We start from the raw sequence: 57671 nt of genomic DNA, 5'->3' as shown, positions 1-57671 counted from the left end.
GGCCAGGAGCGCCAAGACCATCGCCGTGATCGGCGGCCATGCCGACGTCGGCGTGCTGTCGGGCGGCGGTTCCTCGCAGGTCGTGCCTCCGGGCGGCGCCAAGCGCGTCGTGCCGCTGGGCGGGGAGGGCATGATGGGCGCCTTCCGCAGCCAGTACTTCAATGGCTCCTCGCCGCTGGCCGCCATCCGCAAGGCCGCGCCGGACGCCAAGGTCACCTTCGACGACGGCCGCTACGTCGCCTCGGCCGTCGCTGCGGCAAAAGCCGCCGACGTGGTGGTGGTCATGGGCAACCAGTGGATGGGCGAGGGCGAGGACGCCTTCGACCTCTCCCTGCCCAACGGCCAGGACGAACTGATCGCCGCCGTGGTCGCCGCCAACCCCAACGCCATCGTCGTGCTGCAAACGGGCGGCCCGGTCTCGATGCCCTGGCTGAACGAGGCCGGCGCGGTGGTCGAGGCCTGGTATGGCGGCGCCAAGGGCGGCGAGGCGATCGCCGACGTGCTGTTCGGCGCGGTCAATCCGTCGGGGCGCCTGCCGGTGACCTTCCCCGCGTCGCTCAGCCAGTACCCGCGTGAAGCCCTGCCGGGCCGCGGCGTGCCGGAGAAGACCCGGTTTGACGTCAACTACACCGAGGGCGCCGACGTCGGTTACCGCCGCTTCGCCGCCACCGGCGACAAGCCGCTGTTCCCGTTCGGCTACGGCCTGTCCTACACCTCGTTCGCCTATTCGAACCTGAAGGTCGAGGGCGGCCAGTCGGTCACGGTCAGCTTCGACGTCGCCAACACCGGCAAGGTCGAGGGCAAGGACGCCCCGCAGGTCTATCTGACCGGCGCGGCCGGCAAGCCGTTGCAGCGCCTGATCGGCTTCGACAAGGTGTCGCTGAAGCCGGGCGAGACCCGCCGCGTGACCCTGACCGCCGATCCGCGCCTGCTGGCCAGCTTCGACGCCAAGGGCCGTCGCTGGGTCGTCACGGGCGGCGACTATCAGGTGGCGGTCGGCGCTTCGGCCTCGGACCTGGCCCTCAAGGGCGGGGCCAAGGTCAAGGCCCGGACGCTGAAGCCGTAGGGGAAGGGCATGGCGATGAGATCTCTGGTTTCGGGCCTGGCCCTCTCGCTGGCCATCGGCCTGCCGGCCCTGGCCGCCGGTCCGGTGGTCAGGACCACCGCGGGCCCCGTCGAGGGCGTCGAGAGCGGGACGGTGGCGGCGTTCAAGGGCGTGCCCTTCGCTGCGCCGCCCGTCGGCCCGCTGCGCTGGCGCGCGCCCCAGGCCCCCGAGGCCTGGACCGCCGTCCGTCCGGCCGCCGACTACGGCCCCGACTGCGCGCAGAACCCGTTCCCGGGCGACGCCGCGCCCCTGGGCGTCAAGCCGGCCGAGGACTGCCTCTATGTGAACGTCTGGACGCCGAAGGACGCCATCAAGGCCAAGGCCAAAAAGCCGGTGATGGTCTGGATCTATGGCGGCGGCTTCGTCAACGGCGGTTCCTCGCCGTCGGTCTATGCCGGTGACCGCTTCGCCCGCGACGGCGTGGTGCTGGTCAGCTTCAACTACCGGGTCGGGCGCTTCGGCTTCTTCGCCCACCCGGCGCTGTCGGCCGAAAACGCCGACGGCGGCCTGCTCGGCAACTACGCCTTTATGGACCAGATCGCGGCCCTCAAATGGGTGCAGGCCAATATCGAGGCCTTCGGCGGCGACCCGGGCAACGTGACGATCTTCGGGGAGTCGGCCGGCGGCATGTCGGTCAACGCCATGCTGACTACGCCCCTGGCGCAGGGCCTGTTCCACAAGGCGATCATCCAGTCGGGCGGCGGCCGGCCGCGCCTTCTGCCTTCGCTGCCGATCAAGGCCGCGCCGGGCGAGCGCTCGGCCGAGAGCGTCGGCGTCGCCTTCGCCGCCAAGGCCGGCGTGACCGGGGAGGGGCCCGAGGCGCTGGCCGCCCTGCGCGCGCTACCGGCCGACGCGGTGGTCGACGGCCTGAACATGGCGACCTCCGGTGTTCCCACCTGGAACGGCGGGCCGATGGTCGACGGCAGGATCGTCACCAAGCCGGTGCTCGACGCCTTCGCCGCCGGCGAATGGACGAAGATGCCGGTGATGGTCGGGGCCACCGGCGCCGACGGCTTCTTCTTCGGCGGTACCCGCGACCAGGTCTTCGCCCCGTTCGGCGAGCGGCGAGCCGAGGCCGAAAAGCTCTACGACCCGACCGGCGACGGCGACATCAAGGTCTATGGCTGGAAGGCCGCCGGCGACCGGATGTTCATCGAGCCCGCGCGTGAAGTGGCCCGCACCCTGTCGGCGCAAGGCGCGCCGGTGTGGTCGTTCCGCTTCTCCTATGTGGCCGAAAGCCAGCGCAAGGAATGGTGGAGCGCCCCGCACGCCACCGAGATCCCGTTCGTGTTCGACACGGTCGACGCCCGCTACGGCGCGGCCCTGACCCCGGCCGATGCGGCCGCCGCCAAGGCCGCCCACGCTTACTGGATCGCGTTTGCGACCAAGGGCGCGCCCGAAGCGGCCGGCCAGCCGGCCTGGCCAAGGTACGACGCGGCCGGCGATGCGATCATCGACTTCACCAACGATGGGGTGAAGGCGGGGGCGGATCCGCTGAAGGCGCGGTTGGATCTGGTCAAGGCCACTACGCCCAAGCCGGCGGGCCAGTAACATGGCCGCCCGTCTCGCCGACGCGGTGATCGACCGCGACACCTTCCAGGCGCTGCGTCGCGCCCTGCCAGCGGCCACCAAGGCCTGCCTGCAGGAGACCTTCGGCATCAGCGAGACCACCTGGGTCAAGCTGCGCGACGGGCGTCCGGTCAAGCAGGCGACCCTGGAGCGGCTGCTGGAGCGCTATCGGCGGGTGTGCGGGGAGATGAGCCGGCGGGCGGCGTGAGTGCTTGGCCCTCGTCCTTCGACAAGCTCAGGATGAGGGCCATTGATGCGGCGGTTCAGTCGAAAACCTCACCCTGAGCTTGTCGAAGGGCGAGGTTTTCGCTTCCGCTGTCAGCCGCCGATCTTCGGCAGCCCGTCCATGATCGCCGTCAGCGCCAGCACGGTCTGGCCCTCCATGGCGCTGTGGCCCGCATCCGTCTTCACGTAGCTGGCCGGCGGGGCGCCGATCTCGTCCAGGGCAGAGACCAGGCGCGAGGCCTGAGACAGCGGGCAGACCTGGTCGAAGCGGCCGTGGACGATGTGGATGTCCAGGCCCTTCAGCTTGTCCACGTTATTCACGATGTAGTCCGGCTCGAGGAACAGGCCGTTGGCGAAGAAGTGGGCCTCGATCTGGGCGAAGCACAGGGCGAAGTCGGCCTCGCCGAACTTACCCGCGTCTGCGTTGTCGGGGATCATGTTCGAGATCGTGCCTTCCCAGACCGACCAGGCCACGGCCGCCTTGAGCTGGCGCTGACGTTCGGCCTCGCTGGCCGGCACCATGTCGAAGATCGTCTTGTAGGCGCCCATGATGTTGCCGCGGTCTTCGACCGGGATCACCTCGACGAAGGCCTTCCACTCGTCGGGATAGGCGATGTAGGCGCCGGGTTCGGTCAGGGCGTAGGGGGTGTTGGTGAAGGCCGCCGCATTGCCCTGGTACATGTAGAGCAGGTCTTCGGTCGCGCCGAGGAAGATGCCGCGCAGGATCAGCGAGGCCACCTTGTCGGCGTGGCGGATGGCGTAGGTCAGGGCCAGGGTGCTGCCCCAACTGCCGCCGAACACATGCATGCGGCCGGTAATGCCCAGCGCGTCGCGCAGCTTGTTGATGTCGTCGACCAGATGGTCGGTGGTGTTGTTGGTCAGCGCGACCTGCGGGCCGGCCGAGGCGACCGTCGGCTCGCTCTTGCCGCAGCCGCGCTGGTCGAACAGGATCACGCGATAACGCTTGGGATCGAAGAACCGGGCCATCGGCGGGGCGCAGGCGCCGCCGGGGCCCCCGTGCAGGAACATCACCGGCTCGCCGTCCGGATTGCCGTACTCTTCCCAACAGAGCTTGTGGTCGGGCGCGGTGTCGACCTGCAGCAGGCCGCTCTTGTTGGCGGCCGGCTGATCGTACTTCCATTCACCAGTGACCTTGCTGGTGGTCCGCAACCGCGAGAAATTCATAACTCGACCTTTCGTGAGGCTGTTCGCCCGTGCCGTTTAGATGCGCTCGTCACCGGCGACCGCAAGTCAAAATCGGCGGCCCTCGACAGGATCGGAGCGTCCGCGTACCCCACCGCTTCGCCCCAGCCCGAAAGGAGGGACCATGGCCAATCCCTTCTCGCTGCTGGCGCCGGCGCTGGTCCCGTCCTGGAACTTCTTCGACGTCATCGCCGCCTCGCCGCGCGTCGAGTACGCCCTGGCCGACACCCGCGACGCCGCGCTGGACGCCTGGACCGAATTTCGCCCGCGCCCCCAACGCCTGTCGCCTGTCGCCATCCTGGGACGCTTGGTCTGGAACGCGCGCTGGAACGAGAGCCTCTATCTGGTCAGCTGCGCCGAGCGCCTGGTCGAGGAGCCGACGGCGCATGGAGAGGACGAGATTTTCCGCCGGATCGCGGCTGATCTCGCTGCGCGGTCGGATGCGCCGCGGTGGCTGTCGTTCCGGCTGCTGTTCGTCGATCCGACGGGCGAGCGCGAGGTGCTTTACCAGGCCGCGCCGCGTCTGCGAGCGGACATCGATATCCGATGAGCTTCGACCACGCCCTTCGCCTGACCGAGGTGCTGCTGGCCCTGGCGCTGATCCAGCAGAGCCTTGAGCATCTGCGGGTCTTTCGTCGCGAGCGGCTGCTGTTCGGGGCGCGCATCCTGCTGTGCGGGCTGGTCGTCACGGGCTTGGCCTCGCCCTGGCCGCTGGTCGGCCTGGCGGGCCTGTCGCTGCTGGTCCTCCAGCGCTTCCAGGGCCCCTACAACGGCGGCAGCGACCGGCTGGGCCTGCTGGCCCTGTGGTGCTTGATGCTGGCGCGCGTGTTGCCCGTCGACCAGTGGCGCGAGCTGGCCTTCGGCTATCTCGGCGTGCAGCTGATGCTGTCCTACTTCATCTCCGGCTGGGTGAAGATCGTGAACCCGGACTGGCGCAACGGCTTGGCCCTCCGCCAGGTGTTCGCCTTTTCAGCCTATCCCGTCGCCGAGGGCCTGCGCGGCTGGGCCGACCGGCCACGCCTGTTGCTCGTGATGTCGTGGGCGGTGATGCTGTTCGAGCTGGCCTTTCCGCTGACCCTGCTGTCGCAGCCGTCGCTGATGGTCGGCCTGGTGGTCGCCGCGACCTTCCACCTGGCCAACGCCTGCCTGTTCGGCCTCAACCGCTTCTTCTGGACCTGGCTGGCGGCCTATCCAGCCATCCTCTGGCTACAGCAGCGCCTGTTCTAGCCCCAGGCGGGGAAGGCGACGCAGGTCGGCCGATCGACCGCCATCGTCTCGCCGGTTGCCGCCAGGCGACCCGAAGCGTTGTTGCGTCCAAGCACCGTCACCGCGCCGGAGCCCTGATTGGCCGCCAGCAGCCAACGGCCGGTCGGATCGAGGGCGAAGCTCCACGGCGTCTTGCCGCCCGTGGCGATGCGTTGGATTTCCCGCAGTTCGCCCCTGGCCTCGTCGACCTCATAGACGACGACGACGTGTTCTACGCGGATCGAGGCGTAGACGAAGCGGCCGTCGTGGCTGACCGCCACTTCGGCGCCGTTGATCGGCGGCTCGCCGCCCGCGCGCAGGGTCTGCAACAGCTCCGGCCGGCCATCCCGCAGGCGATAGGCGCGGATCTCCGGCTTGATCTCGCTGAGCAGGTAGAGGTGGCGGCCGGTCGGGTGCAGCGCCATGTGGCGGGGCCCCGTTCCCGGCGGCAGCGCGACGGAGGCCTCGCTCGCCGGACCCAGCGTCCGTGTCGCCGCGTCGTAGGGATGGACGAAGACCCGATCCGCGCCCAGGTCGGCGACCAAGGCGTGACGCCCCGTCGGATCGACCATCACCGCGTGGGCGTGCGGTCCCTGCTGTTGCGGCGAGGGCCCCGAGCCTTGGTTGGCCTGCACCAAGGCGGGCGGCTCCAGCCCGCCGTCGGCGCGGACGGGCAGGGCGGCGACGTGGCCCGTTCCGTAGTGGGCGACCAGAAGGCCGCCGGCCTCGCCGTCGAGCGACATGTGCGCCGGGCCGCCGCCGCCCGAGGCGACCGTGGAAATCACCGTCAGGGCGCCGGTCGCGGGATCGGCTTTCAGGGCGTGGATCTTGCCCTGTTCCCGGGGGCCGTAACCCGTCTCGCTCAGGGCGTAGAGCACCGGCAGGGCCGGATGGGCGACCAGCCAGGTCGGGCGCTGAAGGGGCGCGACGACGCCGATCGGAGCCAGCTTGCCGGTGGCGGTGTCGAGCCGGGCGGCGAAGACGCCCTGGCCGTCCTTGTCGGCTTGGGTCCCGACATAGACCAGTCGTTCGCCCCGCGCCGCCGCCTGCGCCGCCTGGGCGGCCATCAGGCCCAGCGCGCCGGCGGCGACCGCGCGACGGGTGGGCAAGCCGTGTCTGGAATCGGTCATCGGCGTCTCCTCCACCCACGCTTGTCAGGCTTTGGAGGAGGCGTCGATAAGACCACTCGGGTTTCTTCCTCGAAGAAAATCGCGCCGGGTTTGACGGAAGTTTCGCGCCCGTGCATCGCTCCCTCCAGAACAACTCGACAGAGTGGGTGGGACGGAAACGGTGTCGGAGGGGCGTGCGCGCGTCGTGGCTTGGATCGGGCGGGAAATCCTGCCCCACGAAGCCGACCTGCGCGCCTGGCTGCGGCGGGCCTTCGCCACGGCCGGCGACGTCGACGACATCGTGCAGGAGACCTACTGCCGCCTGGCGGGCCTGTCCCACGTCGATCACATCGGCGAGCCGAGGGCCTATCTGTTCCAGGCCGCCCGCAGCGTCGCGCTGGAGCAACTGCGACGGGCGCGGGTGGTGCGCATCGACACGGTGACGGAAATCGACGCGCTGAACATCGAACTGGATGAGCCTTCGCCCGAGCGCATCGCCGGCGGGCGGCGCGAGCTGGAGCGGGTGCGGCGACTGATCGCCGCCTTGCCCGACCGCTGCCGCCGGATCTTCGAGATGCGCAAGATCGAGGGCCTGCCGCAACGCGAGATCGCCCGCCGCATGGGCGTGACCGAGAACGTGGTCGAGAATGAATCCGTGAGGGGGCTGCGCGCCATCCTCGCCGCCCTCGCCGAGGGTGAAACCGAAGAAACCGCGGCCGCGAGGAGGCCGAGTACGCATGACCGAACGCGAAAGCGCCGCTGACATCGAGGCGGCCGCCGCCCGATGGGTGGTGCGCGCCGATCGCGGGGATCTGGACCCGGCCGAGCTGGAGGCCTGGCTGGCGGGCGACACGCGCCGTCAGGGCGCCTTCGTGCGCGCCCAGGCCGCCTGGGGCCTGCTGGATCGCGGTCGCGCGCTGGGCGTCGAGGAAACGCCGCAGCGTCCGCGCGTCGATCGCCGTGGGCTGCTGGCCGGCCTGGGCCTCGCGGCGGCCGCGTGCGTCGCCGTGATCGTGGCGCCGCGGCTGCTGGCCGCCCGCTATGGCACCGCCGTGGGCGAGATCCGCCGCGTGCCGCTGGCCGACGGCTCGCTGGCCGCGATCAACACCGACACCGCGCTGGAGGTAGCGATGAAGCCGCGCAGGCGCGAGGTGCGGCTCGACCGGGGCGAGGCCTGGTTCCAGGTCGCCAAGGACGCCGAGCGACCGTTCGTGGTCGAGAGCGGTCCGGTGCGGGTGAGGGCGGTCGGCACCGCCTTTTCGGTGCGTCGTCGCGACGGCGGCTGCGAGGTGCTGGTCACCGAGGGCGTGGTTGAGGTCTGGTCGGAAGGGGCGGGCGAGGCCCCGCGCCGCGTGACCGCCGGCGAGCGGGTCTTCGCCTCCGACAGCGCCGGCGCGGCGCGGCCGGTGCCGGCGTCGCTGGAGATTACCCGTGAGCTGGCCTGGCGCGAGGGCCAGATCGTCCTGGACGGCGAAGCCTTCGGCGCGGCCGCCGAGGAGTTCAACCGCTACAACGCGCGCAAGATCGTCATCGCCGATCCGGCCCTGGCCGAGCAGAAGCTGGTCGGCTGGTTCCGCACCAACGAGCCCGAGAGCTTCGCCCGCGCGGCGGCCGCCAGCTTCGGCGCGCGGGTGACGGTGCGCGGCGACGCAATCCTCGTGCAGTCGGTCGCGCCCCTGGCCGAATAGGGATTTCGCCGTCCACGGAGGATGGCCTTCGAAAAAATTTCGCTGAGCTCTGACGGAAACCGGTTTCCCGCCCATCGCTCAAGACAGGCGCTCCCAGAAGCGCCGTGCGAAACAAACAATAGGGAGGGCGCGGAATGGGTTATCCGCGAGACGTCTACGGTAAATCGGCCCTGATGCTGGCGGCGGGCGCCGCCGCGGTGCTGGCGAGCAGCCAGGCCCAGGCCCAGACGCGCAAGTTCGATGTACCGGCCCAGGCCGCGGCCACCGGCATTCCCCAGTTCGGCAAGCAGGCCGATTTGCAGATCCTGGCCCCGCAGGCGGCCGTCCAGGGCAAGCGGGTCAACGCCGTGCGCGGGACCTACTCCGTCACCGAAGGTCTTTCGCGCCTGCTCGACGGCGCAAACCTGACCGTGGTCTCCAACGACGGCCGCACCGCGGTGCTGGGCCAGAAGGGCTCGGTGCAACTGGCTTCGACCGCGCCGGTCGCCATCCCGCAGCAGTCCGATCCAGTCGGGGACGCCATCGAGGAACCGGCGGCCGTCGAGGAGGTGATCGTCACCGGCTTCCGCGCCAGCCTGGGCAGCGCCCTGAACATCAAGAAGCGCACCAGCGGCGTCGTCGACGTCATCAAGGCCGAGGATATCGCCGACTTCCCGGACGCCAACCTCGCCGAGTCCATCCAGCGCGTGCCGGGCGTGTCGATCGCCCGCGACGCCGGCGAAGGCCGCCAGATCACCGTCCGGGGCCTGGGGCCGCAGTTCACCCGCGTGCGCATCAACGGTGTCGAGGGCCAGAGCACGGCCAGCGGCACCGACAGTTCGGGCGGCGCCAACCGCAACCGCTCGTTCGACTTCAACGTCTTCGCCTCGGAGCTCTTCAACAGCATCACCGTGCGCAAGACCGCCTCGGCCTCGACCGAGGAGGGCTCGCTCGGCGCCACCGTCGACCTGCAGACGGGGCGGCCGTTCGACTACAAGGGCGCGACCCTCGTGGTCTCGGCCCAGCAGGGCTACAACGACCTGTCGGAAAGCTGGGACCCGCGCTTTGCGCTGCTGGCGTCCAACACCTGGGCCGACGGCAAGCTCGGCGCCCTCGTGTCGGTGGCCTACACCGAGCGCAACCTGCTCGAGGAGGGGCACGGCTCCGGCGGCTGGCTGAACGGCACGGAGGTTGGCGGCTTCAGCCCGGCCTCGACCTTCACCCAGGCCAGCTCGGCCAGCGTGTTCACCCCGCGCTTCCCGCGCTACGGCCGCCTGACCCACGACCAGAAGCGTCTCGGCGTCACCACCTCGTTGCAGTTCCGGCCCGACGAGAAGACCCTGGTCACGGCCGATTTCCTCTATTCGGACTTCAAGGCCACCCGCACCGAGAACTGGCTGGAAGCCCTGTCCTTCGCCCGCAACGCCGCCCAGGGCGGCCGCCCGGAGATCATCGTCCGCGACGGCGTCGTGAACGCCAAGGGCGACATGGTCTACGGCCTGTTCGACGACGTCGACGTCGAGAGCGAGACCCGTTTCGACAAGCTCGACACCAAGTACACCCAAGGCACCTTCACGGTCGAACACCGCTTCTCAGACCGCTTCAAGGTGACGGGCCTGGTCGGCTTCTCGAAGTCGGATTTCGACAATCCGATCCAGACGACGGTGATCCTCAACCGCGAGAACGCCGACGGCTTCTCGTACGACTATCGAAACAACGCCAAGCTGCCGGCGATGAACTTCGGCTTCGATGTCACCGACCCGCTGGCCTACAATTTCGGCGCGGCGCGCTCGGAGATCCGCCTGCGGCCGCAGGGCGTGACCAACACCATCCAGACCGCCCAGCTCGACGGCGACTATGAGTTGAACGACACCTTCCGCCTGAAGGCCGGGGTGAACCTCAAGAAGTACGAGTTCGACTCCTGGGCCCTGGCGCGGGTCAACGAGTCGGTGGTGCCGACCCTGCCGGCCGGCGTCACCCTGGCCAGCCTGACCAACCTTGTCAGCGGCTTTGGCAAGAACCTCGGCGGTTCGGGCTATCCCTCCAGCTGGGCCGCGCCGGATCTGAACGCGTTCGCCAAGCTGTTCGACATCTATAGCGGCACGGGCCTGTTCGAGCTGTCGGGCGCCAGCAACTCGGCCGCCCGCGGCAACATCCGCAGCGTCGAGGAAAAGGACACCGCCGCCTACGTGCAGCTGGACTTCAACTCCGACCGCTTCGCCTGGCCTATCCGCGGCGACGTCGGCGTGCGCTACGTCAAGACCGAGCAGAGCTCGACCGGCTACCAGCTGGTGTCGGGCGCGGCCCAGCAGGCCACGGTCGATCGCGACTATGAAGACGTGCTGCCGGCCCTGAACCTGACCGCCGAGGTCACCCCCGACCTCCTGCTGCGTTTCGGCGCGGCCAAGGTGATGACCCGTCCCAACCTGGGCAGCCTGACGCCGGGCGGCAGCCTCAGCGTCGTGGGCGTGTTCAGCGTCAGCTCGGGCAACCCGTATCTGGATCCGATCCGGGCCACGACCTACGACCTGTCGGCCGAATGGTACTTCGCCAAGGACGCCCTGCTGTCGGTCGGCCTGTTCTACAAGGACATCGACAGCTACATCCAGACGCAGCGTATCTCGCAAACCTTCGCCGCGTCGGGCCTGCCGACCAGCCTGCTCGACGGCCTGGCCGGCGTGTCGGCCAACGACACCTTCCTGTTCAGCAAGCCGGTCAACACCGAGGGCGGTCCGCTGAAGGGCGTCGAGATCAGCTACCAGCAGCCGTTCAGCTTCCTGCCGGGCCCGCTGCGCCACACCGGTGCGATCTTCAACCTCACGATCGTCGACTCCAAGATCGACTACATCTCGTCGCGCTCGGCCACGGGTTTCGTGCAGAACGACCTGGTGGGCCTGTCGAAGAACGCCTTCAACGCCACCCTCTACTACGAGGACAGCAAGTTCAGCGCCCGCGTCTCCGGCGCCTATCGCGACAAGTACCTGACCGCCGTTCCCAGCGGCGCCTCGACCAACGATATCGACGGGGTGCGCGACACCTTCACTGTCGACGCCTCGGCCTCGTACCAGATCAACAAGCGTCTCAAGATCACCTTCGAGGGGCTGAACCTGACTGACGCCTTCAACGAGCAGTACACCGACAGCGTGCGCGACAGCATCTACGTCTATTCGCACACCGGCCGGCAATACAACTTCGGCCTGAGGTACTCCTTCTAGGCTACAGCGAACCTTCCTCCTCCCAGGGGAATGTTGGGCGTCGGCCGTCCCTCCCGGCCGGCGCCCGTTCTTTTTCTTTCGAGGCTTCGATGACTATGGTTTCGCGACGGGCCGTGGCGGCCGGGCTCCTGCTGCTTCCTGGCGTCGCCTCGGCCGCGCCGCGCTATGACGCCGTGCTCAAGCGCCCGGATGATCCGCGCCGGTTCTCGGCTCCGACCTATGAGCGTCTCTCGGTCGCCGTGGCCGCGGCGCCGGCGAACGGGACGCGGCCGTTCCGCATCCTGGTGACCGAGGGCGCGTTCGACGAGCAGGTCGTCATCGACAAGCCGTTCGTGCATCTGGTGGGCGAGAGCCGCACAGGCTCGATCATCACCCACCTGGCCGCCTCGGGCCTGACCGCGCCCGACGGCAAGCGCTGGGGCACGTTCCGTACGCCGACCCTGTTCGTCCGCGCGCCGGACTTCGCCGCCCGCAACCTGACCATCCGCAACGCCTTCGACGGCCTGGGCGAGATGACCAAGCCCGGCGGCCTGCACTCGCACGACGGCGGCGGTCCTCAGGCCGTGGCCCTGATGCTCGACAAGGGCAGCGACCGCGCGAGGTTCACGCAGGTCGACATCCTCAGCTACCAGGACACCCTGTTCCCCGACGCAGGCCGCAGCCTGTTCGAACGCTGCCTGATCGCCGGCAGCTACGACTTCATCTTCGGGGCGGGCAGGGCGTTCTTCAGGGAGTGCGAGATCCGCTCGCTGCCGCGGCCGGTAGATCCGGTCGACGGCTATGTCGTCGCGCCCAGCACGCCGATCGACCAGCCGTTCGGCTTTGTCTTCAAGGATTGCCGGCTGACCAAGGCCGTCGGCACGGCCAGGCGTTCGGTCTATCTGGGGCGGCCCTGGCGGCCGTCGAGCCAGTTCCCCGACGGGCGCTACGGCGATCCGAAATTCATCGGAGCCAGCGCCTTCATCGACTGCTGGATGGACGACCACGTCGCGCCCGATGGGTGGACGCAGATGTGGTACACCGGCAAGGACGGCAATCCGCGCACCATGTTGCAGCCCGAGGACGCGCGTTTCTCGCAGCACGGCTCCAAAGGCCCCGGCGCGGCCGCCTTCCGTCGTGGACGGGCGCTGAGCGCCGCCGAGGCCAGGGCGATGAGCGTCGACGCCGTGCTGGCCGGCTGGCGCGTCTGAGGCCTCAGCGCGCGAACGGGAAGGGGGTCACCGACTTGCTGGCCTCCTCCACCAGCAGGGTGCGGTTGATCGGGGCGGCGGCGCGCTGGGGGCAGGCGGGCCGTTCGCAGATCCGGCATGACGGACCGATCTCCACCGCCAGCGGCGAAGCGATGTCGAGCCCACGCGAGGCCGCCAGCTTGCTGGCGAACTTCAGCTCGCAGCCCAGGCCGATGACCAGTTCGTCCTCCAGCCCCGCCTGCAAGCCCGAGGTCCGCCGCACGGTGCGCGACAGGGTGAAGTAGCGTTCGCTGTCGGGGGTCTCGATCACCTGGGTGACGATCCGGCCGGGGGTCTTGAAGCTGTCGTGGACGTTCCAGCGAGGGCAGGCCCCGCCGAAGCGCGAGAACGGGAACGGGCCGGCGGCGAAGCGCTTGGAGATGTTCCCCGCCGCGTCCAGTCGCATCATGAAGAACGGGATCCCGCGCGCACCTGGCCGGCTGAGCGTCGTCAGGCGCTGGGCGGCCTGTTCGTAGCTGACGCCGAAGCGCGGCCTTACACGCTCGATGTCGTAGCCGCTGGCCTCCATGGCCGCGTGGAACGGCTCGTAGGGCATCATGATCGCCGCGGCGAGGTAGTTGTCGAGAAACACCTTCAGCAGTTGCCGGGTGGCGCGGTCGGGCGCCGAGAAGCGGTCGGCCAGGCGGGTGAGGGCTTCGGGCGCCTCCATCAGGCCCAACTGGTAGCACATGGCGAAGATGCGGCTGGCCGGGGCCAGGGTCTCCGACACCATCAGGCGTTTGCGGTGGTGGTCGTAGCGGCGCAGCGAGCCGGCCATGACTTCCGTCGGCATGACCCGCGTCTGGATGCCGTGACGGGCGACCAGGCGTTCGCGCACGGCGGGGCCCAGGTCCTGAAGGTCGGCGTCAAGGGCCGCGACGATGGCCTCGGCCGCCGTCTCCAACTCGGCGAAGTGGTTGCGCTGCGAGCCGACCAGGTCGCGCACCCAGTCGGTCGGCGACTGCGACGACGAGGAGGGCAGGCCGTCCGGGCGCTCGAAGGCGCCCATGTCGATCATCCGGCCGCGATCGAGATAGGCGCGGTAGAGGCGGGCCATGGCTTCGGCGAGGCCTGGCGACAGCTCGGCCACCTCGGCGACCTCGTGCCGTCCAATACCCAGGTCGGCGAACATCTTGTCGGTCAGCACCTCTTCCAGACCCGCACCGCCGCCGGGATCGTCGGCCGACAGGGTGCGCAGATCCAGGTCGTAGGCCTCAGCCAGCCGCAGCAGCATCTGGGCCGTCACCGGCCGCTGGTTCCGTTCGAGCAGGTTCAAGTAGCTGGGCGACACGCCCAGTTCGTCGGCCATGCGGCTCTGGGTGACGCCCAGGTCGCGGCGGAGGCGCTTCAGGCGCCCGCCCAGGAACAGCTTTTTGTCGGTCGTGACCATGTCTGTCACGTTGTCACGATTTTACAAAATACACAAAGTTGATTTGTGACAAATCGTCTTCAATAGGTTCGACCGCCTTGCCGCATCGGCGTTAGCTCCCTGTCACAGCTTACAGCCCGCCTCCCAACAAGCGGGCCCCGATGGGGAAGAACGACGACCATGCGCAAGACCTACGCCGAGCACCGCCAGGACCTTATCGCCCGCTATCCGCAGGGCGTGACGCCCGGCGGCGTCGCCATCGACGACATCATCCAGCTGAAGCTGCAGAACACCTTCAACACCCACCTGGACATCGCTCGCGAGATGGCCGTCGTCATGCGCGCCGACATGGCCGCCTATGATGCCGATAGCAGCAAGTTCACCCAGTCGCTGGGCTGCTGGTCGGGCTTCCACGCCCAGCAGATGATCAAGTCGGTCAAGCGCCTGCGCGGCACGACCAAGGGCGCCTATGTCTATCTGTCGGGCTGGATGGTCGCGGGCCTTCGCAACCGCTTCGGCCACCTGCCGGACCAGTCGATGCACGAGAAGACCTCGGTCGTCGACCTGATCGAAGAGATCTACGTCTCGCTGCGCCAGGCCGACGAAGTGGCGATCAACGACCTCTTCAAGGCGCTTAAGGCCGCCCGCGACGCCGGCGACCAGGTCGCCGAGCAGGCCGCGATCAAGGCCATCGACACCTTCGAGACCCACGTCGTTCCGATCATCGCCGACATCGACGCCGGCTTCGGCAACGAGCATGCGACCTACTTGCTGGCCAAGGAGATGATCAAGGCCGGCGCCTGCTGCCTGCAGATCGAGAACCAGGTCAGCGACGCCAAGCAGTGCGGCCACCAGGACGGCAAGGTCACCGTGCCGCGCGAGGACTTCATCGAGAAGCTGCGCGCCTGCCGCCTGGCCTTCGAGGAACTGGGCGTCGACGAGGGCGTCATCGTCGCCCGCACCGACAGCCTGGGCGCGGGCCTGACCCAGAAGGTCCCGGTCAGCCAGGGCGAGGGCGATCTGGCCGCCGAATACATCAAGTGGCTGAAGACCGAGGCCATCACGCCCGAGAATCCGCTGCGCGACGGCGAGATCGCGATCATGAAGGACGGCGCCTTCGTCAAGCCGGTGCGCATGGCCAACGGCCTGTTCGCCTTCCAGGATGGCACGGGCCGCGCCCGGGTCATCGAGGATTGCATCGCCAACCTGACGCAAGGCGGCGCCGACCTGCTCTGGATCGAGACCGACACGCCGAACGTCGACGAGATCGCCTCGATGGTGGCCGAGGTCCGCAAGGCCGTGCCGAACGCCAAGCTGACCTACAACAACTCGCCGTCGTTCAACTGGACCCTGAACCTGCGCAAGCAGGTCCGCGCCCAGTGGATCGCCGAGGGCAAGATCCACGAGGACTCCTATCCCGACGGCAATGTTCTGATGTCGGCCGAGTACGACGCCACCGATCTGGGCCGCGAGGCCGACGATCGCCTGGCCCGCTTCCAGGTCGACATCTCGGCCCGCGCCGGGGTGTTCCACAACCTGATCACCCTGCCGACCTTCCACCTGACCGCCAAGAGCGTCGACGAGCTGTCGCGCGGCTACTTCGGCGACCAGCGGATGCAGGCCTACGTCAACTCGGTGCAGCGCGAGGAGATCCGTCGCGGGGTCTCGGCCGTGAAGCACCAGCACGAGGTCGGCTCCGACCTCGGCGACACCTTCAAGGAGATGGTCGGCGGCGAGCGGGCCCTGAAGGCCGGCGGCCACGCCAACACCATGAACCAGTTCGCCGCCGAATAGCCCGGCGTTCGAAGAACACCACCCCCACCTCACCACCCACTGGCGAAAACCTACAGGAGAGAACGCCATGACCAACGTCACGCAATTCGCTCCGGCCGCGATGCCGGACTCGTCGGCCCAGGATCGCGCCGTGGACCGCCTCGCCGAGGCCTCGCACCGCCTCAACGAAGCCGTCCGCCGCGCCATCGAGGCCGGCTACTCGGTCGAGCTGGTGCGCACCTCGCGCCACCATGACGGCTCGGGCAACTGGGGCGACCAGATCGTCCCGACCATCCGCGCCAACGAAGCGCCCAAGAGCGCTTAAAGACGCTCGGCGCCCGCGGGCGAGGGGAGGCGCCTGCTTCCTCCTCTCGCCCGCCACACTGCAATCGTCATCCCGGAGGGCGCGCAAGCCCCATCCGGGACCCAGGGACCGCCGCGCGGCGTCGAGGCTTCTTCGCGGTGGCCGGCTCCGCGCGGCGGTCCCTGGGCTCCGGCTTCGACTTGGGTGCGCTGAGCGCATCCGATAAACCCTCTCCCAAGTCCGCGTCCCAACACCACGGAACACGCCATGCCTCTCGACATCGCCGCCAACGTCCAGATCCTCGGCCCCGTCGAGGGCCGCGCGGTAGAGATCCTCACGCCTGAGGCCGTGGCCTTCGTGGCCGACCTGCACCGCCGCTTCGACGGCCGCCGCCGCGAGCTGCTGGCGGCGCGCCAGGCGCGCCAGGCCCGCTTCGACGCCGGCGAGCTGCCTGACTTCCTGGCGGAAACCTCGCATGTCCGCGCCGCCGACTGGCGCGTCGCCCCCATTCCCGCCGACCTGCTCGACCGCCGTGTCGAAATCACCGGGCCGGTCGACCGCAAGATGATCATCAACGCCCTCAACTGCGGGGCGAAGGTGTTCATGGCCGACTTCGAGGACGCCACGGCCCCCACCTGGGCCAATGTCGTCGAAGGCCAGGTCAACCTGAAGGACCGCTGGAACGGCGTCTTGGACCACGTCGATCCGAAGTCCGGCAAAAGCTATGCGCTGGGAGCCAACCCGGCCGTCCTGAAGGTCCGCCCGCGTGGCTGGCACCTTCCGGAAAGCCACCTCGAAGTCGACGGCGCGCCTGTCGCCGGCGCGCTGTTCGACTTCGGCCTCTATGTCTTCCACAACGCCCGCGCGGCGATCGCGAAGGGCTCTGGCCCGTACTTCTACCTGCCCAAGCTGGAGAGCCGCCTGGAGGCGCGCCTCTGGAACGAGGTCTTCGTCCGCGCCCAGGAGGCCCTGGGCCTGCCCGTCGGCACGTTCAAGGCTACGGTCCTGATCGAGACCATCCCTGCCGCCTTCGAGATGGACGAGATCCTGTTTGAGCTGAAGGACCACATCGTCGGCCTCAACTGCGGCCGCTGGGACTACATCTTCTCGTTCATCAAGCGCCTGGGCCGCACGCCGGCTTTCCTGACGCCGGACCGTTCGGCCATGGTGATGGGCAAGGCCTTCCTGGGCGCCTATTCGCTGAAGCTGATCCAGACCTGCCACCGTCGCGGCGCCTTCGCCATGGGCGGCATGGCCGCCCAGATCCCGGTCAAGGGCGACGAGGCCGCCAATCAGGCCGCCTTCGCCAAGGTCCGCGCCGACAAGGAGCGCGAGGCCGGCGCTGGCCACGACGGCACCTGGGTGGCGCACCCGGATCTCGTGCCGGTGGCCATGGAGGTCTTCGACCGCCTGATGCCCGCGCCCAACCAGCTCGACAAGACGCTGGAGGGTCTGGAGATCACGCAAAGCCAGATGCTGGAGCTGCACGACGGGGCCCGCACCGAGGCCGGGGCCCGCGAGGCCGTCCGCGTCGGCGTGCGCTACACCCAGGCCTGGCTGGAAGGCCGGGGCGCGGTGCCGCTCTACAACCTGATGGAAGACGCCGCGACCGCCGAGATCTGCCGCACGCAGCTGTGGCAGTGGGTGCGCCTGGGCGCCGAGCTCGACGACGGCCGGGTGCTGACCTCGGAACTGTTCGTCAGCCTGTTCACCCAGGAGATGGCCGACCTGCGCCGCGAGTTCGGCTCGCCGCGCCTGGAGGAGGCCGCGCACCTCTTCACCCGCATGGTGCTGTCCGACACGCTGGAGGAGTTCCTGACCCTTCCGGCCTATGAGCTGATCGGCTGACACCGGCACGGCGGCGGCGCTCCATCCCCCCGGAGCGCCGCCGCTTGCGTCGCCTTACCGACACGAAGGCCCCGAAAAGCCGGAGCCATGCGAGCCCCGGCGCGTTCTGACGCTCGACCAGTAACAAGGCGGGCGTCTCGTCATGACCATCTCCTCCCTGCGCCGGGATCTTCTGACCCGACCGATCTTCCAGTGGGCCCAAGGCGTGCTGCCGGCCTTGTCCCAGACCGAGCGCGACGCCGTCGACGCCGGCGACGTCTGGTGGGATGCGGCGCTGTTCACCGGCGATCCGGACTGGAACGAACTGCTGTCGTTCCCCAAGCCTCAGCTGCGCCCCGACGAACAGGCCTTCATGGACGGCCCGGTCGAAAAGCTCTGCGCCATGGTCGACGAATGGACCATGACCTGGGAGACCCGCGACCTGCCGCCGGAGGTCTGGAGCTTCCTGAAGGAAAACAAGTTCTTCGGGATGATCATTCCCAAGCAGTACGGTGGCCTGGGCTTCTCGGCCTTTGGTCACGCCGAGGTCGTGCGCCGCATCGCCAGCCGCTCGGTCTCGGCGGCGGTGACGACGATGGTGCCAAACTCCCTGGGCCCGGGCGAGCTGATCATGCGCTTCGGGACCAAGGCCCAGCAGGACCACTGGCTGCCGCGCCTGGCCGACGGCCGCGAGATCCCGGCCTTCGGCCTGACCAGCCCGGAGGCCGGTTCCGACGCCTCGGCCATGGTCGACGAGGGCGTGGTCTGCCGTGGAACCTGGGAGGGGCGTGAGGTCCTGGGCATCCGCCTCAACTGGCACAAGCGCTACATCACCCTTGGCCCCGTCTGCACGGTGCTGGGCCTGGCCTTCAAGCTGCGCGACCCCGACCGCCTGCTGGGGCAGGACGAGGACATCGGCATCACCTGCGCGCTGGTGCCGACGACGACGCAGGGCGTCGAGATCGGCCGCCGCCACCTGCCGGCCTTCCAGACGTTCCAGAACGGCCCCAACTGGGGCAAGGACGTCTTCATCCCCATGGATCTCGTGATCGGCGGCGCCGAGCGGGTGGGGCAGGGGTGGAAGATGCTGATGACGGCCCTGGCGGCTGGGCGCGGGATCTCGCTGCCGGCCCTGTCCGGCGCGGCCGCCGCCTTCAGCGCCCTGACGACGGGCAGCTATGCTCGGGTTCGCCAGCAGTTCGGCATTTCGATCGGCAAGTTCGAGGGCGTGCAGGAGCGCCTGGCCCGCATCGCCGGCAACGCCTATCTCGTCGATGGCGCCCGCCGCCTGACCTGTGCGGGCCTTGACCTTGGCAAGCACCCGTCGGTGATCTCGGCGCTGCTGAAGTCCGGCGCGACCGAGCGCATGCGGGTGGTGGTCAACGACGCCATGGACGTCCACGGCGGCAAGGCGATCATCGAAGGGCCGCGCAACTACATGGGTGCGCAGTACCGGGCGATCCCGGTCGGCATCACCGTCGAAGGCGCGAATATCCTGACCCGCAGCCTGATGGTCTTCGGCCAGGGGGCGATCCGCGCGCACCCCTACATGCTCCGCGAGATCCTGGCCCTGGGCGAGGCCGATCCCGAGAAGGGCCTGGAGGACTTCGACGAGGCGTTCTGGAGCCACGTGGCCCACGCCCTGCGCAACGGCATCCGCACCTTCGCCCGCAGCTGGACCAATGGCGCCCTGTCGCCGGCCCCTGACGCTGGCCGCGCCAGGCGCTTCTATCGCCAGGCCGGCCGCTACAGCGCCGGCTTCGCCCTGGCCTCGGACATCGCTCTGCTGACGCTGGGCGGCGATCTCAAGCGCAAGGAGATGCTGTCGGCCCGCCTGGGCGACATTCTCTCCGAACTCTACTTCCTGTCGGGCGCGCTGAAGCGCTGGGAGGACGAGGGGCGCCAGGACGCCGACTTCCCGCTGCTGCAATGGTGCGCCGACACCGCCTTCGCCACGATCGAGCAGCGCTTCGACGAGGTGTTCGCCAACCTGCCCAACCGCCCGGCCGCCTGGCTGTTGCGGGCGGCGATCCTGCCGTTCGGGGTCCATCGCCGCGGGCCGTCGGACCGCACGACCCAGGCCTGCGCCGAACTGCTGCTGCATCCGTCCGACACCCGCGACCGCCTCGTGGAGAACGTCTATGTCGGCGGCAAGGACCAGGCTGTCGGCCAGCTGATCGACGCCTTCGAGCGCGTGGTGGCGACCCAGCCGATCCACGATCGCCTGAAGGCCCAGAAAATCCGCGACTGGAAGATCGCCGCCGAGCAGGGCCTGGTCTCCGCCGCCGAGATCGCCGAGTTGCAGGCCGCCGACAAGGCCGTGGCCGAGGTGATCGCCGTCGACGACTTCGCCCACGATGGCCTGGCCACGCGGGGGCAGGCGCGCGTCGATGCGGTCAGCGACAAGCGAGCCAGGGCCCAGGGCGACGGCGAGGTCCCCGAACGGCCCGGACAGGGGGAGACGCGCAGTTTCGAAGTCCGGATGTGACCTGGGCGAGCTTCAGCGCTTCAACCCGAAGGCGGTATGATCCAAGCTGACGCGATGACGCCGCGCTTCACCGATCCGGACGCGCTGGCCGATGCGATCGTCGATCGCGTCGGCCGCCGCATCGTTCTTGGCCTGCCGCTGGGACTGGGCAAGGCCAACCATGTGGTCAACGCCCTGGTGGCGCGGGCGCTGAGGGATCCTGGGGTCCGCCTGCACATCTTCACGGCCCTGACACTGGAGCCGCCGCGGCCGAAGTCCGACCTGGAGAAGCGGTTCCTGGGGCCGATCATCGAGCGCACGCTCGGCGGATATCCGCTGCTGGCCTATGCCGAGCTGCAGCGGCGCGACGCCCTGCCGTCCAATATCGAGGTCGACGAGTTCTTCTTCCAGGCCGGCACGCGCCTGAACGTCCCCAGCGCCCAGCGCAGCTACATTTCGGCCAACTACACCCACGCGGCCGGCTATCTGCGCGACCGGGGCGTCAATGTTGTCGCGCAGTTGGTGGCGGGAAGGGGCGACCGCTTCAGCCTGTCCTGCAACACCGACATCACCCTGGACCTGCTGGCGGCGCGCAAGGCGGGCGAGGCCGACTTCCTGCTGGTGGGCCAGGTCAATGACGAGCTGCCGTTCATGCCCGGCGACGGCGACCTGCCGGCCGAGATGTTCAGTCAATTGCTGGACGGGCCGGGCGTGCAGTTTCCGCTGTTCGCGCCGCCCAAGGAGCCGATCCCCGACGCCTCCTACGCGATCGGCTTCCACGCCGCCTCGCTGGTGCGCGACGGCGGTACGATCCAGATGGGCATCGGCGCGATCAGCGACGCGGTCGCCCAGGGCCTGATCGTCCGTCATCGTGAGCCCCAGGCGTTCGCCGAGACGGTGGCGCGCCTGTCGCCGACGGGCGCGGCGCCGTTGTGCGGCGGGCCCTTCGAGGCCGGGCTTTATGCGGCGACCGAGATGTTCGTCGACTGCCTGCTCGACCTGCGGCGGGCCGGCGTGCTCAAGCGCGAGGTCGACGGCGCGGTGCTGCACGGCGGCTTCTTCCTGGGGCCGCGCGCCTTCTATCGAGCCCTGCGCGAGATGCCGGAGGACGAGCGGGTCAGGTTCCAGATGCAGGCCATCTCGGGCATCAACGAGATCTATGGCGACGAGGCGGCTCGCCGCTCGGCCCGCGTCGACGCCCGGTTCGTCAACACCGCCATGATGGCGACGCTGCTGGGGTCGGTGATCTCGGATGGCCTCGACGACGGTCGTGTCGTCAGTGGAGTGGGCGGGCAATACAACTTCGTGGCGCAAGCCTTCGCGCTCGAAGGCGCGCGCTCGATCATCACCCTGCCGGCCGTGCGGGGCGGCGGCCGCAAAGCGGCTTCGAACATCCTGTGGTCCTACGCCCACGGCACGATCCCGCGCCACCTGAAGGACGTGCTGATCACCGAGTACGGCGTCGCCGACCTGCGGGGGCGGACCGATCGCGACACGGTCGTCCGCATGCTGAACGTCTCGGATTCCCGCTTTCAGCCGGAGTTGCTCGACGCCGCCAAGAGCGCCGGCAAGCTGGAGGCGGACTACGCGATCCCCGAGGCTTTCCGCCGCAATACGCCCGAGCGCATCGCCGAGGCGTTGAAGCCCGCCAAGGCGGCCGGGCTGGCGCCCTTGCTGCCTTTCGGTTCGGACTTCGACGAGGTGGAGGAGGGGCTGTTGCGGGTGCTGGGCCGCTTGAAGGCCGCCCAGGAGGATCCCCGCGCGCTGATGGCCTATGTCTTCAAGGGCATGAGCGCGCCTTCGCCGCAGGAGGGACTGCGCCGCCTGGGCCTTGATCGGCCCAGGACGCTGAGCGAGCGGCTGCTCGCCTGGGCCGTGCGCGGAGCCGCGGCGTCGGGCTAAGTGTTCAGGCGAAGATCTTGATCACCGTCGCCAGGATCTCTTCCTTCGAGCGCACGCCCATCTTGCCGTGGATGTGCTTGATGTGGGTGCGGACCGTCAGGACCGAGACGCCCTTGAGCTCCGCGATCCTATCCGCGCTGTGACCGGCGATGATCTCCGCCAGGATCCTGGCTTCCATGATGCTCAGGCCGAACAGGGCGCCCAGGCGGGGCAGGTGGGCCGGGGCGTCGAAATCCTTGAGCACGATCACCAGCGCCATCTGGTCGCCGTCATGCACGGCGCGCATGCGCAGCAGGAAGCGGCGATCTTGGTCTTCGCTGCCGATGAACTGGCAGACGTCATGGCCGGCCAGGGCCTCGGCCATCCGTTCCATCAGGAAGTGATGCGTGCGGCGGTCGACGCCGCCGATCTTGCCGCCCCGATCGACCAGCGGGCTGTGGCCCGCCAGAAGGACGGCCGCGGCGCGCGAGCGCCAGAGCACGGTGGCGGTCTGATCAATGACGATACGGGCAATCTGGTCTTCGTCGAGACAAAAGCGCACCGCGCTCGTGTCGAAGACTGCCACTGCGGCGTGCGAGCCGTCCATCTTTCCCTCCCTCGCCAGCCTTGGCTGGCGGTGGACCCAACTGCTTTGGCTGGGCCGACTTTGTTATGCAGTTAAAGCCAACTAGGGATAACTTATCCACAACCTGGGATTATTAGATGTTGCATAGCGTCGGTTTGTCGCATGATTTTTGCGAACGCTTATCACTGAGCTATGGCTATATACATTTGTATTACTAAGGGCAGTTTAGCCGTACGTATTTTATTCAAATTCTCCTGACGGGTGAAACTGTACTAGCTACCCAAGGTGGGGGATTTCAGGTCCCCGGTTCTCTGCAATCGTTCATTAAGAACTTGTTAAGAGAAACGGGGTCTGGGACATGGCTGGCAAGCAACTGACGCTTCCTCGCGCCGTGCGCACCCAGCGCAAGCCGTCCTATAGGGACTGGATACTTGGCGGGAGCTTGCTGGCGGGAATGATCCTCGCCGCCAGCGTGACGGAAAGCCGGGCGCAGGTTACGGCCTATGCCGGCGGTTCGCCCCCGAACATCGTCCTGTCCATTCCGGTTACGGCTTCCGTGGGCGGTCGTTGCGGCTTTGCGCCGGGCATGGCGCCCAGCGGCTCGACCAATGTCGGCGAGGTCAACAACGCCTTCACGGCGGACTTCCCCTTTACTTTGCAGTGCACGGTGCCGTTCCGCGCCGCGGTGGTCTCGAGCAATGGCGGCCTCCTGGCCTCCAGCGTCACGCCGGCCACCGGCTACACCAACCTGGCGCCCTATCTTGTCGACCTGAACCTGGTCGGCGACGCCGGGGTCGGGACGGCCAACGCCACCTGCGACACCGGCGACCTGAAGAGCACCTCGGGCGCGACCTGCGGCTTCAAGGGGCCGTCGAGCGCAAGCCAGGGCCTGCGCCTGAACGGCTCTTCCTACGACGTCTCCGGCTCGTACCTGCGGGTGCATCGCGCCGCCTATGCCGGCGCCCAGATCCTCGCGGCCGCCAACACCTATTCGGACTCGCTCACGGTGACGCTCAGCGTCTCGCCGTGACCCGCCTTCCGGGCCCGCTCCCCCGGCGGATCCGGCGTCCTTTGAAGGGGGAGGGGGTGCAAGCCCCGGAACAAGCAGAAGTCGGCCCCGCCGACGCAAGACTTTGGGAGTGAAGAGATGAAGAAGACGATCCTTCTCGGCGCCGCCGCCCTTCTGGGCCTGGCGATCGCCCCGGCGGCCATGGCCCAGACGGTCACCGGCACGGTCAATGTCACCGGCAGCGTCGCGGCCAAGTGCGTCGTCATCACCGGCGGCAGCGGCGGCACCTTCTCGGGCTCGATCCCGCTGGGCGAGCTGTCGCAGGCGGACGGCACCCTGTCGACCACCCTGTCGGGCTCGACCAACGCCAGCCCCGGCGGCTCCACCCAGTTCCGCGTGAACTGCAACACCGCCGCCCCGAAGGTGACGCTGAGCTCGACCCGCCTGTCGCTGACCCCCAGCGCCACCGCCCCGACCGGCTACACCGGCAACATCGACTATACCGCCGCGCTCGACGCCGCTCTCTCCAACAGCACGACCCAGACGGTCAGCTACGTGACCGCCGCCGCCCTGCCGGCCGCCACCGTGCAGAGCTTGTCGAGCAGCCTGGCCAACAGCGCCGGCAACCTGACGGTCAAGGCCTATGCCCTGAACACCGCCTCGGGCGCGCTGCTGATGGCCGGCAACTACCAAAGCACGATCTCGATCACCATCGAGCCCTCGTGAGCGGAAGAGAAAGGGAGGAAGCGCCATGCGTAGCACCTTTCTCCTGACCGTCGCCGCGGCGAGCCTCGCGCTCGCCGCCGCCTCGGGCCAGGCCCAGGCCCAGAGCGTGACCGGCACGGTCCAGGTCAACGGCACGGTGTCCAACCGCTGCCTGTTCGTGACCGACAACGTGGTCCTGGATCTGGGCGAACTGTCGCTTCAGACCGGCGACGTCTCGGCCATCGGCCGGCTCGACGGCGTCAAGCTGACCAGCCGGACGGCCACGCTCAACGGCTGGTGCAACGGGGTTTCGGCGACCATGGCCGTCGAGGCCCAGCCGATCTTCAACACCAGCTTCACCAGTACGGCCCCGACCGGCTTCGAGCGCCGCATCGACTACACCGCCACCGCCACGGCTTCGCCTTCGGGCGGTTCGGTGTCGGCGTCGGACAGCACGCTGGCCTCCGGCGGCGGCGCGGCCAGCGCCACGGGCATCTTCGCCAGCGACATCGTCGTCAGCTTCGCCGATGCGGCCACGCCCGCCGGCGGGCGACTGGTCTCCGGGTCCTATTCGGGCTCGGTCGCCGTGACGCTGGCTCCGGCCACTTGAGGGGAGAAAGGTCGTCATGATCCTGCACCGAACCTGCCTTGTCGGACTCGCGGCGACCGCTCTTCTCGCCCCGCTGGCCGGGGCGACCGGCGCCTGGGCCCAGGACCCCGTCAGGGGAACCGTCGGCCTCGACGCCCAGGTCGCCCAGGTCTGCGTGCTGGGCGCGCCGAGCCCTGGCGCCCTGGCGCTGGGCCAGATCTCGGAGAGTTCGGGCGCCCGGGTGGGCCGGCTGGCGACCATCGCCAACCAGTCCATCCAGTTGCCCGGCACCTTCTGCAACTACGCCGGCGCGGCCCTGGCCATCTCGGCCTCGCCCCTGGCGGTGACCGGGACCACGACCCAGGCCGGCTTTGTCGGCTCGGTGGACTACACCTGCACGATCAGCGCCTGGGGCGCGACGTCGGCCACGGTCCGCACCAGCGCCGGCAGCACGTCGGGCCAGGGGGCGCCCTCGACCAGCAGCGCGCCGAAGGAGACCGACCTGACCCTGGTGGTCTCGGACTTCGCCACCGCCAGCGACAGCCAGCTGCAGCCGGGCTCCTACCTGGCGCTCGTCACCATCACGCTCGGGCCCGACGCGGGCCTGGCCGCCTCGGGGAGCTGAACCATGCGGCGCGCTCTTCTTCTCATAGCCCTGGCGCCCCTGGCGGCGGCCGGCGCGGCGTCGGCCCAGACCTATGGGCCCTCCGACAGCGTCGGGCCGATCCAGATCACCGCCACGGTGCCCAACAACATCTGCACGATCGGCGACCTCAGCGACGGCGACAACCTGTTCGACGTCGGGGTGATGATCGACACCACCACGGGCCTCCTGCTGCCGAACCTGGCTGCGCCGCCCAAGGTGCTGACCGGCACGCAATGCAGCGCGCCCAGCCAGCTGAGCATCGCCGCCACCCAGATGACGGCCCAGGCCTTCCTGACGACGCCGCCCACGGGCTTCTCGCGCGCGGTCGACTACACGGCCACGGCCTCGGGCTGGACCCCGGTCGACGCGAGCTATTCGACCAGCGCGGCCGCCAACGCCGGCGCGTCCCAGACCCGCGACAGCGGCGGCTCGGGCCAGATCACCATCAGCCTGTCGAACTTCGCCACGTCCGGCGGACCCAGCCTGCGGCCGGTCGCCGACGACACCTACCAGGGGGCGATCGTCGTCACCCTGGCGGCGGCGAGCTGAGGGGGAGGGCGCAATGACCAGAGCCAACCGTTTCAAGGCCGCCGTCCTCGCCGGCGCCTCGGCCGTCACCCTGCTGCTGCTGGGCCAGATGGCCCGGGCGCAGGAGGACGACAACACCCGCGACTTCGTCGTGCGCGGACAGGTGCCCAAGGTCTGCACCATCGCCTCGCCGACCATCGGCGCGGGCCAGGTCGTCAACTTCCTCAGCCTGACCGGCGGCACGCTGCAGGTCGACCAGCTGACGGATCCGGTCACCCTGTCGACCCGCGCGGCCTCGGCCCAGGTGAACTTCGCGGCGGTGTGCAACTACGCCCACCAGATCGTGCTCGAGAGCCAAAACAACGGCCTGTGGCGCTCGGAGCTGGGCCTGACCCCGGCGCCGACCGGCTTCAGCGACGCGGTGCCCTACACCGCGACCCTGGCCTGGGGCCCGGTCAACAACCGTTTCGAAGCCGACGCCAGCGCCCGCCGCATCCGCGACAGCGCCCAGCTGGTCGACCAGCCCGTCGTCGGCGACGTGACCCTGCGACTGGATATCCAGCCCGGCGCCACGAACCTGCAGACCAATGCTCCGCTGGTGTCCGGGGTCTACCGCGACACCCTGCGGCTGACGGTGGAACCCCAATGAAGACCGTCCTTTTCCTTGCCGCCGCCGCGACGCTGGGCGTCGCCGCCGCCGCCAACGCCCAGACGCTCCCGACGGGAGACGAGGCCTCGAGCGAACTGCAACTGATCGGCCAGGCGCCCAGCGCCTGCGTGCTGTCGCCGCCCTCGGCGGCCGCCGGCGCCAACACCAGCTTCTCAACCCAGGGCGGCCAGGCCGGCGTGGTGCGCTTCACCCAGTTCGTCGATCCCCAGACGGCCCAGCCGCGGGACGCCTCGATCAGCCTGGCCTTCCCGGTGGTCTGCAACTCGGCCCACCGCCTGGTGATTCGCACCGACGGCGCGGGCATGAGCCGCGTCGGCGGCGCGGCGACCGCCCCGGGCTTCCGTGATCGCCTCGACTTCCAGCTGACGGCCGACTGGGCCGGAGCCAGCGCGTCGGGGACGAGCGCGACGACCACCCCGATCAACCTGGTCACCGCCAACGGCGCGGCCGGGCAGATGAACCTCGTCCTGGCCGTCACCGGCGGCGGGACGCCGATGGTCGCCGGCGACTACGCCGGAACCCTCGTCGTCGAGCTCGAGGCCCAGAACTGAAGCTGAACAGAACGAACTGAATCCATGAGGAGCGGACACCGAATGACTCGTTCGAAAACCTTCCGAGGGCGCTTGCTGGGGGCGGCATGCGCCGGTCTCCTGGCCCTCGCGGGGCTGGCGGCGCAGGGGGCGCCGGGCCTGGGCGGAAGCGCCCTGGCCATGACCGTCCAGCCTGTCGTCATCGATCTGAAACCGACCGGTCGGGGCATGTCCCAGATCGTCACGGTGCAGAACACCTTCGCCAACCCGCTGCCGGTCGAGCTGCGCGCCGAGGAGCTGTCCTTCGACGAAAAGGGCGCCCACCCCAGCGACACCCCGACCAACGACCTGCTGATCTTTCCGCCCCAGGCGGTGATCCAGCCGGGCGAGACCCAGTCGTTCCGGATCCAGTGGGTGGGCGACCCGGCCCTGGCGCAAAGCAAGCACTACTACGTCACCGTCGCCCAGATGCCGGTGAAGCTGCCGGAGGGCCAGTCGGCCATCCAGATCCTCTACAACTTCCAGGTCCTGGCCAGCGTCGCGCCCTCGGGCGGCAAGCCGGCCCTGGCCCTGTCGAAGAGCGAGATCGGCGCGGACGCCGACGGCAAGCCCGTCCCGGTCGTCTACGTCGCCAACACGTCCAACACGCACGGATACCTGTCCCGCGGAAAGCTGAAGATCATCGAGAAGGACGCCGCGGGCAAGGCGGTCTTCTCGCGGACCATTCCCGGTCCGGAGATCCAACAGACGATCGGCTTCGGCCTGATCGCCCCCGGCCAGACGCGGCGCATCGCCGTTCCCATCGAACTGCCCTTGACGGCGGCAGCAGGAGGCTCCCTTGAGGCCCAATTCTCGTCCGACGAAGGGCGCTAGGTCGCGCGCCTACCGCCGCTGGCTGATGGCGGGATGCCTGGCCGGCGCGGTCCCCTTCGCCGCCCCCTTGGCCGCCATGGCCGAGCCCATTCCCTACGCCATGCTGGCCTCCACCCAGGAGCCGACCAGCGCGCCCTCGGCCGGCGCCGCCACCGCGGCCGACGCCCGCCGTCAGCTGAACCCCACGGGTCGCGACGTGACCCTGACGGTGCCGCTGAAGGACGGCGAGTTCTATGTCGGCGACATGCCGCTGGCGATCTCGGCCGACGGCCAGCTGTCGATGCCGTCCGACCGCCTGCTCAGCCTGGTCGCGCCGCTGCTCGACGCTCCTGCGGTCGGCGCGCTGCGCACGGCCCTGGCCGGACGTAGCGTGGTCTCGCCCGAGGTGGTCGCCTCGGCCGGCATGACCATGACCTACGACCCCCGGGCGCTCGAACTGCGGATGAACATTCCGCCCGAGCTCAAGGTGGTGCGCAGCCTGCAGGTCACGCCGATGGACCGCATGGGCCTGGGCTCCTACGTCGCCCCGGCCGGCTTCAGCGGCTATCTCAACATCCGCGGCTCGGTCGACTACGTGGAGCAGGGCTTCGACGAAGGCCTCGGCGACCCGACCTTCCTGCTCGACAGCGCCGTGCGCCTGAACGGCCTGGTGTTCGAGAACGAGGCCGTCTGGCAGCCGGGCGGCAACGAGGACTTCCAGCGGCTGGGCACGCGCTTCGTCTATGACGACGTCAAGAACGTGCTGCGCTGGACCGCCGGCGACCTGCAGGCTGTCGGCCGCGGCTTCCAGGCCGCGCCCGACATGGCGGGGATCTCGATCTTCCGCTCCTACAGCGTGCTGCAACCGCAGACGATCGCCCGCCCGCGTGGCCGCGAGAGCTTCACCCTGGCCCGCTCGTCCGACGTCAGCGTGATCCTCAACAACCAGCTGACCCGGCGCATCCGCCTGGATCCCGGCCGCTACAACGTGCGCGACTTCCCGTTCGCCCAGGGCGCCAACGACGTGCGCCTGGTCATCGAGGACGACACCGGCCGTCGTGAGACGTTGCAGTTCAACGTCTTCTTCGACCGCTCGCAACTGGATCCCGGACTGTCGGAATTCGGCCTGTTCGCCGGCGTGAAGGCGCCGCTGCTGCTCGACGGCCCCGACTACACCGAGGAGTGGACGGTCAGCGGCTTCTATCGCCGCGGCATCACCGATCGGGTGACACTGGGCGTCAACGGCCAGGCTGACGACACCACCGTCATGATGGGCGCCGAGGGCCTGTTCGGCACCAAGGTCGGCACGCTGGGCGTCGATTTCGCCCTGTCGCACATCGACACCTATGGCTCCGGCTATGCGGCGATCGTCAGCTTCCAGCGGCTGTTCCAGTTCGCCGGCGGTCGCGCCGACGCCCTGAACCTGTCGTTCGAGACCCGCAGCCGCGAGTTTGGCCCGGTCGGGACCTTCTTCCCCGACAACCGCTACAACTACGAGATCGGGGTCGGCTATTCGCACGCCTTCAGCGACGCGATCTACGCCAGCTTCGATGGCCGCTACTCCAGCGGTCGCGACGAGTTCCCCGACGCCAGCGCCTATCGCCTGGGCATGGGCTATCGCCTGACCTCCAACCTCGCGGTCACGGCCAACCTCATGTACGACGACGTTCCCGGGCGCCGAGAGACTTCGGCCCTGATCTCGCTGTCCTGGCAGTTCTCGAACAATTCGAGCCTGCGGGCCGAATACGACGGCCGCGAGGACCGCGCGCGGATCGCCTACCAGACGATCCACGGCCAGGGCGTGGGCTCCTACAACGCCTTCGCCGAGGTCTCGCGCTCGCCCGACGACTCCGCCTTCAACGGCAGCGTCAACTACATCGCCAACCGGGCGGAGCTGGGCCTGTCGCACTTCCAGGCCTTTGACGGACCCGACAACGGGCGCACCTCGCTGCGGGTCGGCACCTCGATCGGCTTCGCCGACGGCGCGGTGTCGGTCGGCCGGCCGGTCTACGACAGCTTCGCCATCATCAAGGGCCACAAGAGCCTGAAGGGCGCCGACGTCGTCGTGAACCCGACCCCGTTCGGCTACACCTCGAACTCGGGCGAGCTGGGCACGGCGCTGGAAACCAACCTGGCGGCCTATGCCGAGCGGACCATCACCGTCGACGCGCCCAACGCGCCGGCTGGCTACGATCTTGGCTCGGGCTCGTTCCGTCTCTTCCCGCCGTATCGCTCGGGCTATCGCCTGGAGGTCGGCTCGGACTACTCGATCACCGCCATCGGCCGCATGGTCGACGCCGACGGCCAGCCGCTGGCGCTGGTTTCGGGTCGCGCGGTCGAGATGACGCCCGGATCCAAGAGCGAGCCGATCACCATCTTCACCAACCGCGTTGGCCGGTTCGGCGCCTCGGGCCTGCGGCCCGGTCGCTGGCGGCTCGAAATGGGGACGACGCCCCCCACGGTCTATTATCTCGACGTCCCGGCCAGCGCCGAGGGCTTCGTCAAGACCGGCGACCTCAAGCCCAACGCGTCCGGAGGCTGACATGAAACGCCGATCGCATACCCTGCTCATCGGACTGGCCGCGGGCGTCGGCGGGGTCCTGCTGGTCTCGGGCGCGGCCCAGGCCCAGTGCGTGACCTTCGATCCCGTCGTGCTCTCGGGCAATTTCGATCCGTTCAACCCCAGCGGCACCACGGTGCAGACGGTCTCTGTCACGGCTCGCCGGCCGCCGGCTGTGGGCGGCAAGAAAACGCAGGAGGTCGATTTCATCTACTTGCGCCGGCCCGACACGCCTTCGTCCCTGACGGTCGTCCAGACCTCGACCGGTGGTCAGATCCTGGAAAATCCGCCGGGGCACGTGCTCGATCCCAACAACGTCAATCCCAACGAGGTCGAGCTGAATTTCGGCGGGGTCGGCCAACCCGACGTGAAGACGTTCATGGTGACGATCACAGTGCCCAGCGGCGCCGACCTGCCTGCGGGGGCGACCGACATCTATGTCGACCAGAAATACTACTGCAAGCGGACGGGCGGCGCGGCTGACGAGTCCGGCGTGATCGCCAACTCGCTCGACATCCGCATCAACGTGCTCAGCGCCCTCCAGGCCAGTTTCGTTGGGCCGGCGCTGGACTTCGGCGAGATCGGCACGCTGACGACGGCCTCGCTGCCGTCGACGCCGAACTCGGTCAAGCAGCGCACCGGCAACGTGCGGGTGGCCAGCTCGGGGCCGTACTCGGTGGCCCTGACCTCGGCCAACCAGTTCCGGATGACCTATGCCGGCGGGAACCTGGGCACGGCCAACCAGCGGATTCCCTACCAGCTGGACTTCCTGGGCCAGTCGAAGACCACGGCCTCGCCGACCTTCAACACCGTCACCTGTTCACGGGCCGGCCTGTCGGGCCAGTATCTGGCGGTGACGCCGACTCTGCTGGAGGGCGGCGCGGGCAAGGTTCCGTCGCCGAACTACCAGGACATCCTGACGGTGACCGTGACGCCCCTGGCCGTGCCGACGGCCACCACCCCCGTCGCCTGCATGTAACCTCGGCCCAGCCTGAAAAAGCCCCGCCGGCGCGAGCCGACGGGGCTTTCTTTTTGCCGACCGCCCGGGGGGAAGGGCGGAGCAAAACGGGGTCAGAGCGCGGTGATGTTCACCGACAGGTCGCCGACCTGGCCGGCGTCGGCGCCGGGATCCAGGCGCAGGCTGTGGCTCTGCGAGGCCGCGGTGCTAGAGCGGCTGATCAGGGTGACGCCGGTCGAGGACAGCTGGATCTTCTGGCCGTCGACATAGACGGCCGCGTCGTTCAGGCCCTGGGCGTGCGTCAGGCGCACTTCGTAGCCCGAGGCGCTGTTGCAGAACTCGGTCATCCGGCCGAGGTCGGTCGGCTCGGCGCTCGAGGCGGTGGTGGCGTCAAGGCTGACGCGGCAGATGACCGGCACGTGCCCTTCGAGACGAAGCTCGTAGCTGGCGGGCGCGGCGGAGGCGGTAGTGGCGGCCAGAGCGGTGAAGGCGGCGGCCAGGATCATCGGAAAGCGCATTGCAAACCCCAGGAGTGAGGATGATGGGAGGATCATCGCGAGGGAGGGTTAAGCAGAGCGCCCTAAAGCATGGTAAATGATTTGCATAGTAAGAATGACAGCATGTCGCACTTAAATATAGCCTATATCAAATGTCTAATTTGATTTGAATAGTGCATTCTTACTATGCGTGTTCGCGGCTCCCGTTAGGTGGGGCCGCGGAGGGGATTTCTGGGTTGTGCTGGTAGGGTTGAGCGCGCAAACGCGCGATCGACCGGCGCCGGGTCAGGACGAGGGGGTGCTGATGTCCAGACCCGGCGCTCGGCGGGCGGGGCGCGCCGCCGAGGATCGTCGATGGCGTTGCGGACAGCCTCGGCGAGCCGGTCATTCGTCGCGGCGGTGACAAAACGGGGGGATTTGCCCTCGCGACCTGTAAATATTAACATATACAGATCGCGTCACAATAACTCACACTTACTAATGTTAAGAATAGTTGTCTTGCGAAACCTCATTCGAGGATGTCGGCGGAAGAAATCACCGAGACCAGTTCGGCCTGGCGGTGGACGCCAACCTTGACCATGGCGGAGGCCATCTGCACGCGCAGGGTGTTGATGCTGACCTTGCGCTCGGCGGCGATCTCGGCCGGCTCGCGGCCCTGGGCCACGCGGGCGACGATCTCGGCCTCGGCCGGCGAGAAGTTGAACATCATCCGCGCGCGCTCGGCGATATGCGGCGAGGCGCGGCCGACTTCACGGACGGTGACCAGGGCGCAGCGGAAGCCGCTGTCGTCGGTGCTGAAGGGCTCGATCAGGACCACCAGCGGCTTCTGGCTGCGCGAGCGGTGGATCAGCATGGCGCCCGAGCGGCCCTGGCGCACGGCCGCGGCGATGCGATTGTGCAGGGCCTCGGACTCGAAGCCGTTCTCGGCGGTCAGCAGGCCGCCCTTTTCCGAGAGCCCGTCGCCGTGGGCGACGTAGCTCCAGGCCAGGTCGTTGGCGGCGTAGACGCAGCCTTCGCTGTCGGCGACGATCACGCCGAAGTTCACCAGGTTGAGGATCGCGTTGGCGATGTGCGACTCGAACACGCCGCGTTCGACTTCCGAATCCACCACCTCGATCATCTTGATCAGTCCCATGTGCGACGCCCCGTATGGATCGCCGCCGGTGCAGGATGAAAGTTCTGGCCTGGTCTCGCGATGAAGCTCTCGATTGCAATGCTGTCGCGATTGAAAACCATATTGCTTTATTCTGCCCGCCGACGGCTGGTTTACTGATTGGATATTATTTCCAGCGAGCTCGCATACCCTCCATTGGGTAGTCGAAATGACTAAGAATGGAAGACAACGCTATCAAATTTGCACTAATGACGCAGTTTTCTCCTGCCAGGAGATAATCGCGCAAATACAGGAATATGCCTTTTCTTGCTTTCAAAGTTGTAAGTGGGTGAGGCGCTGGCTGACGGCCAGCATTCCCGTAGTCGTGCCGACATGCAGTGCGCCGGCCGCGATGGCCACGCCGTACGGAATGCCGGCGCGCGTGCGGATCCAGCCGCCGAAGGCGCCGGCATAGGGACGCGCGGCCAGGGCGACCAGGGCCAGGGCGCCGCCGGCGATGGCGGTGGCCACCAACAGCAGCAGCAGGTTCTCCATGCCGGCGAACAGCGCCGCGACCGCCAGCAGCTTGACGTCGCCCGCGCCGATCAGCCGCCTGGCGAACATCGGCACGCCGGCCAGCATGACCAGGCCGAAGGCGCTGAAGCTTGACAGCCAGTTGGGCGTCGACCAGGTCAGGAGCTGGGCGAAGACGAACAGCACCGCCAGGGCGGCCACGGTCCAGTTGGGGATCTTGCGGGTCCAGGCGTCCCAGCCGGCCGCGATGACGAACAGCGCGGCGTAGGCGACCGATCCGGCCAGGCGAACGAAGTCGATTTCCATCGCATAAGTCTCCAGGCGGTCCTTAGGAGCCGCCGCCGGGCATGGGGACGACCTCGGCCGGCGGTCCGCCCGCCAGGGTGGTTTGCGGCTCCGCCAACGCCTGCAGCACGCCGGTGGGCGGCTCGCGGCCTTGCAGGCGGGCGGAGTAGGCCATGTTGCTGAGCACGATCCGCGAGTGGGGGTCGGCCTCCAGCGCCCGGGCGTAGTAGCGCTCGCTGAGATCGAAGCGCCCCAGCTTGTCGTAGACCACGCCTTGCGCGTTCAGCACCCGCACGTCGGTCGGCGCGCGGGTGGCGGCCAGTTGCAGCAGCTCCAGCGCCAGGGCGTAGTCGCGGGCCTTGATGGCCTCGGCCGCGCGGCCATAGAGCCGGTCGACGGCCGCGGCGGGATCGGGCGGGGGCAGGGCGGCCAGGGCGCGGATCTCGGTCTGCGCCGGCTTGGGCCCCATCAGGGCGCTGGCCAGCTGCTTGAGCGTGGCGCAGCCCGACAGCGGGACGAGCAGGGCGCAGGCGACGGAAGCGACGAGGAGCTGGCGCATCTCTAGTGCCTCTTCATGGCGGGCATGAGGTTGTGGACGACGTCGAGGCCGGCGGGCAGCAGCAGGGCGGTGATGATCACCGGCAGGATGCAGGCCACCAGCGGGATGGTCAGCAGCACCGGGATGCGCATGGCCTTCTCCTCGCCCTTCAGGAACCGCTTCTCGCGCAGCTCGCCGGAGTAGGAGCGCAGGGTCTGGGTGATGCTGGCCCCCAGGCTGTCGGTCTGGATCATCAGGGCGGCGAAGGCCCGCAGGGCGTCGACATTGACCCGGTCGGCCATGCGCCGCAGGGCGTCGGCGCGGCTGCGGCCGGCCCGCAGCTCCTGCGAGACCTGGCTGAACTCGCGCGAGATCTCGGGGTGCGAGGGCTTAATCTCCTGGCTGACGCGGATGAAGGCCGCGTCGACGCCAAGGCCCGCCTCGACGCAGACCACCATCAGGTCCAGGGCGTCAGGGAACTGGTGCTCGAGGCGCTCGCGACGGCCGGTGGCCTTCAGGTCGACGAAGATCGCCGGGATCACCAGGCCCAGGCCGCACAGCAGCAGGGCCCCGGCGATCAGCGGCAGGCCGACCACGGGCTTGGCCGACAGTTTCTGGGCCAGCAGCAGGATCGCCGGCAGCCCCACGGCGCTGATCACCCGCACCAGGAAATAGCCTGGCACGGCGGCCGGGCCCTCGAACCCGGCCTCGGCCAGGGTCCGGGCCAGGCCCGTGCGCTTCTCCGGCGTCTCGGCGCCCGGAGCACGGGCCTGCACCCAGTTCATGAACGGGGTCTTGGGCTTGGAGTCCTTGAGCAGGCCCCCGGCGGGGCCGGTCGCCAGGGCCGCGCCGCCGGCGGCCCGTTCACGCATGCGGCGCTTGAGGGCCGCACCGGCGTCGACCTGGCGGAACACCAAGAGGGCCATGGCGCCCACCGCCAGGAAGACGGCGACCTGGAGCCCGACGGAAACAAAAAGGTCCATGGCGAGGCCTCAATACTTGAAGGTGACGATCCGGCGGATCATCAGCTGGCCGATGAGGTAGAGGACCACGACGCCGCCCACGACGGGCCAGAACGCCGGATCCGAGAACTTGGTGGTGTAGAACTCGGGGCGGAACACGCTGACCACGCCCACGCAGAACAGCGGCAGCAGGCTGAGGATCAGCGCCGACATCCGTCCCTCGCTCGACAGGGCCCGGATGCGCTTGGCCAGCGAGGCGCGGCCGCGGATCACGCTGGCCAGGCCATGCAGGATCTCGGCCAGGTTGCCGCCGGTCTCGCTCTGAATGGCGATGCTGACGGCGAAGAAGGCCACGTCTGGCGAACCGGTGCGCCGGGCCAGGTTCGACAAGGCGTCCCGGAACTCGACGCCATAGGTCGTCTCGTCCAGCACCAGGCCGAACTCGGTGCCGATCGGATCGGGCATCTCCTGGGTGACCAGGCCCACGGCCGAGATCACGGGGTGACCCGCGCGCAGGGCCCGGATCATCACGTCCAGGGCCAGAGGCAGTTGTTCTTCCAGCTTGGCCAGGCGCGCGGCGTGCCGCTGGACGATCCACATCGCCGCCACCGCGCTGCTGACCACGGCCGCGCCCACGGCGGTGACCAGCACCTGCGAGACCGGGGTCTCGACCGGCTGGCCGCGCAGGAACACCAGCGCCAGCAGCCACAGGCCGGCCGCCGCGGCGGCCACGACGCCCAGCACCTGCAGCGGACCGACCGTCAGTCCCGCCTGGCGCAGGTAAAGCGTGGCGCGGCTGTGCAGGGCGCCGTAGGGCGTGCGATCGATCCAGCTGCCGCGCGGATCGCGCACCAGCGACTCGTAGACCTTTTCCTGGCTCATGCCGGCGGCCATCAGGGTCAGGCGGCGATTGACCCGTTGGGTCTGTTCGCGCGCCGTCAGCAGAAGGCCGAAGATGGTCTGGCCGGCCAGCACCGCGGCCACGAAGGCCAGCACCAGGGCCATGGGAAAGAGCAGTCCCTGCATGGCGTCACCCCGAAATCCGACCAGGCGAAAAGAGGTTGGAGGGCAGGTCGACGCCGCGGGCGTGCAGCACCTCCATGAACCGCGGGCGAACCCCCGTGGCTTCGTAGTTGCCCGCCACCCGGCCGTCGGTCGTGCGACCCGCGCGGCGGAAGCGGAAGATCTCCTGCATGCAGATGACGTCTTCCTCCATGCCGGTGATCTCGGACACCGACACGATGCGACGGTGGCCGTCCTCCATGCGCTCGGCCTGCACCACCACGTGGATGGCCGAGGCGATCTGGCCGCGCACGGAGCGGGCGGGGATGTCCAGGCCCGACATGCCGACCATCTGCTCCACCCGCGAGAGGGCGTCGCGCGGGGTGTTGGCGTGCACCGTGGTCATCGAGCCGTCGTGGCCGGTGTTCATGGCCTGCAACATGTCGAAGGCCTCGCCCGAACGGACTTCGCCGACGATGATGCGGTCGGGCCGCATGCGCAGGGCGTTACGGACCAGTTCGCGCTGCTGCACCTCGCCCTGGCCCTCGATGTTGGCGGGGCGGGTCTCCAGGCGGCCGACGTGCGGCTGCTGAAGTTGCAGTTCGGCGGAGTCCTCGATGGTGATGATCCGCTCGCGCTCGTCGATATAGGCCGACATGGCGTTCAGCAGGGTGGTCTTGCCCGAGCCCGTGCCGCCCGAGATCAGCACGTTGCGGCGGGCCTGGACGATGGCCTCGAGCACCAGCGCCATTTCCTGGGTGATGCTGCCCAGCTCGACCAGCCGGCTCATGGCCAGCGGCACGCGCGAGAACTTGCGGATCGAGACCAGGGGGCCGTCCACGGCCAGCGGCGGGATGATCGCGTTGACGCGGCTGCCGTCGGCCAGGCGGGCGTCGACCATCGGCTGGCTCTCGTCGATGCGACGGCCGACGGCGGCGACGATCTTGTTGATGATCCTCACCAGGTGGCGGGTGTCCTGGAACCGCACGTTGGTGCGGTGCAGGCGGCCCTGACGTTCCACATACACCGTCTCGTGGGTGTTGATCAGGATATCGGTGACGCTGTCGTCCTTGAGCAGCGGCTCAAGCGGGCCAAGGCCCAGCAGTTCGTCCAGAATCTCGTCGACCAGCTGGTCGGTCTGGGCGGGGGTGAGCAGGCGCTTTTCGTCGGCCAGCAGGCCGCTGACCGCGCCGCGGATCTCCTGGCGCAGCGTCTCGCGCGGGGTGCGGTCCAGCAGGCTGAGGTTCAGAAGGTCGATCAGCCGCTGGTGCAGCCGCACCTTCAGGCCCAGGGCGTCGTCGATCGGCGCGGGCTGGGCGAAATCGGCCGCTGCGGCGTGGCTTTCGATCCGGCGGGTCTCTTCGCTCCAGAGCATGGCTTATCTCCCGACCTGGGCGAGGGCGACGGGGTGTGCGGGAACCAGGGTGTCGGCCAGGCGGCCGATCGCGGCCTCCAGCTTGCTGCCCCGGCGCACGGCGCTCAGCGCCAGGCCCTGGTTGATCGCCTGGTGCATCAGCTTGCGGTCCTCGGGGACCACCAGGTCGAAGGGGCGGCCGATGGCCTGCTCGGCGGCCTTCAGGGACAGGCCGCTGGCGCTGTCGGGTTCGACCTGGTTGCAGACCAGGGTCACCGGCACGTCGTCCAGGCGCTGGGCTGTCAGCATGTGCAGCTGGCGACGGGTCAGGTGCACATGCGGCACCGACAGGTGGGTCACCAGCACGATCCGCTGCGACTGGCGCAGCAGGCGGTTGGTCCAGGCGGTCCAGACCGTGGGCAGGTCGACCAGGGTGGTCTCGAAGTCGCGACGCAGGGCGGCCATCAGGCCGTCGACCAGGGTGGGGCTGAGGGCCTCGACCGGCATCATCTCCTGCGGGGCGCCCAGCACGGACACGCCGCTGCGATGGGTGGGCAGGGACGAAGCGAAGGGCATCTCCTCGACCGCGCCGCCGGCCGCCAGCACCTGGCCCACCGTCACCGCGTCGCCGACGTCGAGATAAAGCGCCGCGGCGCCCATCTGCACGTCCAGGTCGGCCAGGCAGACGCCGGCCGAGCCGGTGCGTCCGGCCAGCATCACCGCCGTCTGCACGGCCAGCGAGGTGGCGCCGACGCCGCCGCCGGCCTTCAGCACGCCGATGATCTCGCCACTGCGCTTGTGGGCCCGGCCGGTGTCGAGCCGGCAGAAGATCCGCTCCAGCGCGATGGCCAGGGTGGTGTCGCTGACCGGCGCGGGCAGCACGTCGGCCGCGCCCTGGTGCAGCAGGCGGCGGGTGGCCTCGATGTCGGCGCCGCGCATGGCCACCAGCACCTCGAAGCGGCCGGCCGCCGCGGCGATCCGCGAGCCCATGCGCTCCACCTCGGCCGGATCGCCGCCGTCGACGCCGACGATCAGCAGGTCGAAGGCATGGGCGGCCCGTTCGGGCCAGGCGCAGTCCAGCAGCCGGAAGGTCACCGCCGGGAACATCGCCGACAGCATCGCCACCGGCGGATCCGCGCCCAGGCCCGCGCCGCAGAGGCCGACGCGCCAGGCCGTGGGGCGGGGATTGCTCGGGGGCGGCGGCGCCACCGTCTTGGGGCGGCCGAAATGGAGCAGGCTCATGACAGGCTCTCTCCGCTGAGTGTCGACGTCATGGTTGGCAGGTTGAAGGGGGCGACGCCGAAGATCTGCAAGGCGACGCTCGTGAAGGTGAGGTTGGCGACGCTGACGCTGACCAGCGGCTCCATGTCGGGGGCATAGGGGTTGCCCACCTTGCCGATGCCGACATGGCGATAGGTGATGGTTACGTCCGCGGCCGTGATGTCGGGCTGGTAGGCCTGCATCTTGTTGAGCACGGCCGTGAAGGTGGTGTTGTCGAACCCCGGCGAGCCGCCGCTGCCCTGCGTCTGGGTGCAGGTCGTGTTCGAGCCGGTGCAGCTGAAGGCCATGTCGGGCACGGTGCCGCCGCCGCCATAGGTGGCGGTGCCGTCGTAGCCGGCCATGTAGGTCGAGACCATCGGGCTGACGACGGCCAGGCGCGCGCCCTCGCGGGTGGCGGTCTTGGCGGTGTTGATGGTCCAGCCCAGCCGGCCCATGTCGATCACCGCCAGCAGCATGACGATGAAGGCGAAGCACACCAGGCCGAACTCGGTCGCCGTGGCGGCGCTTTCGTCGCGGGCCAGCCGCGAGGCTATAGCTCGAAGACGGGTCATTCTGTCCACGCCTGTTGAGAGCTGACCGTGAACGAGGTCAGGGTGATCCCGGTCAGCGGGCCGAAGGATTCGATGTAGGGCGGCGTGGCGCTGACCTGCACGCGGGGCACGCCGGTCATGCCGTCGTAGCGGCCCGAATAGGTTCCGCCGGCGTTGCTGACGCAGGTGACGGTGACCGTCACCGTGGCGTTGCTGGTCCAGGTCGCGATCAGCGGCGAGCCGGAGCCGTCCTTGGTGCCCGTGCGCGTCAGGTTCTGGACGTTGGTGACGTCGCCGGCGTTGGTCAGGCCCGCGCAGGTCATCGGCAGGCGGGCGGCGTAGCGGGCGGCGTCGCGCACCGACGAGACGGCGATGTGATAGTTCCAGAACAGCCGTCCGGCGCCGACGAAGGCGAAGCACAGCAGCACCATGAACGGCAGCACCAGGGCGAACTCCACCGCCGCGGAGCCTTCGCGCCCGGCCCAGAGCCGTCCGGCCAGTCGTCGTGCAAGGGGAGGGCGCTCAGTCATAGAGCCGCACCGAGTAGAGCATGGTCTCCGCGCCGACCGCCGAGGTGTCGGTGGTGGCGCCGATGACCTCGCCATAGATCGAGTTGCTGACGGCCGGGCCGATCAGGAACAGGTCGACATAGGCGATGACGTGGACGGTGGAGCTGCCGTGAACGTTGTCGGCGTTGCAGTTGACGACGACGGCCGAGATCGTGCGGCGATCAGGCGTGGCCTGGCCGCCGTTCTTGTTGCACTGGGGCGCGGCGTAGTCGTGCGAGCCGCTGTTGGCGGTCTGGCCGTCGGAGAAAGCGCCGGCCGGGGTCGAGATCGCCCCGCTCAGCATGGCCAGCTCCCACTTGTAGACCTGGTAGCGGGTGGGGCTGGTGGCGCCGGCCGCCGGGGCGGGGCCGTAGGCGTTCCAACCTGTTCCCGTGGACCCGGCCGGGACTTGCGGGATGTAGGTGGTCGGGTTGATGCCCGAATGGTTGGTGGCGAAGTACTGGGCCTTGTTCCACACGCCGCTACCCACTGTGCCGGTCTGGTTGCAGTCTCGCGGCAGGCCCATGCCGCCGGCGACCGCCGCGCTGCTCGAGCAGCTGTTGCTGGGGACCGATACGCTCGGGTTGCAGGCGCTGTTGCCGGCGTTGGTCTTGGCGCCGACCAGGGTGTTCATCGCCGGGCGGAACAGCGGGTCGTTCTTCAGCCCGCTGGCCGAAGACTTGTAGATGTCGAAGCGGACGTTGAAGTAGTCGTCGGCCGAGGCGATGTTGCCGGTCTGGGTCTGCACCGTGGTTCCGAAGCACTCGGTCAGCGGCGGGTAGCGGCCCATGGCGTTCTTGACGTCCGCCGCGCCGGATCCGACCGACAGGAAGCCGAAGTTCCCTGGGCCCCAGGCGCCGTTGCCGCCGGGCGGCGGGGTCAGGACGAAGTTCTTGCCGATATAGGTGTCGCCGTCGAACACCAGGCTGGTGGACTCGTTGGGATTGCAGATCATCAGCGGCGGCACCTTGCAGATCGCCGTGCCGTAGCCGGCCACCGCGCGGGCGGTGGCGTTGAAGCCGGCGACGCCGGTCAGGGCGCCGAACACTAGGCCGCGCGAGCGCGGGGCCAGGTTGATGCGGATGAACTTGGCGGTGGCGTCGGTGGTGGCGGTGACGTCCGGGTCGCGGCTGGACAGGAAGGTGATGTCGCTGGCGGCGACGGCCACGTTGCTTTCGTAGGTGTCGCCCAGGGCCTGGCGATTGCTGACCAGGCTGCCCATGGCCGCCGTCTGGGCCCGCCCCATGGCGCCGCTCGTGCCGTCCAGCTGGCTGGCGCCGGCCAGGGCCGCGGCGTCGACGGCGTTCTCCAGCTCGGCCCGCAGGGCCAGGGCCCGGCTGACGTCGAAGGCCAGGCCCCCGATGGCGACCAGTCCGATCAGGGCCACCCCGGTGAGGGTGGCCACCGTGCCGGAGCGATCCTGGACGAAGCGACGGAGAAGGCGAGGGGCGCGCGACATGATCAGTTGGCCGGAGACTTGGCCGCTCCCTTGTTGTCGATGCTGGAGGTGGCGGCCTGGACGGGCTGGATCACCTGGTTCTTGCCGTAGCGGGTCGCCGCCAGGGCGGCCCGGACCCCGTCGCCGCCGGGCTGCAGCACGCCTTCGTAACGGGCTTCCGGATCGGCGATCTGGGCGGCGAGGTTGCTGCGCAGGGCGACGCCGAAATCGGGCGACAGGTCCTTGCGGGCGTCGGTGCAGCCGGCGAGGGCGGCCCCAGACATGGTAAGGGCCGCGGCGGCCAGCAGGATCCTATTGAAGGACATGGCCTTGAGGTCCATCGACCCCTCCCTTGGCTGGTTGCGAGCTCGATTGGGTCTTGCCCAGCAGGAACAGCTCGGTGTCGGACGGCGGCACGAAGTTGTCGGCCGGGGTCGCCTGGCGGGCCCGGGTCGGGCGCACGAGGTGCGGCGTGACCAGGATCACCAGTTCGGTCTGGTTGCGCTGGTAGCTCGTCGAGCGGAACAGCGAGCCCAGGATCGGCAGGTCGCCCAGCATCGGGAACTGTCGGATCTGGTCCTGGTAGTCGTCGCGGATCAGACCCGCGATCGTGAAGGATTCGCCGTCGCGCAGCTCGACCGTGGTCTTGGCCCGCCGCACCTTGATGCCGGGGATCCGCAGGCCGTTGCTGACGAACGAGGCGTTGGGGTCGATGCTCGAGACCTCGGGATTGACCACCAGGTTCACCATGCCGTCCTGCAGGACGGTGGGGGTGAAGGCCAGGCCGATGCCGAACTGCTTGAACTCGACCGTGATCGTCGTCTGGCCTCCGCTCTGGTTCTGGGCCACGGGGACGGGGAACTCGCCTCCGGCCAGGAAGTTGGCGGTGTCGCCGGACATGGCCGTCAGGTTCGGCTCGGCCAGGGTCTTGACCAGGCCCTTGGTCTCCAGCGCGTCGAACAGCACGTCGAGGTCGACGTCGCCGGCCCGCAGCGGGAACTTCAGCAGGCCGAAGGTGTCGGTCAGGGTGGTGGCCACGCCGGTGTCGCCGGTGCCGATGACGAAGTTGTGGTAGTTCGGCGAGGCTGGGTTGGCCGTGTTCATGTTCAGCCGCAGGGCCTTGGCCGTGGCGCGCTCCATCTCGACGATGCGCACCGAAAGCGTGACCTGCTGGCTGCCCTGGACCGACAGCATGTTGACCACCTGGCCCGGCGCGTAGCTCTCGGCCAGGGCCGCGGCCCGGCCGGCCACGGCGCCGCTGCTGGCGGTGCCGGTCAGCACGATCGACTGGTTGCCCGAGGCGACCTTCAGGTTCTCCTCGTTGGGCAGGGCGTCGCGCATCCGCTGGCGCAGGGTCTCGACGTCGGCGCCGACCACCACGTTGGCGGCGGCGACCAGCTTGCGGCCGGGGCCGTAGGCGGTCAGCGTGGTGCCGCCCAGCTTCTTGCCGACCACGTAGACCGACCGCGAGGTCAGGGGCAGCACATCGGCGGTGTCGGGGTTGCCGATCATGATGTCGGTGTAGGGAGCGGGCAGCTCCAGCACCTGGGCCTTGCCGACGGCGACATTGACCTCGACCTTGCGGACGGCGACGTCCGACAGGGCGGCGGCGGGTTGGGCCGGCGCGGTGGTCGGGACCGCCGCCAGCAGGGGCAGCAGGCCGGCGGCCGCGGCCAGCAGCGAGCGTTTCAGGGTCATGTGAGCGGGTCCTGCGCCGAGCGCGTCAGCGGCGCGCCGGCGGGAGGGATGAGGAGCGGTGCGGGCCATGGTCACAGCCCCACCCGATAGCCGGTCGTCTCGACGCCGCGGGTAACGCGGACCTCGGTCGAGGACGGCGGCATGGACGACATGGCGGGCCGCGGCGCGGCCGGACGGCGAGGGGCGACGGCCCGGACCGGCGTGGGAGCCGGCGCATTGACCTGGGTGGGGCCCATGCCTCGCGACAGGTCGGCCAGCGTCATGGTCCGGCGGCCCAGCGGCGCCTGGTCGGAGATCTGGCGCAGGGCCAGCGACACCGCGCCGACCGCCTGGGCAAGGGTGATGGCCTGGGCCTGATCGGGCGTGACCTCGACGGTGATCGCCTTGACCACCACGGGCTTGTCGGCGCCCTGGTCGTCGGACTGGTCGACGCCGACGACGCGGACGTTCTCGGCCAGCACCTGGGTCAGGCTGGTCTCGGGCTGGTTGTTGTCCTTGCTGCGGGTCAGCAGCACGTCCACCCGGTCGCCCGGCAGCACGAACCCGCCGACGCCGGCGACGTCGTTGGCCCGCAGCGACACCGCCCGCATGCCTTCGCCCAGCGAACTGGCGAGGTTGGAGCGGCCGCCCGAGCCCGACACGCGGTCGGCCAGGATCGGCTCGTTGGCGGCGATGTCCTTCAACGCGATGCGCGCGCCGCCCGGACCTGACGCGGCCTCGGGAATGGAGCGGAAAGCCCCGGCCGGCACGGCGTCGGTCGGATAGTGCGCGACCTTAAGCACGGCGGACTGGAGCTTGAAGCCTCTCGCCAGGGGCTGGGCGGCGACGACGACGGGCGTCGAGCCGGTTTCCTTGATCACCGGGGCGTCTACGCGCCCGGCGCTCATATAGACCCGTGCGGCGAGCACGGCGCCCAGGCCCAGCACAGCGGCCGCGCCAAGGGATATGACGGTTTTCGTCTGCATTGTTGCAACCCCCTCCCCACGTCAGTGGGGAGCCTGTCCTGGCTCACCACCATGGGTCGGCGACGCGGCTTGCCGCCCCGCGCCGCCGACGACTTGGTTCAGCAGTTGGCGGCCGACGGATTGGCCACGCAGGTGGCGGCGTCCGTGATGGCCGTGCCGATGTTGGTGCCCAGCAGCACGGCCGCGACCGCGATGGCGCTGCCGATGATGGCCAGGATCAGGGCGTATTCGGCCGCGGCCGCGCCGTCTTCCTCGAAGATCAGTTCGCGCAGAGTATTCATGACGTATCCTCCTCTAAGTGTTCTCAACCGCGCATCTTTGTTCGCGGACAAAGAAGAGGTTTCCCCCTTCGTCGTGAATTAGCGGCTTAACGGTTTGGTAAGTAAATACACCGGTCGCTTTAATATGAAATCGGTACGTCTGGTCATGCGGCGTATGCCAAACGCACTATTTTTCAGTATTTGAGGCGCAAACGTCGCGTGTCTGGCGAATGTGCTTTTGGGTGTATCGACTATTCACCCGCCAATAGGTTGCCGATGCGAGTGTTTCGCTTGGTGGGCGGTCGCGCTAGCTCTACCGATGGCTGTATTACTCAATTTGGGGGCGCTGCTCAGGTAGGCGCAAACACCGCCTGATGCGCGTCCTCGGGCGGCCGGAGCAGCATGTGCGCTCCATTCTTGTCGTTGAATTTGTTGGAACTTTCTGTGTCCTGGCGCGCGGTGGTGCGACAGGATGACGCCCCGGGCGCGCGACGCCCGTCAGGCGCGGTGTGCCGATTGTCACCGCCCGGTGCGTCAACCGCGAAGAGAAACTGCTGGTTTGTGAACTCGAATATCACCATCCAGTCACGCTTTGGCGCCGGGGGATTGGAACATGGCGAAGAAGCAGACCATTTCCCGGCTGGCCCAGGCCGCCGCGCTCGTCGACCAACTGATCCACGCCATCGACACCGAGGGCCTGTCGCGAAGCGAAGCCGCCTCGGCCGCCGCCCAGGTCCTGGGTCTCGTCCAGAGCCTGTCCCTGCGCGGCGATCCCGACGCCGCGGCGCTCAAGGCCGCCCTTGGCCGTCTGGCCGAACGTCTCGCCCTGGCCAAGGACGATCCGGCCGCGCCTGAAGCGCCCGCCGCCGAGGCCACGGTCGCCGGCTCGCGCTTCGCCAAGCGTCTGAAGCGCCTGGCCATGATCGTCACCGCCGGCGCGGTGCTGTCCGCGCCGATGGCCGCCGCCGCGCGCGATACGGGCGCGAGCCTGGGCCCGGCGCTGATGGGTTCCTCGGCCGCCTCCATCGCCCTGATGGGCGCGCTGCCGGTCTATAGTGTCGGCGACATGATCGTGAACCCGGTGTCGGGCTCCAGCGAGAAGGTGGTCGAGAAGCTGACCACGGTCGCGGTCCGCACCGAGGCGGGCAACATCATCCTGCTGGCGACCGCGGTCGGCGACACCTTCACCGATCCGCAGACCGACAAGGACTACGAGGTGACCGCCGTCACCAAGAACGCCGACAATCGGGTGGTCGGCGTCACCGTCAAGGAAGCCGTCTCGGGGGCGAGCTCCAACCTGGTCGTCGTCACCAACAAGTCGACCGACATCGGTAATGTCGCCACCCCCCCTGGCACGGGCGGCAGCGGCGCGGGCAGCTTCGCGTTCACCCCGGCCACGGGCGACGTCAACACCTTCGCCGACGCCAAGTTCGGGGCCAATGGCGGCAACGGCCATGACGGCGGCGGGGTCAGCATCTGCATTCCGCTGATCGGCTGCGCCACCATTGCCTATTCGCCCAGCGCCGGCGGCGCCGGCCAGCCGGGGCCCGCTGTCAGCCACGACCTGACCGTGGCCAACAACGGCGATATCCAGGTCATTTCCGACAACCTGCCCGGCGTGGTGGTCTCCAGCGTCGGCGGCGACGGCGGCAGGGGCGGCAACGCCTTCGGCAACATCAAGGGCGCGGCCGGCGGCGCGGCCGGGGTCGGCGGAACCGTCACCCTGAGCAGCGCGGTGACCATCGTCACCGACGGCGTGAACTCGCATGGCATTTTCGCCCAGAGCCGCAGCGGCAAGGGCGGGCAGGGCGGCACGGGCTACATCGCCGGCGACGGCGGCACGGGCGGCTCGGCAGGGCAGGGCGGGGCGGTCACCGTCACCAACACCGGCGCCATCTATACCGGCAAGGCCGGGGCGATCGGCATCCTGGCCCAGAGCCTGGGCGGCGCGGCCGGGGGCGGCGGCGACAGCTACGGCATCATCGGCGACGCCGGCTCCGGCACGGTCGGCGGCAACGGCGGCGCGGTGCTGGTCCGGCAGGGCGGCCTGATCCAGACCCAGGGCAAGGACGCCCACGGCGTGCTGGCCCAGTCGATCGGGGGCTCGGGCGGCAACGCCGGCGACGCCGGCGGCATCGTCACCTTCGGCGACACCGGCAAGGCCGGCGGCGTCGGCGGCAGGGCCGAAATCGTCGCCAGTACCGGCTCGAGCACCAGCACCGAGGGCCAGGGCGCGCACGCCCTGTTCGCCCAGAGCGTCGGCGGCGGCGGCGGCAACGGCGGTGTCTCCATCGGTCTCGTGGCGTTGGGCTCGGGCGGCGGCGCCGGCGGCGCGGGCGGCCTGGCCAAGGTCACGGTCGAAAGCGGCGCGTCCGTCTCCACCAAGGGCGCGGATGCGCACGCGATCTTCGCCCAATCGGTGGGCGGCGGCGGCGGCAGCGCCGGCGTCAGCGGCGGCCTCGTGGCCCTGGGCGCTAAGGGCGACGCCGGCGGCGTGGCCGGAACGGTCGAAGTCGACAGCAGCGGCGTGGTCACGACCGACGGCGTCGACTCCCGCGGGATCTTCGCCCAGAGCGTGGGCGGCGGCGGCGGCGCGGCCTCCGGCACGGGCGGGCTCGTCTCGCTGGGCGGCTCCGGCGCGGCCGGCGGCGCGGGCGGAGCGGTCACCGTCAACACGGGCGCCGGCGGTTCGGTGAAGACGACCAAGCAGGGCGCCGACGCGATCTTCGCCCAGAGCGTCGGCGGCGGCGGCGGCAGCGGCGCCAGTTCCGGCGGGGTCGTGGCCTTGGGCGGCACGGCCGGCGGCGGCGGCGCGGGCGGCGCGGTCATCGTCACCAACGGCGGCGTCGTCGAGACGGGCGGCGACAAGGCGCGCGGGATTTTCGCCCAGTCTGTGGGCGGCGGCGGCGGCTCGGGCGGCGACGGCGGCGGCCTAGTCACCATCGGCGGCAAGGGCGGTGCGGCCAGCACCGGCGGCGCGGTCACCGTCACCAACACCGGCGCGATCACCACCAGGGGCGACCTCTCCAGCGCCATCCAGGCCCAGAGCGTGGGCGGCGGCGGCGGCGATGGCGGCAGCACGGGCGGCGTATTCCTGACCATCGGCGGCGGGGGCAACACCGGAGGCGGCTCCGGCCTCGTCACCGTCAGGCACGCGGGCGACATCTTCACCGGCGGCGCCGACTCCCACGGCATCTTCGCCCAGAGCGTTGGCGGCGGCGGCGGCAGCGGCGGCTCCAGCGTCTCGATCAGCGCCTTTGCGGGCGTCGCCATCGGCGGCGACGGCGCGCTGGGCGGCGACGGCGGAAAGGTCGACATCGACCTCAGCCAGAGCACGGTGACCACCGGCGGCTCCACCAGCCTCGTCGATCCGCTGATCGTCACCGGCGGCGATCGCGCGCGCGGCATCTTCGCCCAGAGCGTGGGCGGCGGCGGCGGCAATGGCGGCTTCGCGGCCCAGGTCTCGGCCGGCTACGGCGTCGGCGCCAGCGCGGCCGTGGGCGGCCGCGGCGGCAAGGGCGGCATGGGCGGCGAGGTCGACATCGACGGCGACGTGCTGATCCTGACCAAGAGCGACTATTCCGAAGGCCTGTTCGCCCAGTCGGTGGGCGGCGGCGGCGGCTCGGGCGGCTTTGCGCTCTCGTTCGCCTTCGCGGCCGGCGAGACGGCGGCGGCCGCGTTCTCGTTGGCCCTGGGCGGCCAGGGCGGCGACGGCGGCGAAGGCGGTCTGGTCGACATCAAGTCCGGCGGCGCGATCCTCACCGAAGGCAAGTTCTCGCCTGGTCTCGTCGCCCAGAGCGTGGGCGGCGGCGGCGGCAACGGCGGCTACACCGTCAGCTTCGCGGGCGCAGGGGCCGGCGCGGCTTCGGCCTCGGCGGCCGTGGGCGTCGGTGGCAGCGGCGGCAAGGGCGGCAAGGGCGGCGTGGTCGACGTCGATTTCGACGGCGCCATCACCACGGGCGACGATGACGCCATCGGCGCGCTGATCCAGTCGGTCGGGGGGGGCGGCGGCGGCGGCGGCTTCAACGTCTCGGGCGCGGTCGCCGTGGCCGGCACGGCCGGCGTCGGCGCCTCGGCCGGGGTCGGCGGCAGCGGCGGCGACGGCGGCGTCGGCGACGCGGCCACGGGCCGCATCGGCGGCGATGTCTCGACCAGCGGCAAGCGCTCGACGGCCGTGATCGTCCAGAGCGTCGGCGGCGGCGGCGGCAGCGGCGGCTTCAACGTCGCCGGCTCGATCGGCGGCGGCGGCACGGCCGGCGTCGGGGTCTCGGTCGGCGTCGGCGGCTCGGGCGGCAAGGGCGGAAACGCCGGGACCGCCACGGGCACGGTCGAGGGCGACATCCACACAAAGGGCGACCAGTCAGGCGGCCTGCTGGTGCAGAGCGTGGGCGGCGGCGGCGGCTCGGGCGGGTTCAACGTCTCGGGCGCCATCGGCGTGGGCCAGACGGCTGGGGCGGGGATCTCGGTCGGCGTCGGCGGCGCTGGCGGCGGCGGCGGCGACGGCATGCTGGTCGTCGGCAAGATGATCGGCGACACCCTGACCGAGGGCGCGGACGCCGACGGCGTGGTGGCCCAAAGCATCGGCGGCGGCGGCGGCAGCGGCGGCTTCAATGTTTCCGGCTCGATCGGCGGGGCGGCCACGGCGGCCGGCGGCATCAGCGTGGGCGTCGGCGGCAGCGGCGGCGACGGCGGCAAGGGCGGGGAGGTCCGTCTCGACGTCGCCGGAACGACGGCCACCAGGGGCTCGCACAGCGACGCCATCATCGCCCAGAGCGTGGGCGGCGGCGGCGGCAGCGGCGGCTTCTCGGTCGCCGGCGGCATCGCCCTGTCGGCCAACGGCGCCGGCACGGTCAGCGTCGCGGTCGGCGGCTCGGGCGGCAAGGGCGGCGACGCCGACATCGTCACCCTCAGGGTCAATGACGGCGTGGCCGACCCGCTGGGCGACCTGATCGCGGCCGTGACGCTGGGCGAAGGCGCGCGCGCCATCGTCGCCCAGAGCGTGGGCGGCGGCGGCGGCAGCGGCGGCTTCTCGATCGCCGGCGGCTTCTCGGCGGCCAAGAGCGGCGCCGGCAACATCGGGGTCGGCGTGGGCGGCGGCGGCGAAAAGGGCGGCGACGGCAAGGCCGTGACCGGCATGATCACCGGCGACGTCGGCACCAAGGGCGCGGACGCCTCGGGCGTGCTGGTCCAGAGCGTGGGCGGCGGCGGCGGCAGCGGCGGCTTCAACGTCACCGGCGGCATCTCGGCCTCCAAGAGCGCGGCGGGCAACATCCTGGTCGGCGTGGGCGGTTTCGGCGGCACGGGCGGCGGCGCGGGCAAGGTCGACGGCGGCGTCACCGGCGACATCGTCACGGAGGGCGATCGCGCCTTCGGGGTCAGCTACCAGAGCCTGGGCGGCGGCGGCGGCGCGGGTGCGTTCAACATCACCGGCGGCGTCAGCCTGGCCGCCAGCGGCGGCGGAACCGGCACGCTGGGCGTCGGGGTCGGCGGCTTCGGCGGCGACGGCGGCAAGGCCGGCGAGGTCGACGCCTTCCTGAACGGCGACGTCTGGACCAAGGGCGACGACGCCCACGGCGTCCTGCTGCAGAGCGTGGGCGGCGGCGGCGGTTCGGGCGGCTTCAACATCACCGGCCTGGTCAGCGCCTCGCAGGGCGCCAACGGCGCCATCGGCTTCGGCATGGGCGGCTTCGGCGGCGGCGGCGGCGACGCCGACATCGTCAAGGGCGTGCTGACCGGCGACGTCACCACCGAGGGCGACGGCTCGTTCGGCGCCATGCTGCAAAGCCTGGGCGGCGGCGGCGGCAACGGCGGCGTCAACGTCAGCGGCTCGGTCGCCCTGTCGGCCGGCAACAACGCCGCTGTGGCCATCGGCCTGGGCGTCGGCGGCTTCGGCGGCGGCGCGGGCGCGGGCAAGGACGTCACTGGAACCGTCACCGGCCGCTACCAGACCTCGGGCGACGAGGCCGACGGCGTGGTGGCCCAGTCGATCGGCGGCGGCGGCGGCTCGGGCGGTCTCAACGTCTCGGGCGCGGTGGCGGTCAGCGCCGGCACGGCCGGCACGGGCTCGGTCGGCATCGGCGGCTTCGGCGGCAAGGGCGGCGCCTCGGGCGCGGTGACCCTGACCCGCGTCGGCGACACCCTCACCGACGGCGCCAATTCCGACGGGATCATCGCCCAGAGCGTCGCCGGCGGCGGCGGCCAGGGCGGCGTCAATATCGCCGGCGGCCTGTCGGCGACCACCAAGGGATCGGCCGGGAGCTTCGGCTTCGGCCTGGGCGGCTTCGGCGGCGATGGCGGCCAGGCGGGCGACGTGACCGCCAGCGTCACCGGCAATGTCTGGGCCCAGGGCGTCGGCTCCGACGTCACCAAGCCCGAGCAGGTGGTCAAGATCCCGCTGTTTGGCGGAGACTTCGAGTTCACCATCCCCGCCGACCGCACGCGCCTGAACGGCTCCAACGGCGTGGTGGCTCAGAGCGTGGGCGGCGGCGGCGGCTCGGGCGGTCTCAACGTCTCGGGCCAGCTGTCCCTGACCACGCCGGGCGGCTCGTCGAGCGGCCGGGCGATCTCGCTCGGCGTCGGCGGCTTCGGCGGCAAGGGCGGCGACGCGGGCGCGGTCGAGCTGACCATCGCCGGTCCCGCCGCCGACCATGTGCAGGTCACGGCCGTTGGCGACGACCGCTATGCGGCCGTGGCCCAGTCGATCGGCGGCGGCGGCGGCGCGGGCGGCATCAACGTCTCGGGCGGGATCGCGCTCGACGGCCAGCTCACCGCGGGCGTCGGCGGCTTCGGCGGCGACGGCGGCAAGGGCAAGGACGTCGAGGCCGACGTCACCGCCAACCTGTTCGCGGCCGGCGACCGCTCGCGCGGCCTGATGGTCCAGTCGATCGGCGGCGGCGGCGGCGCGGGCGGCATCAACATCTCAGGCGGCGTCAGCGCCGACACCTCGAACAAGGAGCCCTCGATCGTCTTCGGTCTCGGCGGCTTCGGCGGCGCGGGCAACATCAGCGGCGACGTCACCGTCGCCCAGGACGGCCAGGTCTGGGTCGAGGGCGTCGACGCCATCGGCGTCCTGGTCCAGAGCGTCGCCGGCGGCGGCGGCTCGGGCGGCCTCAACGTCGCGGCCGACGTCAACATGGGCAAATCGACCTCGTCCTCGAACGGCTTCGCCATCGCCGTCGGGGGCGGCGGCAAGGGCGGGACCGGCGCGGACGCGGGGAACGTCTCGCTCGACAGCCTCGGCGACGTCATCATCAACGCCCGCCTCAAGGCCAATCCGGTCGCTGGGCAGGATGCCCTCGAGGCCGTCGACTTCACCGGCGGCGCCAAGGGCATCATGGTCCAGTCGATCGGCGGCGGCGGCGGGGTCGGCGGCGTCAGCGCCACCGGCGCCATCGCCCCCTCCGGCAATCCGGTCGCCCTGGGCATCGGCGGTTCGGGCGGTTCGGGCGGCGACGCCGGGACGGTCACGGTCGTGCGCGGCTACGCCGCCGACGGCTCGGTCGACGCCCACCTGATCCGCACCTTCGGCTACGACTCCGACGGCCTGGTGGCCCAGAGCATCGGCGGCGGCGGCGGCTCGGCGGGGATGAACTTCACCATCGCCGCCACCGTCGCCAACAAGACCGACAATCCGGTGGCCGCCATCATCACCGTCGGCGGCGACGGCGCGGGCGCCGGCTCGGGCAAGAAAGTCGACGTCGACCATGCTGGCAACATCGTCACCGACGGCGCCTACAGCGACGGCCTGATCGCCCAGAGCGTCGGCGGCGGCGGCGGCTCGGGCAACTTCAACATCGGCGCCGGCGTGCTCAAGGGCGCCAACGCCCTGAACATGGCCGTCGGCGGCGCCACCGGCGCGGCCGGCGACGGCGGCGAGGTCGAGGTCGACCACTTCGGGACCATCGTCACCAAGGGCGACAACTCGGTGGGCCTGCGCGCCCAGTCGATCGGCGGCGGGGGCGGCAACGCCGGCTTCGACATGGCCATGGGCGCGCTCAACAACAACGCCGTCAGCATCACCATCGGCCGCATCGGCGGCATGGGCGGCCTGGGCGGCGACGTGAAGGTCTCGTCGGACGGCGCGATCGACACCACCGGCGCGGACTCCTCGGCCATCTTCGCCCAGAGCATCGGCGGCGGCGGCGGAGCCGGCGGCTCGGCGGCGACCACCATCGTCCGGGCCTCGGGCGCGGCCGGCGTCGCGGTCGGCGGCAATGGCGGGGTCGGTGCTATCTCCGGCAAGGTCACGGTCGACACCGCCGCGACCATCGTCACCGAGGGCGAGCGCTCCGACGGCGTGCTGGCCCAGTCGATCGGCGGCGGCGGCGGCCTGGGCGGCATGGCCCGCACCTTGCAGTTCCAGGTCGGCGGCGCGCCGTCGGGTACGACGACCCGCACCGCCACGGTCAGCGTCGGCGGTTCCGGCGGCTCCGGCGCGGTCGGCGGCGCGGTCGAGGCGGCCAGCAGCGGCGTCATCTACACCAAGGGCGCCGACGCCTTCGGCATCCGCGCCCAGTCGATCGGCGGCGGCGGCGGCATCGGCGGCGCGGTGCTCAACGTCCGCGCCCAAGGCACGAGCAGCAACGACTCCTTCGACCTCAACATCGGCGGCTCGGGCGGTACGGGCGGCGCGGGCGGCGCGGTCGAAGTGCTCAATACCGGCCTGATCGTCACCGAGGGCCGCGGCGCGGCGGGCATCGCCGCCAACAGCATCGGCGGCGGCGGCGGCGACGGCGGCATCGTCGCCGAGGTGGTCGGCGGCTATGCCGGCGCCGACAAGCAGAGCCACCGCTACGTCATGAACATCGGCGGTTCCGGCGGCGACGGCGGCACGGGCGGCGACGTCACCGTGACCAACCGCGCCGTGGCCGGGGTCGCCGACAGCGGCGCGATCTCGACCTCGGGCGAGCGCGCCTACGGCATCTTCGCCCAGAGCCTGGGCGGCGGCGGCGGCAACGGCTCGACGATCCTGTCGCTGACGGCCCTGAAGAGCGCCGAGAACAGCGCCTCGGTCGGCCTCAACATCGGCGGCTTCGGCGGAACCGGCAACACCGCCGGCAAGGTCGTGGTCGACAACGCCGGCCTGATCCAGACCACCGGCGCGGACGCCTATGGCGTGCTGGCCCAGTCGATCGGCGGCGGCGGCGGCAACGGCGGCATGGTCATCGCCGCCAACATCCTGATCGGGGCGCTCTCGAACGCGCCGCTCGTCTCGGTGGGCGGGATCGGCGGCGACGGCGGCGACGGCGGCGAGGTCATCGTCACCAACAGCGGTCGCATCCTGACCACCGGCGCCCGCGCCCACGGCATCGTGGCGCAGAGCATCGGCGGCGGCGGCGGCGACGCCCAGATGGGCTTCAGCCTGACCGGCGAGGCCAAGAGCCTGATCCTGTCCAACGCCCTGGCCGCCACGGTCGGCGCCGTCGGCGGCGGCTCGGGCGGGCAGGGCGGGGCGGTCACCGTCAACCACTCGGGCGGCATCACCGTGCTCGGCGACGGCGCCATGGCCATCAAGGCCGAGAGCATCAACGGCGGCGGCGGCACGCTCGGCCTCGACTTCTCCGGCGTCATCGGCCTGCCGGGCCAGCCCTATCTCAGGCCCGACGGCTCCACCGGCCGCGTCGACCCGATGATCGTCGCCAAGGCCGGGGCCGAGAACGTTTCCGGCGCGGCCGGCGGCCTCGTCACCGTCAGGACCACCGGCACGTTCGGCGCGGCCGGCAATAACGGCGTGGCCTCGTTCGCCCAGTCGATCGGCGGCGGCGGCGGCGCGATCGACCTCAAGCTGCTGCTCTCGGGCCAGCTGGACGAGGTCAATGTCGACGCCCCCGTGGCGACGAAGGTCCAGCTGGCGCTCGGCGGCTCGGGCGGCCAGGACGTCGGCGGCGGCGTGATCGTCAGCGAGCACGCCGGCCAGATCGTCACCACCGGCGTCAACACCGCCGGCGTGCTGGCCCAGTCGGTCGGCGGCGGCGGCGGCCGCGCTTCGGGCGACGTCACGGTTCCGGCCGGGGCCCTGCTGGGGACCACGACCCTGACGCTGGGCGGCGCTGGCCAGACCGACGCGGCCGGCGGCGGCGTCTCCCGCATCCAGGGCGGCGCGGTCACCACCACCGCGGCCAGCGCCTCGGGCGCGATCCTGCAGTCGATCGGCGGCGGCGGCGGCTCGGCGGGCCTGAACCTGTCGGGCGCGGGGGCCGGCGGCGCGACCGTGGCGGCCTCGCTCGGCGCGCAAGGCGGTACGGGCCTGGCCGGCGGCCAGGTCACCGGCGCCTTCACCGGCGGCGTCACCACCCTGGGCGACCACGCCCTGGGCCTTGTCGCCCAGTCGATCGGCGCGGGCGGCGGAGAGGTGCATGTCGCCGGCGCGCCCAAGCTTTCGGTCGCCCTGGGCGGGACCGGCGGCGCGGCCGGCGACGGCGGCGACGTCATCCTGACCAACAGCGGCGCGGTCCAGACGGCCGGGGCGGGCGCCCACGGCGTCTTCCTGCAGTCGGTCGGCGGCGGCGGCGGCGCGGCCTTCGGCGGCTCGTCGGCCTCGACCGTGGCGCTCAGCGCCGGCGGCGTCGGCGACGGCGGCCATGTCGACTTCCGCCAGACCGGCGACATCGTCGCGACCGGAGCCGGCGCCTATGGCGTCGTCGCCCAGAGCCTGGGCGGCGGCGGCGGCTGGGTCGACGGCAAGTTCGCCGGCGCGGCCGGCGGCGCAGGGCAGGGCGGGGCGATCGACCTCGTGCTCTCGGGCCAGGTCTATGCGGCCGGAACCGATTCCACCGCCGTCTTCGCCCAGAGCCTGGGCGAAGACGGGGCGGGGAACATCGCCGTGCGCACCACCGGCTCGGTGCGCGGCGGTTCGGGAACCGGCGCGGGCGTCCAGATCAGCGGCGGCGCGGCCAACGGCCTGGCCAACACCGGCCTGATCTCGGCCGTCTCGGGCAAGGCCATCGTCTCGGGCCAGGGCGACGAGCGGGTCGACAACCGCGGCGTCGTCATCGGCGACATCGACCTGGGCGCGGGGACCAACGCCTTCGACAACCAGTCCGGCGGGGCCTTCATGGCCTTCAAGACCATCGACCTGCGCGATCCGGCCGGAACCGGTCCGTTGTCGACGCCGGGCGGCGGGATCTCGACCCTCGGCGTCTCGGCCCAGGCCGTGCCCAATGGCGCTGCGACCTTCACCAACAGCGGTGACTTCCTGATGGGGCTGTCGGCCTCGCGCGTCCCGATCGACCTGGCCGGCGGCGCGACCTTCGCCAATCTCGATGGTCTCGGCGACGCCAGGACCAACGCCTATTACGGCGCGCGGGTGATCAACACGGTCGCCCTCGACGGCCACTTCGTGCAGACGGTGACCGGCCGCTCGGTGTTCGACGTGGCCTTCGGGCCGTACGCCTCCGACCGTGTCGACGTCACCGGCGACGTCGCCCTGGCCGGGACCGGCGACGTCACCCTGACCTGGTTGCAGGACTCAAAGCCCGTGACCCTGTTCTCGGCGGGCGGCTCGGCGACCGACAGCGGCTTCAAGGTCACCGACACCCTGGCCATGGACTATCGGGTCCAGACCAGCGGCGGCGCGGTGCAGCTGGCCTTCGACACTCACTTCGACCAGGGCTTCCTGGCCCTGAACGAGCGGGCGCTGGGCAAGCACATGAACTCGGCGATCAAGGTCGGCGATAGCGGCGGCATCGGTCGCCTGATGGCGCTGATTGGCAACCTGCCGGTCGGGCAGGAGGCCGCCTACAAGGCGATCTTCGCCAACCTCAATCCCGAGCCCCACCTGGCCCCGCTGCGCAGCCAGCTGGCGTCGGCGAACGGCTTCTCGCAACAGCTGTTCGGCTGCGCCAACCCGACCCTTCAGGTCGACGGCAAGTGCAGCTGGGCGGTGATCGAGCGTGCCACGGCCGACGGCGAGCGCGACGCCGACTCCCTGGCCGTCAAGGCCGAGGGCGGGCGCCTGCGCGGCGGCTTCGAGCAGTCGCTGGACGGCGGCTGGTCGTTCGCCACGGCCGTGGGCTACGAGCGCCTGGACCGGGTCATTGTCGACGGCGGCCGCTCCTGGTCGCAGGGCCAGGGCTTCAGCGCCGGCGCCGGCTTCAAGCGTCGCTCGGGCGGGGCCGAAATGGCCTTCTCGCTGTCGGGCGGCTGGCAGTGGATGGAGACCGCGCGGCTCGTCGACGTCTTCACCAACGGCCGGGCCGAGTCCGATCCGGAAAGCGGCTATGTCCGCGCCGACGCCCGCTTCGCCTACGTCATCGAGAACGGCCGCCTGTTCGTGCGTCCGGCGCTCAATGTCTGGGGCACGGGCCTGCACCAGCGCCGTTTCGAGGAGCGCGGGCTGGACGGCATGGGCGCGCGGGGGCTTTCCGACACCCAATGGATCGGCACGGCCAATCCCGAGCTGACCCTGGGCTTCGTCATGAAGGAAACCGCCCGCAGCCAGGCGGCGGTGTCGTTCACGGTCGGGGGGCTGTTCAACTCCACCGACAAGATCCAGATGCCGTTCCAGCTGATCGGCGCCAACGCCTCGTCGGACCCGGCCCAGATCCGCACTGCGCTGGATCGTTCGGGCTGGCGCGCCGGCGTCGACTTCCACGTGATCGGCGACGACCGCGTCTCGGTGAAGTTCAACTACACCACCGAGTTCGGCGACCGCACCAGCAACCAGGCCGCCGGCCTGAACCTGCGGGTGAGGTTCTAGGAAGGGGGCCTGTCGAAGCGCTCGCTCAAACTCCCGTCATCCCGGAAAGCGCGAAGCGCTTATCCGGCGACTGTGTTGGGTCAAGGCTGTTTGAGCCAGGGCTGGCCGGCCTTGAGCATGCTGTTGGCGGCGACGACGAGCTTCCTGGCGATGGCGACGAGGGCGACC

Annotated in this window: 44 protein-coding genes (1 of these 44 running past the window's edge); 25 read left to right on the top strand and 19 right to left on the bottom strand. The window is 70.1% G+C overall.

Going from position 1 to position 57671, the window contains the following annotated elements; genetic code table 11:
* The 3 genes in view from SGCZBJ_RS16685 to SGCZBJ_RS16675 are tightly spaced (at most 9 nt apart) and all read left to right on the top strand, a layout consistent with a single transcriptional unit that may run on beyond the window.
* Positions 1-1066, top strand: the final stretch of a protein-coding gene (locus SGCZBJ_RS16685; protein ID WP_101719118.1) for a beta-glucosidase family protein. It extends 1130 nt beyond the left edge of the window; 1066 of the gene's 2196 nt are visible here — the last part of the coding sequence; its start codon lies off the left edge, out of view; its stop codon occupies positions 1064-1066.
* A 9-nt stretch (positions 1067-1075) separates the two neighbouring features.
* Complete coding sequence (locus SGCZBJ_RS16680) at positions 1076-2656, top strand: carboxylesterase/lipase family protein (protein ID WP_240621544.1); 1581 nt, start codon at positions 1076-1078, stop codon at positions 2654-2656.
* A 1-nt stretch (position 2657) separates the two neighbouring features.
* On the top strand, positions 2658-2882 hold the full coding sequence (locus tag SGCZBJ_RS16675) for a hypothetical protein (RefSeq protein WP_101719116.1): 225 nt from the start codon (positions 2658-2660) through the stop codon (positions 2880-2882).
* A gap of 110 nt (positions 2883-2992) precedes the next feature.
* On the opposite strand, the gene pip is transcribed toward SGCZBJ_RS16675, so the two are convergent.
* Positions 2993-4084: a prolyl aminopeptidase gene (gene pip / locus SGCZBJ_RS16670; RefSeq protein ID WP_101719115.1), complete on the bottom strand. Its 1092-nt coding sequence runs from the start codon at positions 4082-4084 to the stop codon at positions 2993-2995.
* A 142-nt stretch (positions 4085-4226) separates the two neighbouring features.
* On the opposite strand from pip, the gene SGCZBJ_RS16665 reads away from it, so the two are divergent.
* Positions 4227-4652 (top strand): hypothetical protein, encoded by a 426-nt coding sequence (locus tag SGCZBJ_RS16665; RefSeq protein WP_101719114.1) that lies wholly within the window; start codon positions 4227-4229, stop codon positions 4650-4652.
* Positions 4649-5329 carry an HTTM domain-containing protein gene (locus SGCZBJ_RS16660; protein ID WP_101719113.1) on the top strand — a complete coding sequence of 227 codons (681 nt, stop codon included), beginning with the start codon at positions 4649-4651 and terminating at the stop codon, positions 5327-5329. Before SGCZBJ_RS16665 ends, SGCZBJ_RS16660 begins: the two co-directional genes overlap by 4 nt.
* Here SGCZBJ_RS16660 and SGCZBJ_RS16655 read toward each other — a convergent pair.
* Positions 5326-6477 (bottom strand): lactonase family protein, encoded by a 1152-nt coding sequence (locus SGCZBJ_RS16655; RefSeq protein ID WP_101719112.1) that lies wholly within the window; start codon positions 6475-6477, stop codon positions 5326-5328. The genes SGCZBJ_RS16660 and SGCZBJ_RS16655 overlap by 4 nt on opposite strands.
* Positions 6478-6637: 160 nt before the next feature.
* Here SGCZBJ_RS16655 and SGCZBJ_RS16650 point away from each other — a divergent pair, with 160 nt between their 5' ends.
* The 4 genes from SGCZBJ_RS16650 (at position 6638) to SGCZBJ_RS16635 (ending at position 12528) form a co-directional block, all read left to right on the top strand.
* Positions 6638-7219: an RNA polymerase sigma factor gene (locus SGCZBJ_RS16650; protein ID WP_101719111.1), complete on the top strand. Its 582-nt coding sequence runs from the start codon at positions 6638-6640 to the stop codon at positions 7217-7219.
* Positions 7194-8144: a FecR family protein gene (locus tag SGCZBJ_RS16645; RefSeq protein WP_101719110.1), complete on the top strand. Its 951-nt coding sequence runs from the start codon at positions 7194-7196 to the stop codon at positions 8142-8144. The genes SGCZBJ_RS16650 and SGCZBJ_RS16645 overlap by 26 nt, the downstream gene beginning before the upstream one ends.
* Positions 8145-8278: 134 nt before the next feature.
* Complete coding sequence (locus SGCZBJ_RS16640; RefSeq protein WP_101719109.1) at positions 8279-11338, top strand: TonB-dependent receptor; 3060 nt, start codon at positions 8279-8281, stop codon at positions 11336-11338.
* A gap of 89 nt (positions 11339-11427) precedes the next feature.
* Positions 11428-12528: a pectinesterase family protein gene (locus SGCZBJ_RS16635; RefSeq protein ID WP_101719108.1), complete on the top strand. Its 1101-nt coding sequence runs from the start codon at positions 11428-11430 to the stop codon at positions 12526-12528.
* A gap of 4 nt (positions 12529-12532) precedes the next feature.
* Here SGCZBJ_RS16635 and SGCZBJ_RS16630 read toward each other — a convergent pair whose 3' ends face one another.
* Positions 12533-13957, bottom strand: a complete 1425-nt coding sequence (locus SGCZBJ_RS16630) for a helix-turn-helix domain-containing protein (protein WP_101719107.1) — start codon at positions 13955-13957, stop codon at positions 12533-12535.
* A 159-nt stretch (positions 13958-14116) separates the two neighbouring features.
* On the opposite strand from SGCZBJ_RS16630, the gene SGCZBJ_RS16625 reads away from it, so the two are divergent.
* From SGCZBJ_RS16625 to SGCZBJ_RS16605, 5 genes are all read left to right on the top strand, one after another.
* On the top strand, positions 14117-15730 hold the full coding sequence (locus SGCZBJ_RS16625; RefSeq protein ID WP_101719106.1) for an isocitrate lyase: 1614 nt from the start codon (positions 14117-14119) through the stop codon (positions 15728-15730).
* Positions 15731-15797: 67 nt separating this feature from the next.
* Entirely contained in the window at positions 15798-16034 is a 237-nt protein-coding gene (locus tag SGCZBJ_RS16620; RefSeq protein WP_420808168.1) for a hypothetical protein, read from the top strand.
* A gap of 246 nt (positions 16035-16280) precedes the next feature.
* Positions 16281-17861, top strand: coding sequence for a malate synthase A (aceB, locus tag SGCZBJ_RS16615; RefSeq protein ID WP_101719105.1), 1581 nt, complete (start codon positions 16281-16283; stop codon positions 17859-17861).
* 142 nt (positions 17862-18003) lie between these two features.
* The gene (locus SGCZBJ_RS16610) at positions 18004-20328 is read left to right on the top strand and encodes an acyl-CoA dehydrogenase (protein WP_101719104.1); all 2325 of its coding nucleotides are present in this window, start codon (positions 18004-18006) and stop codon (positions 20326-20328) included.
* Positions 20329-20364: 36 nt separating this feature from the next.
* Positions 20365-22209 (top strand): acetyl-CoA hydrolase/transferase C-terminal domain-containing protein, encoded by a 1845-nt coding sequence (locus tag SGCZBJ_RS16605; protein ID WP_205685403.1) that lies wholly within the window; start codon positions 20365-20367, stop codon positions 22207-22209.
* 4 nt (positions 22210-22213) lie between these two features.
* Here the strand turns inward: SGCZBJ_RS16605 and SGCZBJ_RS16600 are convergent, their stop codons facing one another.
* Complete coding sequence (locus SGCZBJ_RS16600) at positions 22214-22795, bottom strand: helix-turn-helix transcriptional regulator (RefSeq protein ID WP_101719103.1); 582 nt, start codon at positions 22793-22795, stop codon at positions 22214-22216.
* Between the two features lie 337 nt (positions 22796-23132).
* On the opposite strand from SGCZBJ_RS16600, the gene SGCZBJ_RS16595 reads away from it, so the two are divergent.
* The 10 genes from SGCZBJ_RS16595 (at position 23133) to SGCZBJ_RS16550 (ending at position 31842) form a co-directional block, all read left to right on the top strand.
* Positions 23133-23804, top strand: a complete 672-nt coding sequence (locus SGCZBJ_RS16595; RefSeq protein ID WP_133149277.1) for a hypothetical protein — start codon at positions 23133-23135, stop codon at positions 23802-23804.
* Between the two features lie 117 nt (positions 23805-23921).
* The gene (locus tag SGCZBJ_RS16590; RefSeq protein ID WP_101719101.1) at positions 23922-24509 is read left to right on the top strand and encodes a hypothetical protein; all 588 of its coding nucleotides are present in this window, start codon (positions 23922-23924) and stop codon (positions 24507-24509) included.
* Positions 24510-24534: 25 nt separating this feature from the next.
* Positions 24535-25098, top strand: coding sequence for a hypothetical protein (locus SGCZBJ_RS16585; RefSeq protein ID WP_101719100.1), 564 nt, complete (start codon positions 24535-24537; stop codon positions 25096-25098).
* Between the two features lie 16 nt (positions 25099-25114).
* Entirely contained in the window at positions 25115-25702 is a 588-nt protein-coding gene (locus SGCZBJ_RS16580) for a hypothetical protein (RefSeq protein ID WP_101719099.1), read from the top strand.
* Between the two features lie 3 nt (positions 25703-25705).
* The gene (locus tag SGCZBJ_RS16575) at positions 25706-26272 is read left to right on the top strand and encodes a hypothetical protein (RefSeq protein WP_101719098.1); all 567 of its coding nucleotides are present in this window, start codon (positions 25706-25708) and stop codon (positions 26270-26272) included.
* Between the two features lie 13 nt (positions 26273-26285).
* Positions 26286-26900 carry a hypothetical protein gene (locus SGCZBJ_RS16570; protein ID WP_101719097.1) on the top strand — a complete coding sequence of 205 codons (615 nt, stop codon included), beginning with the start codon at positions 26286-26288 and terminating at the stop codon, positions 26898-26900.
* Entirely contained in the window at positions 26897-27472 is a 576-nt protein-coding gene (locus SGCZBJ_RS16565; protein ID WP_101719096.1) for a hypothetical protein, read from the top strand. The genes SGCZBJ_RS16570 and SGCZBJ_RS16565 overlap by 4 nt, the downstream gene beginning before the upstream one ends.
* Before the next feature lie 42 nt (positions 27473-27514).
* The gene (locus SGCZBJ_RS16560) at positions 27515-28324 is read left to right on the top strand and encodes a fimbrial biogenesis chaperone (protein ID WP_101719095.1); all 810 of its coding nucleotides are present in this window, start codon (positions 27515-27517) and stop codon (positions 28322-28324) included.
* Entirely contained in the window at positions 28290-30845 is a 2556-nt protein-coding gene (locus tag SGCZBJ_RS16555; protein ID WP_101719094.1) for a fimbria/pilus outer membrane usher protein, read from the top strand. The genes SGCZBJ_RS16560 and SGCZBJ_RS16555 overlap by 35 nt, the downstream gene beginning before the upstream one ends.
* Position 30846: 1 nt before the next feature.
* Positions 30847-31842: a hypothetical protein gene (locus SGCZBJ_RS16550; RefSeq protein WP_101719093.1), complete on the top strand. Its 996-nt coding sequence runs from the start codon at positions 30847-30849 to the stop codon at positions 31840-31842.
* A 92-nt stretch (positions 31843-31934) separates the two neighbouring features.
* Here SGCZBJ_RS16550 and SGCZBJ_RS16545 read toward each other — a convergent pair whose 3' ends face one another.
* The 15 genes from SGCZBJ_RS16545 to SGCZBJ_RS16475 all read right to left on the bottom strand — a co-directional run bounded on the left by SGCZBJ_RS16545 (position 31935) and on the right by SGCZBJ_RS16475 (position 44827).
* The gene (locus SGCZBJ_RS16545; protein ID WP_101719092.1) at positions 31935-32339 is read right to left on the bottom strand and encodes a hypothetical protein; all 405 of its coding nucleotides are present in this window, start codon (positions 32337-32339) and stop codon (positions 31935-31937) included.
* A gap of 487 nt (positions 32340-32826) precedes the next feature.
* Positions 32827-33453 (bottom strand): helix-turn-helix transcriptional regulator, encoded by a 627-nt coding sequence (locus SGCZBJ_RS16540; protein WP_101719091.1) that lies wholly within the window; start codon positions 33451-33453, stop codon positions 32827-32829.
* 291 nt (positions 33454-33744) lie between these two features.
* Positions 33745-34251, bottom strand: coding sequence for an A24 family peptidase (locus tag SGCZBJ_RS16535; protein ID WP_101719090.1), 507 nt, complete (start codon positions 34249-34251; stop codon positions 33745-33747).
* 22 nt (positions 34252-34273) lie between these two features.
* Entirely contained in the window at positions 34274-34789 is a 516-nt protein-coding gene (locus SGCZBJ_RS16530) for a tetratricopeptide repeat protein (RefSeq protein WP_101719089.1), read from the bottom strand.
* A 2-nt stretch (positions 34790-34791) separates the two neighbouring features.
* A complete protein-coding gene (locus tag SGCZBJ_RS16525) occupies positions 34792-35751 on the bottom strand; it encodes a type II secretion system F family protein (protein WP_101719088.1) in 960 nt (319 codons plus the stop codon).
* Between the two features lie 9 nt (positions 35752-35760).
* A complete protein-coding gene (locus tag SGCZBJ_RS16520) occupies positions 35761-36756 on the bottom strand; it encodes a type II secretion system F family protein (protein WP_101719087.1) in 996 nt (331 codons plus the stop codon).
* Positions 36757-36760: 4 nt separating this feature from the next.
* Entirely contained in the window at positions 36761-38107 is a 1347-nt protein-coding gene (locus tag SGCZBJ_RS16515) for a TadA family conjugal transfer-associated ATPase (protein ID WP_101719086.1), read from the bottom strand.
* 3 nt (positions 38108-38110) lie between these two features.
* On the bottom strand, positions 38111-39328 hold the full coding sequence (locus tag SGCZBJ_RS16510) for a CpaE/TadZ family protein (RefSeq protein ID WP_101719085.1): 1218 nt from the start codon (positions 39326-39328) through the stop codon (positions 38111-38113).
* The gene (locus tag SGCZBJ_RS16505; RefSeq protein WP_101719084.1) at positions 39325-39918 is read right to left on the bottom strand and encodes a TadE/TadG family type IV pilus assembly protein; all 594 of its coding nucleotides are present in this window, start codon (positions 39916-39918) and stop codon (positions 39325-39327) included. Before SGCZBJ_RS16505 ends, SGCZBJ_RS16510 begins: the two co-directional genes overlap by 4 nt.
* Entirely contained in the window at positions 39915-40355 is a 441-nt protein-coding gene (locus tag SGCZBJ_RS16500) for a TadE family protein (RefSeq protein WP_205685401.1), read from the bottom strand. The genes SGCZBJ_RS16505 and SGCZBJ_RS16500 overlap by 4 nt, the downstream gene beginning before the upstream one ends.
* A gap of 64 nt (positions 40356-40419) precedes the next feature.
* Complete coding sequence (locus tag SGCZBJ_RS16495; RefSeq protein WP_165799346.1) at positions 40420-41850, bottom strand: pilus assembly protein TadG-related protein; 1431 nt, start codon at positions 41848-41850, stop codon at positions 40420-40422.
* A 56-nt stretch (positions 41851-41906) separates the two neighbouring features.
* Positions 41907-42209, bottom strand: a complete 303-nt coding sequence (locus SGCZBJ_RS16490; protein WP_133149276.1) for a hypothetical protein — start codon at positions 42207-42209, stop codon at positions 41907-41909.
* Positions 42196-43581, bottom strand: a complete 1386-nt coding sequence (locus SGCZBJ_RS16485) for a type II and III secretion system protein family protein (RefSeq protein WP_165799345.1) — start codon at positions 43579-43581, stop codon at positions 42196-42198. Before SGCZBJ_RS16485 ends, SGCZBJ_RS16490 begins: the two co-directional genes overlap by 14 nt.
* 71 nt (positions 43582-43652) lie before the next feature.
* Positions 43653-44546, bottom strand: coding sequence for a Flp pilus assembly protein CpaB (gene cpaB, locus SGCZBJ_RS16480; protein ID WP_101719079.1), 894 nt, complete (start codon positions 44544-44546; stop codon positions 43653-43655).
* 98 nt (positions 44547-44644) lie between these two features.
* Positions 44645-44827 (bottom strand): Flp family type IVb pilin, encoded by a 183-nt coding sequence (locus SGCZBJ_RS16475; RefSeq protein WP_058347900.1) that lies wholly within the window; start codon positions 44825-44827, stop codon positions 44645-44647.
* A 592-nt stretch (positions 44828-45419) separates the two neighbouring features.
* Between SGCZBJ_RS16475 and SGCZBJ_RS16470 the strand changes: the two genes are divergently transcribed.
* Positions 45420-57503 (top strand): autotransporter outer membrane beta-barrel domain-containing protein, encoded by a 12084-nt coding sequence (locus SGCZBJ_RS16470; RefSeq protein ID WP_101719078.1) that lies wholly within the window; start codon positions 45420-45422, stop codon positions 57501-57503.
* Positions 57504-57671: the final 168 nt, after the last annotated feature.

This window comes from Caulobacter zeae, from assembly GCF_002858925.1.
GTDB lineage: Bacteria > Pseudomonadota > Alphaproteobacteria > Caulobacterales > Caulobacteraceae > Caulobacter > Caulobacter zeae.
This window is presented reverse-complemented; position numbering and strand designations above follow the sequence as displayed.

Excerpts from the sequence above, each read along its gene's own strand:
- SGCZBJ_RS16680 (WP_240621544.1), top strand. The coding sequence starts at position 1,076 with ATGGCGATGAGATCTCTGGTTTCGGGCCTGGCCCTCTCGCTGGCCATC.
- SGCZBJ_RS16675 (WP_101719116.1), top strand. The coding sequence starts at position 2,658 with ATGGCCGCCCGTCTCGCCGACGCGGTGATCGACCGCGACACCTTCCAG.
- pip (WP_101719115.1), bottom strand. The coding sequence starts at position 4,084 with ATGAATTTCTCGCGGTTGCGGACCACCAGCAAGGTCACTGGTGAATGG.
- SGCZBJ_RS16665 (WP_101719114.1), top strand. The coding sequence starts at position 4,227 with ATGGCCAATCCCTTCTCGCTGCTGGCGCCGGCGCTGGTCCCGTCCTGG.
- SGCZBJ_RS16660 (WP_101719113.1), top strand. The coding sequence starts at position 4,649 with ATGAGCTTCGACCACGCCCTTCGCCTGACCGAGGTGCTGCTGGCCCTG.
- SGCZBJ_RS16655 (WP_101719112.1), bottom strand. The coding sequence starts at position 6,477 with ATGACCGATTCCAGACACGGCTTGCCCACCCGTCGCGCGGTCGCCGCC.
- SGCZBJ_RS16645 (WP_101719110.1), top strand. The coding sequence starts at position 7,194 with ATGACCGAACGCGAAAGCGCCGCTGACATCGAGGCGGCCGCCGCCCGA.
- SGCZBJ_RS16640 (WP_101719109.1), top strand. The coding sequence starts at position 8,279 with ATGGGTTATCCGCGAGACGTCTACGGTAAATCGGCCCTGATGCTGGCG.
- SGCZBJ_RS16635 (WP_101719108.1), top strand. The coding sequence starts at position 11,428 with ATGACTATGGTTTCGCGACGGGCCGTGGCGGCCGGGCTCCTGCTGCTT.
- SGCZBJ_RS16630 (WP_101719107.1), bottom strand. The coding sequence starts at position 13,957 with ATGGTCACGACCGACAAAAAGCTGTTCCTGGGCGGGCGCCTGAAGCGC.
- SGCZBJ_RS16625 (WP_101719106.1), top strand. The coding sequence starts at position 14,117 with ATGCGCAAGACCTACGCCGAGCACCGCCAGGACCTTATCGCCCGCTAT.
- SGCZBJ_RS16620 (WP_420808168.1), top strand. The coding sequence starts at position 15,798 with ATGACCAACGTCACGCAATTCGCTCCGGCCGCGATGCCGGACTCGTCG.
- aceB (WP_101719105.1), top strand. The coding sequence starts at position 16,281 with ATGCCTCTCGACATCGCCGCCAACGTCCAGATCCTCGGCCCCGTCGAG.
- SGCZBJ_RS16610 (WP_101719104.1), top strand. The coding sequence starts at position 18,004 with ATGACCATCTCCTCCCTGCGCCGGGATCTTCTGACCCGACCGATCTTC.
- SGCZBJ_RS16605 (WP_205685403.1), top strand. The coding sequence starts at position 20,365 with ATGATCCAAGCTGACGCGATGACGCCGCGCTTCACCGATCCGGACGCG.
- SGCZBJ_RS16600 (WP_101719103.1), bottom strand. The coding sequence starts at position 22,795 with ATGGACGGCTCGCACGCCGCAGTGGCAGTCTTCGACACGAGCGCGGTG.
- SGCZBJ_RS16595 (WP_133149277.1), top strand. The coding sequence starts at position 23,133 with ATGGCTGGCAAGCAACTGACGCTTCCTCGCGCCGTGCGCACCCAGCGC.
- SGCZBJ_RS16590 (WP_101719101.1), top strand. The coding sequence starts at position 23,922 with ATGAAGAAGACGATCCTTCTCGGCGCCGCCGCCCTTCTGGGCCTGGCG.
- SGCZBJ_RS16585 (WP_101719100.1), top strand. The coding sequence starts at position 24,535 with ATGCGTAGCACCTTTCTCCTGACCGTCGCCGCGGCGAGCCTCGCGCTC.
- SGCZBJ_RS16580 (WP_101719099.1), top strand. The coding sequence starts at position 25,115 with ATGATCCTGCACCGAACCTGCCTTGTCGGACTCGCGGCGACCGCTCTT.
- SGCZBJ_RS16575 (WP_101719098.1), top strand. The coding sequence starts at position 25,706 with ATGCGGCGCGCTCTTCTTCTCATAGCCCTGGCGCCCCTGGCGGCGGCC.
- SGCZBJ_RS16570 (WP_101719097.1), top strand. The coding sequence starts at position 26,286 with ATGACCAGAGCCAACCGTTTCAAGGCCGCCGTCCTCGCCGGCGCCTCG.
- SGCZBJ_RS16565 (WP_101719096.1), top strand. The coding sequence starts at position 26,897 with ATGAAGACCGTCCTTTTCCTTGCCGCCGCCGCGACGCTGGGCGTCGCC.
- SGCZBJ_RS16560 (WP_101719095.1), top strand. The coding sequence starts at position 27,515 with ATGACTCGTTCGAAAACCTTCCGAGGGCGCTTGCTGGGGGCGGCATGC.
- SGCZBJ_RS16550 (WP_101719093.1), top strand. The coding sequence starts at position 30,847 with ATGAAACGCCGATCGCATACCCTGCTCATCGGACTGGCCGCGGGCGTC.
- SGCZBJ_RS16545 (WP_101719092.1), bottom strand. The coding sequence starts at position 32,339 with ATGCGCTTTCCGATGATCCTGGCCGCCGCCTTCACCGCTCTGGCCGCC.
- SGCZBJ_RS16540 (WP_101719091.1), bottom strand. The coding sequence starts at position 33,453 with ATGGGACTGATCAAGATGATCGAGGTGGTGGATTCGGAAGTCGAACGC.
- SGCZBJ_RS16535 (WP_101719090.1), bottom strand. The coding sequence starts at position 34,251 with ATGGAAATCGACTTCGTTCGCCTGGCCGGATCGGTCGCCTACGCCGCG.
- SGCZBJ_RS16530 (WP_101719089.1), bottom strand. The coding sequence starts at position 34,789 with ATGCGCCAGCTCCTCGTCGCTTCCGTCGCCTGCGCCCTGCTCGTCCCG.
- SGCZBJ_RS16525 (WP_101719088.1), bottom strand. The coding sequence starts at position 35,751 with ATGGACCTTTTTGTTTCCGTCGGGCTCCAGGTCGCCGTCTTCCTGGCG.
- SGCZBJ_RS16520 (WP_101719087.1), bottom strand. The coding sequence starts at position 36,756 with ATGCAGGGACTGCTCTTTCCCATGGCCCTGGTGCTGGCCTTCGTGGCC.
- SGCZBJ_RS16515 (WP_101719086.1), bottom strand. The coding sequence starts at position 38,107 with ATGCTCTGGAGCGAAGAGACCCGCCGGATCGAAAGCCACGCCGCAGCG.
- SGCZBJ_RS16510 (WP_101719085.1), bottom strand. The coding sequence starts at position 39,328 with ATGAGCCTGCTCCATTTCGGCCGCCCCAAGACGGTGGCGCCGCCGCCC.
- SGCZBJ_RS16505 (WP_101719084.1), bottom strand. The coding sequence starts at position 39,918 with ATGACCCGTCTTCGAGCTATAGCCTCGCGGCTGGCCCGCGACGAAAGC.
- SGCZBJ_RS16490 (WP_133149276.1), bottom strand. The coding sequence starts at position 42,209 with ATGTCCTTCAATAGGATCCTGCTGGCCGCCGCGGCCCTTACCATGTCT.
- SGCZBJ_RS16485 (WP_165799345.1), bottom strand. The coding sequence starts at position 43,581 with ATGACCCTGAAACGCTCGCTGCTGGCCGCGGCCGCCGGCCTGCTGCCC.
- cpaB (WP_101719079.1), bottom strand. The coding sequence starts at position 44,546 with ATGCAGACGAAAACCGTCATATCCCTTGGCGCGGCCGCTGTGCTGGGC.
- SGCZBJ_RS16475 (WP_058347900.1), bottom strand. The coding sequence starts at position 44,827 with ATGAATACTCTGCGCGAACTGATCTTCGAGGAAGACGGCGCGGCCGCG.
- SGCZBJ_RS16470 (WP_101719078.1), top strand. The coding sequence starts at position 45,420 with ATGGCGAAGAAGCAGACCATTTCCCGGCTGGCCCAGGCCGCCGCGCTC.